Here is a 50,738-nt window from a genome sequence, read left to right as displayed (position 1 = left end):
TGCATCTAATGCAGGTCTGTTAATATTTTTAAATTACTTAAGCATGTAATTTCTAGTCATTGGTAAGTTCTTACCGGAAGGGCCCTTGGTAAGCAAGTATTGGATAACATCGATGTTGCCTGATTCAAATGAAGCAGCACAAGCATTTAAGTACATGTCCCACATACGAGTGAAACGTTCGCCCATCTTAGCTTCAACTTGGTCACGGACTGCATTAAAGTTCTTGTCCCAAATTTCAAGAGTTCTTTGGTAGTGACGACGAAGAGTTTCCATATCAGTAATTTGCAAACCACTGTCAACGATATCGCCAACAATTTCTTGCAAACCTGGAATGTAACCACCTGGGAAGATGTATTTGTTAATCCAGGCGTTAGTAGTACCACCTTGTTGACGAGTAATACCGTGGATCAAAGCAATACCATCTTTGTTTAAGTACTTGTAAACGTCTTGGAAGTATTTAGGTAAGTTCTCTGAACCTACGTGTTCAAACATACCAACTGAAGTTACGTAATCCCAGGTTTGATCACCAAGTTCACGGTAGTCTTCAAGTCTAACTTCAGCTACATCTTGCAAGTTTTCATCGTAGATACGCTTTTGTACTAATTTGTATTGTTCTTCACTCAATGTAACACCGGTAACCTTAAGACCATATTCCTTAGCAGCAGTGAGCATCAATGTACCCCAACCACAACCGATATCGAGTAAAGTCTTGCCTTTTTGTGGGTTTAATTTATTTAAAATGTGGTGAACTTTAGCAATTTGTGCTTGTTCAAGATCATTTTCGTTGCCATCTTCGAAGTAAGCACAAGAATAAGTCATAGTAGGATCAAGCCATAACTTGTAGAAGTCGTTACCAATGTCATAGTGACTTTGTACGTCTTCTTCACTTTGCTTTTCAGTGTGCTTTTGTTTTGGTAAGAATTTGCGGAACTTTGAAGAACGCATGAAACTGTCGGCACTTTCGTAAGCACCAAAAATTAATTTTGAATATCCCCATAGATTTCAATCTTTTTATCCATGTATCCTTCACCAAGTGCGAGTGAAGCATTTCTAGTAATGTCACTCATAGGAATTTTTTCGTTAAAGACGATTTCGATTTCAGGAGTACCATTACCATAGACTTCGCTTTTACCGTCCCAGTAGGTTACTTTAACGGGAAAAGGGAAGGACTTGCTAAGCATCATTTTGTAAAATGTTTTTTCTAACAATTATCTTTCCTCCAATAATTATCAAACCTAGTTATTTATTTTAACACTAAAAAATTTATGCAATAAAAAATACTCAGCTAATGATCATAGTTTAAAAATTTAACCATTAACTGAGCATTGATGTTATTTAGCTACATAGTGGAAATTGGGGTCTAGTTCATCATCCAGTTTATTCCAAGCATCTTCTAATTGCTTATAAATAATTTGTTCATTTTCGTGAGTTAACTTAGTCTTTTTATCAATCGTAATTGGATTGCCGAAGTTAACTTCCATTGGCTTTCTTTTCAATAAACCTTTAAAAGTTAATGGACCCTGGTAAACTACCGGAACCATTGGCTTTTTAGACATCTTGGAAATTACTAGAGCACCACCTTTTAATTCGGCTGAGTGTCTAGTTCCAGATGGGAAGATGATTAATGATAGATCACCTTTTCTTAATCCTTTAACTGGAATTTTTAAAGCAGATGGACCTGGATTTTTACGGTCAACTGGGAATGCATGGGCATGATTTAGGATAAAGCGCAAAACTGAATTTTTGAATAATTCAATTTTCGCCATGAACATGAATTCCATTGGACTGGCGCCAAGAGCGAATAAAAGTGGTTCCCACCAAGTGCGGTGAGGCGCAACTAGAATGTAATTTCCTTTTGGTAAACGATCTTTGTGATGAATATGCAAGTGTCCGTTTAACACCCAAACGATGAAACGAACGATGGGGCGAATAATTTTATAAAACATTTTGTCCTCCAATTAAGTTAAGTTATTATAAAAATAGATAGACGAGAAAGGCAAATATTTTTATGGTTGAGCTTAAAGATAATGAACGAATCGATTATATGTACAGTGATAATTTGCGAATTATCCAAGATAAAACGGCCTTTAGTTTTTCAATGGATACCTTATTATTAGCATATTGGGCTAAAGGATTAATTCGCGATAAGGATAAAGTAGCAGATTTATGTGCGGGTAACTGTGCCGCAACTATTTATATGGCTTATTTTAACCGAGCACATTATGATGCAATTGAAATTCAAGATGAAATTTATTCTCAAGCTGTGCGTTCGATTGAATTAAACGATATGGAGAATCGAATTTCAGTTTATAAGGATAATGTCTTAAATGCACCTAAATTTTTGCATAAAGATAGTTATGATGTAGTAACTGTAAACCCTCCTTATTTTAAAGCACCAAAGGGTCATGAGGTTAATCCAGATCGAAAAAAGGCAATCGCACGTCATGAATTACTAATCGATTTGGAACAAATTATTGCCGTAGCAAGTGGCCTTCTTAAAATGAAGGGAAAAATGTTTATGGTGCATCGACCTGAGAGATTAGGTGAAATATGCTACTACTGTATGAAATATGACTTGAGCGTGAAAATGGTTCAACCTTTTGTTTCTCATCGTGGCGAGAATACAAATTTAATTATTGTTGAAGCTGTTAAACATACTGGAACTGATGGCACTGAGTTGAGGGATGCAATTGAAGTTCATGGTCAAAATGGTGAGTTTCAACCGCTTATTCAAAGAATTGTGCGTGAGACCGATGAAGATCGAGCAAAGCACGATGCAAAAGGTAAATATTACTTTTATATATTGCTTTGTAATGATGGTAGTTTTTATGGCGGCTTTACGAACGATCTTGAGCACCGTTTAAAAATGCATAATGAAGGTAAGGGTGCTAAGTATACTAAAGCTAGACGACCAGTACGGATGATTTACCATGAACAATTTGATGATAAAAGATTGGCACTCAAGAGAGAGTATTGGTTTAAGCATCATTCACGCAGCTGGAAAGAAAAATTCTTGCGTGAACATAATATTAAGTTTTAGTCTTGTCAGATTGAATAAAATTTTGTAAAATAGTCGAGTATGCTGTTTAAGCATAAGTAGAAAACACATCAAGAGCGATCATCATCGTGGTGCCCTAGGTAGTGGTTAGATGATGAAATGAACGCTTGAGAGGATTTAAAACCATAGGAGGAATTTAAATATGGCAGACGTTGTTACAATGAAGCAATTGCTTGAAGCTGGTGTCCACTTCGGTCACCAAACTAGAAGATGGAACCCAAAGATGGCTCCTTACATTTTCACTCAAAGAAATGGTATCTACATCATTGACTTGCAAAAAACTATCAAGATGTTAGATGATGCTTACAACTTTATGAAGGCTGTTGCACAAGACGGCGGCGTATTCTTGTTTGTAGGTACTAAGAAGCAAGCTCAAGACTCAATTGCTGAAGAAGCAACTCGTGCAGGTCAATACTACGTAAACCAACGTTGGTTAGGTGGTACTTTGACTAACTGGACCACTATTCAAAGCCGTGTTAGAAGATTAAAGCAATTAAAGGAAATGTCACAAGACGGTACCTTCGATGTATTACCAAAGAAGGAAGTTGCTCTTTTAACTAAGGAAATGGAAAAGCTTGAAAGATTCTTAGGCGGTATCGAAGACATGCAAGAATCCCAGACGTATTGTTCGTAGTAGATCCTAAGAAGGAAAAGATCGCTGTTCACGAAGCTAACATTTTGGGTATCCCAGTTGTAGCTATGGTTGACACTAACACCGATCCAGATCCTATTGATGTTGTTATTCCTTCAAACGATGACGCTATCCGTGCTATCCGCTTAATCGCAGGTGCTATGGCAGACGCTATCGTTGAAGGCAAGCAAGGTCAAGATGACGAAACTGTTGAAGTAGATTTCAAAGAAAATGCTGATGGTTCAGACGAAATCGTTAGCGCTGAAGAAAACCCAGAAGACTAGTTTTTACTGTTAGTTCTGTAGGAGGACATATTAATGGCAATTACTGCAAAGCAAGTTAAGGAATTACGTGAACGTACCGGTGCCGGCGTTATGGACGCTAAGAAGGCATTGGTAGAAGTTGACGGTGACATGGACAAGGCCATTGAATACCTTCACGATAAGGGTATGGCTAAGGCTGCTAAGAAAGCAGACCGTGTTGCAGCTGAAGGTTTAACTGGTGTTTACGTTGCTGGTAACGTAGCAGCTATTACTGAAGTCAACTCAGAAACTGACTTCGTTTCTCAAAACGAAAAATTCGTTAACTTAGTAAAGGACGTAACTAAGACTATCGCTGAAGGTAAGCCTGCTAACGCCGAAGAAGCTAGCGAATTAAAAATGGAAGACGGCAAGACTTTATCACAAGCATTTGTTGACGCAACTGCTACTATTGGTGAAAAGATTGTTTTACGTCGTTTCGCATTGGAAAAGAAGAACGATGACCAAGAATTTGGTGCTTACCAACATAACGGTGGCCAAATCGGTGTTATCACTGTCTTAGAAGGTGCTGACGCTGCAACTGCTAAGCACTTAGCAATGCACATTGCTGCTATGAAGCCTAAAGTTATCTCACCAGATGAATTAGATGATGACTTCATCACTGAACAATTGGCATTGATGAACCACAAGATCGACCAAGATAACGAAAGTCGTGCGTTGGTACACAAGAAGCCATTACCACACCTTGTTTACGGTTCAGCAAAGCAATTGACTGATGACGTTTTAGCTAAGGCTAAGGAAGACATCAAGGCTGAACTTAAAGAAGAAGGTAAGCCAGAAAAGATCTGGGACAGAATTATTCCTGGTAAGATGCAACGCTTCATTGATGATAACACTCAAGTTGATAAGCAATTTGCAGTATTATCACAAGACTACATCATGGACGACAGCAAGACTGTTGGCGAATTCTTGAAGGACAAGGGCGCTAAGTTAGTTTCATTCACTCGTTACGAAGTTGGCGAAGGTATTGAAAAGAAGCAAGAAGACTTTGCTGCCGAAGTTCGTGAACAAATGAAGTAGTTTTTACTACTGTATGAAAGGAGGAGTACGTAAGTGCTCCTCTTTTTTTATAAAATTTTGTTGACTTTATTTAGTTGAAAGACATTAGATAGTTATATATGTTAAAATAATTTAAGCTATTAGAGGAGGGCATTATGAGTCAAGTTAAATATAATCGCATTATTTTAAAAATATCAGGTGAAGCCTTGGCTGGTGACAAAGGTACTGGAATTAATCCAACTGTTATTAGTCACTTGGCTAAAGAAATTAAATCTGTTCATGATTTAGGCGTAGAAATTGGTATTGTCTGTGGTGGCGGTAACATGTGGCGTGGTGAAACTGGTGCTAAGTTAGGAATGGAACGTGCACAAGCTGACTACATGGGGATGCTTGCTACTATTATGAATGGTTTGGCTTTGCAAGATGGTCTTGAAAAAGTTGGTGTTCCTACTAGAATGCAAACTTCTATTGAAATGAGACAAATTGCTGAACCTTACATTAGAAGAAGAGCATTGCGTCATCTTGAAAAAGGTCGTGTCGTAATCTTCGGTGGTGGTACTGGTAATCCATACTTCTCAACAGATACTACTGCTGCTTTGCGTGCTGCTGAAATTGGTGCTGATGTAATTTTGATGGCTAAAAATGGTGTTGACGGTGTTTACTCAGCCGACCCTAAGACCGATCCTTCAGCAACTAAGTTCACTGAATTAACTCAACTTGATTTGATTTCAAAGAACTTGAAGGTAATGGACAGAACTGCAAGTTCATTGTCAATGGATACCGAAATTCCATTAATCGTATTTAACGTTAACACTCAAGGCAACATTAAGAAGGTTGTTTTGGGTGAAAATATTGGTACTGTAATTAGAGGTAATAAATAATGAACAACGAAACTATTAAAAAAGCACAAGAAAATATGGATAAATCTATTAAGGTTTATCAAAAGAAGTTAGCTTCAATTCGTGCAGGTGTTGCCAACGCAGCTTTGCTTGATAACGTTCAAGTTGAATACTACGGTGCACCTACACCATTGACTCAAATGTCAAGCATTACTATTCCAGAACCACGTGTTTTATTGATTACTCCATACGACCAAAACAGTTTGGATGATATTGAACACGCACTTTTGGCTTCAAACCTTGGTTTAACTCCAGCAAACGATGGTAAGGTTATCAGATTGGTAATTCCACAACTTACTGGTGAAAGAAGAGAAGAAATTGCCAAGGAAGTTGGTAAGTACGCTGAAGAAGCAAAGATTGCCGTTAGAAATGTTCGTCGTGATGCCATGAACTCTTTGAAGAGAGAAGAAAAAGATGGCGACATTACCGAAGATGAACAACGCAATTTAGAAAAGCAAGTTCAAAAGGTTACTGATGATGCAGCCAAGAAGATTGATCAACTTGCTGATGAAAAGCGTAAGGAAATTACTCAAGGTTAAACATGAGTAAGAAAGATAATGAATTAAATCATCTTGCCATCATTATGGATGGTAATGGTAGATGGGCTAAAAAACGCCATAAGCCTCGCTTTGTTGGTCACCGTGAAGGTATGGATAATGTTGAACGCATTACTTTAGCTGCTGACAAGTTGGGTATTAAAGTATTAACTTTGTATGCTTTTTCTACCGAAAACTGGGCTAGACCTAAAGAAGAAGTAGCTTACTTGATGAATTTGCCTGTACGCTTTTTTGATAAATATATGCCGACTTTAATGGAAAATAATGTTAAGGTCAACATTATGGGATATCTAGATGAGCTTCCCGAAAAAACTTATCAAATTGTTCAACGAGCAATGGCAGAAACAGCCAATAATACTGGTTTAGTACTTAATTTTGCCTTTAATTATGGCTCAAGAAGAGAAATTACCTCTGCAATGCAAGAAATCGGTGGCTTAATTGAAGCTGGTGAACTAAAGAGCGAAGATATTACTGAAAAAATGATTTCCGATCATTTAATGACCGGTCATTTTGGTAAATACCAAGATCCTGATTTATTGATCAGAACTTCAGGCGAACAAAGAATTTCTAATTTCTTGCTTTGGCAGTTGGCTTATTCAGAATTGGCTTTTAGTGATAAAAATTGGCCCGATTTTGACGAAGATGATTTAAAACAATTTGTTAATGAATTTAAGCACCGTAACCGGCGCTTTGGTAAGGTAGACGAATCGGATAGTTAATTAATATGAAACAACGTGTAATTACGGCAGTTATTGCCTTAATCTTATTTATTCCAATCGTATTAGCAGGCGGTCTTTGGATGGACTGGCTGACTGTACTTTTTGCAGCAGTTGGTATTAGCGAAATCTTTTTAATGAAGAAACAACTTTTAGTATCATTTGATTTCGTATTAGCTCTACTTGCAACTTTGACCTGGACTGTTCCAGACTCATTTTTCAAAGTATTCCCATCAAATATAACTAAGTTGGGTGTATTTTATGGCATTGTCATGATTTTCTTGACTTGGACTGTTCTTTCCAAGAACAAGACAACTTTTGATGATGTTGGTGTTTATGTATTGGCATCACTTTATATCGGAATAGGCTTCCACTACATGGCCGCAATTAGAGCATATCCACAAAATGGTTTAGCTTTGTTAGGTTATGTATTTGTGGTTGTTTGGTCAACCGATATTGGTGCGTACATGATCGGTCGGAAGATTGGTAAGCATAAGTTATGGCCAGTAATCAGCCCTAACAAGACTTGGGAAGGTTCTATTGGAGCTGTAATTTGTGCATTGATTTTTAGTGCAATTTATTTAGCAATTTTGAGTCACTTCAACATTACATTTGGCGTCTCGGAATTATCAATGGTTGGTTTGGCATTCATCTTCTCAATCATTGGCCAAATGGGTGACTTGGTTGAATCAGCATACAAACGTTTCTACGGTGTAAAGGACTCTGGTAAGATCTTACCAGGTCACGGTGGTATCTTGGACCGTTTTGATAGTATGCTATTCGTATTACCTGTTGTTGCTGCTATTTTAGGTATTGTACATTAGGAGAATTTTATTGAGAGGTATACTAATCTTTTTAGTCGTCTTTGGCTTACTTGTCTTTGTCCATGAATTTGGACACTTCATTGTAGCTAAAAAGTCAGGTATTCTTGTTCGTGAATTTTCTATTGGTATGGGTCCAAAGCTCTTTCAAATTAGACGGAATCCTACGACGTATACTATTCGTTGGCTACCATTAGGTGGATATGTTCGTTTAGCAGGGTCTGATGATGAGAGCAAATTAGATCCAGGTATGACTGTGATTTTGCAGTTGAATGATAAGAATGAAGTAGTTCGAATTGATGCTTCTGAATCTGACATGCCCATTGAAGGAATTCCTGTACAGGTAACAAAGGCCGACCTGGTAGACAGCTTGATTATTGAAGGCTATGAAAATGGGGATGAAAATGATCCGGTTACTTATCATGTAAACCATGATGCTACAATCATTGAAAAAAATGGTACCGAATTAATCATTGCTCCTCGTGATACTCAATTCAATCAAGCCAACGTATGGCAAAAATTAGCAACCAACTTTGCTGGACCATTTATGAATATTTTGCTTGGTTTTGTAGTGTTCTTAATTTGGACATTTACTGTTCCTGGTCCGGCTACTACAACAATTGGATCTACTGAAGCTAATTCTCCCGCTAGAAGTGCTAAAATTGAGCCTGGCGATAAAATTGTTGCGATTAACGGTCAAAAAATCAGTAATTTTGATCAAGTATCCGCTAAGATTAATCAAAGCAATGGAAAAGAATTACGCTTTAAATTAGAAAAAAATGGCTCAACTAGAACAGTTGCAGTAAAACCTAAGGTTCGCACTGTTCAAAAGCAAAAAGTTTACCAAATAGGTATTGTTGCTAAGAGTGATGAAAGTGCCGGTGTTAAGTTGAAGAGAGGCTGGGATACAGCTGTTTCAACTACAGGTTTAATTTTTAATGCAGTTGGTAATTTGTTTAGACACTTTAGCTTGAATAAATTATCTGGTCCTGTTGGTATTTATTCTCAAACTTCACAAGTTTCTCAAATGGGCTTTACTTATGTATTAGCTTTCTTGGGTATGATCTCAATCAACTTGGGAATCGTAAACTTAATTCCAATTCCAGGATTAGACGGTGGTAAACTTTTATTGAACTTAATTGAATTAGTTCGTGGAAAGCCAATTTCAGAAGAACATGAGGCTATTGTCGAGTTAATTGGCTTTGGCCTGTTGTTAGTTTTGATCATTGCAGTTACAGGTAACGATATTTATCGCTATTTCATTAAATAATTAGTTAGTTTTGTTTTTACTTTAGGAGATTATAAAAAATAATGCGTCAATCAAAATTTTTTATGCCAACTTTAAAGGAAGCACCATCTGATGCTGTGGCAGAAAGTCATAAATTGATGATTAGAGGTGGCTATATTCGTCAAGTTACTGCTGGTGTTTATGCTTACCTTCCATTAGGTTACCGTGTTTTACGTAAGGCTGAATCAATCATTGAACAAGAAATGGATAAGATCAATGTTCCAGAAATGATCATGCCTCACTTGCTTCCAGCAACTTTATGGCAAGAATCTGGTCGTTACAAGAAATATGGTCCAGAAATGTTTAAACTTAAGGACCGTCACGGTCGTGAAAGTTTGTTAGGACCTACTCATGAAGAAACATTCACAGAAATCATTGCTAAGAATTTGAAGAGTTACAAGCAAATGCCAATGGCTCTTTACCAAATTCAAACTAAGTTTCGTGATGAAAACCGTCCTCGTTTTGGTCTTCTTCGTGGTCGTGAATTTGTAATGCTTGATGGTTACAGTTTTGCTGCTACTCGTGATCAATTGGACGAACAATTTAACGATCAAGAAAATGCCTACAAGCGTATTTTCAAACGTGCAGGTGTTTCAGTTCACCCAGTAATTGCTGACTCAGGTACAATGGGTGGTAAGAATTCTACTGAATTTCAAGCTCCAGCTGCAATTGGTGAAGATACCATTGCTACTAACGAAAAAGGCACTTATGCTGCTAACCTTGAAATGGCTAAGAGTATTGACACATTTAAACAAGATCCTGAAGATCCAAAGGAATTAGCTAAGGTTGCAACTCCAGATTGCGATACTATTGAAAAATTAGCTAAATTCTTAGATGTTCCTGCAACTAGAATCGTAAAGAGTATTCTTTACATTGCTGATGGGCAAAAAGTTTTAGTTTTAATTCGTGGCGATAAGCAAATTAACGAAGTAAAATTAGGTCACGTTCTTGATGCTGATGAAGTTCATGAAGCTGATACCAAGGATTTGAAAGAAATCACTGGTAGTGAAAAGGGCGGTGTAGGTCCTGTAAATGCAGATTGGGCAGATAAGATTATTGCTGATGAAACTGTTAAGGACCTTTACAACGTTGTTGTTGGTGCTGGTGAAACTGACTACCAATACAAGAACGCTAACTTAGATCGTGACTTTAAGGTAGATGAATTTGCTGACCTTAGAGTTGCTAATGAAGGCGAACCAGACCCAGTTGATCACTTACCACTTAAATTCACTACTTCAATCGAAGTGGGTCACATCTTTAAGTTGGGTACTTACTACACTAAGACTATGGGTGCAGATTTCTTGGATCAAAATGGTAAGTCTAAGCCAGTTATCATGGGTTCATACGGTATCGGTGTAACTAGAATGCTTTCTGCAGCAGTTGAACAACACTTAACTGAACGCGGTGTTGCATGGCCAAAGGAAATCGCTCCATTTGAAATTCATATTGTTCAAATGAAGATGAACAAGGATGATCAGACTGAATTAGCTGAAAAACTTGAAAAGAAATTCAGTGAAAAGTATGATGTTTTATATGACGACCGTAAGGAACGTGCCGGTGTTAAGTTTGCTGATGCTGACTTAGTTGGTGCTCCAATTAGAATTACGGTTGGTAAGAAGGCTGCTGATGGCATCGTTGAAGTTAAGAGACCAACTGATGCTAAGGCAACCGAAATGTCAATTGATGAATTAGATAAGTTTGTAAATCAAGAGTTAGGATAATTTTTGTGGCAAATAAAAACGATCTTTTCTTAAAATTGCTCAAACAGGTTCACTTTCCTGATAGTTTTGAAGATAATTATCTTCTTCAAAAGGGAAAGATTGAAAACGTGGATGTTTACGCTAAAGAACATAGGTGGGATATCCACGTTTTTTTTGATACTCCATTACAGTACGATACCTATGTGGCATTAAGAAAAGCTATAGAAGAAAGTTTTTCTTCGTTTGTAAATGTAAGATTTTTTGTAAATACCGGTGATGGCTCAGATAAATATTTACCAAACTATTGGCATTATGCAGTTGAAAATTCTAATGTATTGCAACCAATGGCTCGTGAATTTTTAGCAGGTCAAAAGCCAGAAAAAGTTGATGGTCGCTGGGTTATCCCAGTTGACAACAATATTATTGACGGAATAATTGAGCAAAAGGCTTTAGACGAGTTGGCTTTAGAAATGCGTAAGTACGGCTTCTTTAACCTGAAATTTATTACTCAGGTTGATCAATCCAGTATGGAAAGCAACTTGCAAAGTCTGGAAGAACGCCATGAAGAACATGAAAAGGATATGCAAAAGCAATTTGAGCAGACTCCTGAAAAGCCAAAGCCTCAGCCACGCCAATACCCAACTAAGCGTACTAGTTATGGAAAACGCAAATTGGATGAAAATGCTTCAATTACTCAAATTAAAGATGTCGAAGACGGTACCCGTAATGTTGTTATTGAAGGTAACATCTTTAACATTGAAAGTCGTGAATTAAAGTCAGGAGCGGTAATTTTTACCGGTGAAATCACTGACTATAGTGATTCAATTGCTTTCAAGAAATTTGTATCTGATAAAGATCAAATTGAACAAATGTCAGCTATTAAGCCAGGCACTTGGGCAAAGATGCAAGGTACAGCTGCAGATGATCAGTACCAACACGATGTAGTGTTCAATATTAGTAGTTTTGAAACTGTTGAACATGTGGGTCGTACTGAAAAGTATGAGGGTGAACAAAAGCGTGTTGAACTTCACTTGCATACCAATATGAGTCAGCTTGATGCTACTAATACGCCAACTGATTTCATTAAAACTGCCAAGAAGTTTGGTCAAAAAGCAATTGCGATTACAGATCATGGTGATGTTCAGTCCTTCCCAGAAGCATATAGCACTGGTAAAGCTACTGACATGAAGATTCTTTATGGTGTTGAAGCTAACATGATTGATGATCATGCTTTACTTGTCTTGAATCCAGCTCCAATGACTTATGAAGATCGTGAATTTGTAATCTTCGACGTTGAAACTACAGGACTTTCGTCCGTTTACGACACGATTATTGAAATTGGTGCCGTAAAAATGAAGAATGGTGAAGTGCTCGAAAGATTTGATAAATTTATCAATCCGCATCATCCACTGAGTGAACAAACCATTAATTTGACCTCTATTACAGATGAAATGGTTAGTGCAGCCGATGATGAAGACGTCGTAATTAAACAGTTCCAAGACTTTTACGGTGACCGTCCTCTTTGTGGACACAATGTTCAGTTCGATGTTGGTTTTGTTAACGCTGCTTTAAGAAGAGCAGGACTCAGTGAAATTACTCAGCCTGTTGTTGATACTCTTGAAGTATCTCGTTTATTGCACCCAGAACAAAATCGACACACTTTGGATTCATTAGCTAAGAAGTACAATGTTTCTTTGGAACACCACCACAGAGCTAATCAGGATGCGGAAGCAACTGGCTATTTGATGTACAAGTTACTTGATGCTTTTAAGAAAAAGTACAACGAAGATAACTTGAACAACTTAAATGGCTATGCGGCTCATGGTGAAGTTTATAAGCGTGCTCGTCCTTCTCATATGACGGTGCTAGCTAAAGACCAGAAAGGTTTAAAGAATCTGTATAAATTAGTTTCAATCGCAAGTACGAAAGACTTTTACCGTATTCCTAGAACGCCTAAGTCTGATTTGGCAGATTTGCACGAAGGACTTTTGTACGGTTCAGGCTGTTGGCAAGGTGACGTCTTTGTTGCTATGATGCAAAAAGGTTACGATGAAGCACGTGAAAAGGCCAAGTTCTATGACTTCTTGGAAGTTCAACCACCAGCAACATACTCACAATTAATTGCTGATGGGTTGATCAAAGATGAAAATCAGCTTGAAGAAATTATCAACAATATCTATAAACTAGGTAAAGAATTAAATAAACCTGTTGTAGCAACTGGTGATTCGCACTACGTTGAACCACATGATGCAATTTATCGTACAATTCTGATTTCTGCTCAACGTTCTAACCCTAATAGAAACAAGCCACAACCAGATTTGCACTTCTATTCTACGCAAGAAATGCTTGATGCCTTTAGTTTCTTAGGTGAAGATGTAGCTAAAGAAATCGTCATTGATAATACTAATAAGATTGCGGATGAAATTTCTGAAATTCAGCCTATTAAAGATGGTTTGTATCCACCTCACATTGCTCACGCTGATGAAGAAATGAAGAAATTGACTTACGACAAGGCTTATGAATTATACGGTAATCCTTTGCCTAAGATCGTTAAGGACCGTATCGATTTGGAACTTAACTCTATTATTTCTAATGGTTATGCGGTTATTTACTTAATTTCTCAACGTCTTGTAGCTAAGTCAAACAAAGATGGGTATTTGGTAGGTTCCCGTGGTTCAGTAGGATCTAGTTTGGTAGCTACAATGTCAGGTATTACTGAAGTTAACCCGCTGGCACCACACTATCGCTGTCCTAAGTGTAAGTATTCTCAATTCTTTGAAAATGGGGAATATGGTTCAGGGTTTGACTTGCCTGATAAGAATTGTCCAAAATGTGGTACTCCGTTAGTAAAAGATGGTCAGGATATTCCATTTGCTACTTTCTTGGGTTTCCACGGTGATAAGGTTCCTGATATCGATTTGAACTTCTCCGGTGACTACCAACCAGTAGCACATAACTTCATTCGAGTTATGTTTGGCCCCGATAATTCATATCGTGCCGGAACTATTGCCACGGTTGCTGATAAGACGGCTTATGGTTATGCTAAGCACTTTGATGAAGAAAGAGATTTGAAACTGCGGAATGCTGAACTTGATCGTTTAGCTAGTGGTATTCGTGGGGTAAAGAGAACGACAGGTCAACACCCAGCCGGAATTGTTGTAGTTCCAGATGACATGGATATTTATGACTTTACGCCAGTTTCTTATCCAGCTGATGATGTGAATGCTGCTTGGTTAATTACACACTATGACTTCCACTCAATTCACGATAACATTTTGAAGTTCGATATTCTGGGACACGATGACCCAACCATGATTCGTCACTTGCAGGATTTGTCAGGAATTGATCCATTGACTATTCCACCAGATGATCCAGGTGTTATGTCATTGTTCTCAGGTACAAAAGCTTTGGGAGTAACCCCTGAACAAATTGGTTCTCAAACTGGTACTTTGGGTGTACCGGAATTTGGTACTCGTTTTGTTAGAGGGATGCTTGAAGAAACTAAACCAACTACTTTTGCCGAATTATTGCAGATTTCTGGTTTGTCACACGGTACTGACGTATGGCTAGGTAATGCTGAAGATTTGGTTAATAACGGTACTTGCAAGTTAAAGGACGTTATTGGTTGTCGTGACAACATTATGATGGACTTGATTCACTGGGGCGTAAAACCAGAAGTTGCCTTCTCAACTATGGAATCAGTTCGTCACGGTCGCGGAATTAGCGATGAAAATATGGCCGTACTTAAGAAAAACAAGAAGATTCCAGATTGGTATATTCCTTCTTGTTTGAAGATCAAGTACATGTTCCCTAAGGCACACGCCACCGCCTACATTTTGATGGCTTTGAGAATTGCTTGGTTTAAAGTGTACTATCCAGAAATATACTACACTGCTTACTTCTCAGTTCGTGCCGACTTATTTGACTTGGTTGCAATGAGTCATGGTAAAAATACCGTTAAGGCAGCAATGAAAGAAATTCAAGATAAGGGTATGGATGCTTCAGCAAAGGACAAGAGTTTGTTAACTGTTTTGGAAATTGCTAATGAATGTCTTGAACGTGGCATCAAGATCAAGATGGTTGATATTGATCAATCTGAAGCTACTGATTTTAAGATCTTGGATAAACATACTATCTTGGCTCCATTCAATGCTGTACCTGGTTTAGGAGATAACGCAGCTAAGCAGATTGTGGCTGCTCGTGCTGAAAAGAAATTCCTGTCTAAGGAAGATTTGGCTAAGCGTGGTAAAGTTTCTCAAACAATCATGAACTATTTTGAAGATAATGGTGTCTTGGAAGGGATGCCTGACGAAAATCAATTATCTCTTTTCTAGATATCTGATTTTACATTGTTTAGTAAAACATGGTATACTATTAGAGAAGTTCGAATAGGTAAATTCGAGTGAGCAGTAATGCTCACTCTTTTTATTACGGAGGAAAATTTTTGTCTAAAGTTATAGATCTTGTTCGTCCAGTTGTTGAACCAATTATTGATGAACATGGTGACATGTTGGTTGATATGGAATACGTTAAAGAGAAGGGACAAAATTATTTACGTATCTATGTAGATCGTGAGCCAAATGGAATTGATATTGATGAAATCGCATCTTTGAGTGAACTTGTTTCTGAAAAGCTCGATACTCTCAATCCAGATCCATTCCCTGATCCATATGTTTTGGAATTATCATCTCCAGGTGCAGAACGTCCTATTAAGACTGAAGCAGATTGGAAAAAGGCTTTGAATGATTATATTCATATTGGTCTCTATCAAAAAATTGAGGACAAAAAAGTGTATGAAGGTACGCTTAAGTCCTATAATGATGAAGAGATTGTATTGGAAGTAAAAGATAAGACAAGACGAAAAACATTAACTGTTCCCCGTAAGTTAATTGCAAATATTCGTTTTGCAATTGAATTTTAGAAAGGCTGATTAAAAACTTATGTCTAAAGAAATGCTAGAAGCGTTTGCCACCTTAGAAAAGACTAAGGGCATTAAGCAAGATGTTATTGTTGATGCAATTAAAGCCGCTTTGGTAGCTGCATACAAGAAGAATTATAACCAAGCACAAAACGTTGAAGTTGATTTTGACGAAAGAAAAGGCAACTTTAAAGTTATGGCTGTTAAGACAGTTGTTGACGAAGTTCAAGATGATCGTTTGGAAGTCAGCTTAAAAGATGCTTTAGCTATCAACCGTGCTTATGAAGTTGGCGATGAAATTCGTTTTGAAGTAACTCCTAAGAACTTTGGTCGTATTGCTGCTCAAACTGCCAAGCAAGTTATTATGCAACGTTTGCGTGAAGCAGAAAGAAATCATATTATTGATGAATATTCTCAATATGAAGATGAGCTTGTTACAGGTACTGTAGAACGCCGTGATAATCGCTTTGTTTATGTTAAAATTGGCAATGTTGAAGCTGTAATGCCACATCACGATCAAATGCCTAATGAAATTTACAACCCACAAGATCAAATTCGTGTATTGGTAACTCATGTAGGTTCAGATTCTAAGGGTGCCCAAATTACTGTATCTAGAACTGCTCCAGATATGGTAAAGCGTTTATTTGAACAAGAAGTTCCAGAAATTTATGATGGAACTGTTGAAATTGTTTCAATTGCTCGTGAAGCTGGCGACCGTACCAAAATGGCTGTTAAGTCAAATGATCCTAACATTGATCCAGTCGGAACTTGTGTAGGTCAAAAGGGTGCTCGTGTTCAAAACGTTGTTAATGAACTTGGCGGCGAAAACATCGATATCGTTAAGTACGAAGAAGACCCATCAGACTTTATCGCTAATGCATTGAACCCAGCAGAAGTAATTGCTGTTCAATTTGGTGATGATGAAGATGAAAAGAGTGCTTTGGTAATTGTGCCAGATTACCAATTATCACTTGCTATTGGTAAGAAGGGTCAAAACGTACGTCTTGCAGCTCGTTTGACTGGCTACAAGATTGATATCCGTCCAGAATCCGAAGTAGAATTTGTTGACGAAAAGTCATCAGATTCTAATAGTGAAGATGCAGCAGCAACTAATGAAGAAACTACTTCAAGTGATGACACTGAAGCTGTAGATGCAAACGATGCAGAAAATGCAGAAGATAATACTGAAGAATAGGTGATCTTTTGAAAAAAAGAAAAATCCCAATGCGGAAGGATTTATTAACCGATACAATGCAACCTAAGAAAGAATTAGTACGCATTGTGATCGATAAAGAAAAGAATGTTTCTGTTGATCCTACTGGTAAAAAGGCAGGACGAGGAGCATATGTTTCACTTGATCCATCTAAGATTGAAGAAGCCAAGGAAAAGCACGTTTTGGATCGTAGCTTAGGTGCAAAGGTTCCAGACAGCTTTTACGATGAACTTTACTCTTATGTTGATCATCAGAAAGCAAGAAAAGAATTATTTGGTGATAAATAAGATTGCAAAATAGACAAAAAGCAATTAATTTGTTAGGTTTAGCAGAGCGTGCCGGAAAATTAACAACAGGTACCGAAACTGTAATAAACGAGACAAATAAAGGAAAAATAAAGCTGATCCTGCTTGCAAGTGATGTTCAAGCAAACACTGCAGAGAAAGTGGATCGCGTTGCCAGAAAAAATAATATTCCTATGATAAACTCATTTTCGGCTAGTGAAATGTCAAGAGCAATTGGCAAAAAGCGAAAAGTTTTAGGATTAACTGATGCTGGTTTTGCTAGGGCATTAGTTAAAAGAATAAATGAAGGAGTGTGATTGGATGGCAAAGAAAAGAATTTATGAAGTCGCAAAAGAAGTAGGCGTTGATAATAAAGTTGTAGTCCAAAAAGCAAAGGATTTATGCTTTGATGTGAAAAATCACATGTCATCAATTGATGATGCACAGGCTGCAAAATTAAAGAGTAGTTTCCAAAACTCCGCTCCCGCCAAGAAGAATAATAAGATTAAGATCTCTGTTTCTTCTATTCGCAAGAATGAAAAGAAGCAAGAAGATAATAATTCTTCTAAGAAGCCAAGAAGACGTAATAATAAACGTCGTCAAAATAATGATCGTAATCGTGATAATCGAAACGAACGCGGCAATAATAGAGCTAGTTCAGGTAAGCCAAAGGCCGCAGCTTTGCTTCAACAATTTAAGCAAAAGCAACGTGCCGAAGAAGGCCAACTTAACAAGGAAGCTCAAAAGGCTAAGAAAGAATATCACGAACAGTTGAAACATCCAAAACAAGAACAACCAGTGAAAAATAATAAGAAAACTAATAACGATAACAACAAGAAGAAGTCAGCACCAGTTGAAAAGAAAGTAATTGGTCCTAAGATTTTAAAGCCATCCCCAGCTCGTTTGAAGCAAAATCAACCATCAGCTAATGAAAGAGTAGCTGCTAAGGTTACTATGCCAGAAGCTCCTAAGGATGATAGACGTGGCAATGGTCATGGTAGAAATACAGGTAAGCCAGGCCGTAAGGGTAAGAACCAATTCTTCAACGGTCACAGTGAACATTCAGATCGTTCAGAAAGAAAACGTCGTAAGAACAAGAAGAAGCAACAAGAACAAACGCCAAAGAAGCAACCTACTAAGCGTAAGGAACGTCCATTACCAGAAGTATTGGTTTACGAAGAAGGTATGAACGCCCAAGACCTTGGTAAATTGCTTCACCGTGAACCAGCAGAAATCGTTAAGAAGTTATTCATGCTTGGTGTTATGACTAACCAAAACCAATCATTGGATAAGGACACGATTGAATTATTGGCTGCTGAATACGGTATTGATGCTAAGCAAAAGGTTCATGAAGATATCTCAGATATTGACACTCTTTACAACAAGAGAATGGAAGAATCAAAGAAGTCTAAGAACCAAGTTAAGCGTCCACCAGTAGTTACTATCATGGGTCACGTTGACCACGGTAAGACTACTTTGCTTGACCGCTTACGTCATACTCACGTTTCGGCTCACGAAGCTGGTGGTATCACTCAGAAGATCGGTGCTTACCAAGTTAGATTAGACAACCGTTTGATTACTTTCTTGGATACTCCAGGACACGCCGCATTCTCTAACATGCGTGCTCGTGGTGCCGAAATCACTGATATCGTTGTTTTGGTTGTAGCTGCAGATGATGGTGTAATGCCACAGACTGTCGAAGCTATTGACCACGCTAAGAGTGCTAATGTTCCAATTATTGTTGCAATTAACAAGATGGATAAGCCAGGTGCCAACCCACAACACGTAACCGAAGAATTAATGAAGTATAACTTAATTCCTGAAGATTACGGTGGTGACACAATTTTCGTTAACATTTCAGCTAAGACTGGTCAAAACGTTGATGACTTGCTTCAAATGATTTTGCTTCAAGCTGATGTGATGGAACTTAAGGCAAATCCTACTGAAATGGCTATCGGTACTGTAATTGAAGCTCGTTTGTCACGTGGTCGTGGTCCTGTAGCCGACGTTTTGATCCAACAAGGTACACTTAATATTGGTGATCCAATTGTTGTGGGTGATACTTTCGGTCGTGTACGTACAATGACCAACGATCGTGGTCGTCAAGTTAAGAAGGCAACCCCATCAGAACCTGTTGAAATTACTGGTTTGAACGATGTTCCTGAATCAGCTGATAAGTTGGTTGAATTTAAGGATGAAAAGACTGCAAGAAGCGTTGGTGAAGCTAGAGCACAACAATCATTGCAAAAGTCTCGTGAAAAGGTACAACACGTTACCCTTGATAACCTCTTTGATACTATGAAGAAGGAAAACATGAAAGAGGTTGACATTGTCTTGAAGGCTGATGTTCAAGGCTCAGTAGAAGCTTTGCAACAATCACTTGAAAAGATCGAAGTTGAAGGCGTACGTGTTAACATTATTCACTCAGGCGTTGGTGCAATTAATGAATCAGATGTTACTTTAGCTGGTGCATCTAATGCATTTATTATTGGTTTCAACGTTCGTCCAACTGCAACTGCTAAGAGTCAAGCAGAAACTGACTCTGTTGATATTCGTCTGTACAGTGTCATCTACAAGGCTATCGATGATGTTACTGCTGCCATGAAGGGTATGCTTGAACCAACTTACGAAGAAAAGGTTATTGGTAACTTAACAGTTCGTGAAACTTGGAAGGTTTCTAAGGTTGGTACAATTGCTGGTTCCTTCGTTGATAAGGGTGTAGTTAAGAACGATTCTAAGATTAGAGTTATTCGTGACGGTATCGTTAAATACGATGGTGAAATTGCATCACTTAAGAGATTTAAGGACGACGTTAAGGAAGTTAAGCAAGGTACCGACTGTGGTTTGACCATTAAGGACTACAACGATATCAAGGTTGGCGACGAATTCGAAGTTTACGAAATGCAACAAGTTGAACCTAAGTAATTATTTTAGGAGGCAAGCATGAAGCATAGAATTGGTCGTGTTGAAGGAGAAATCCTTCGCGAATTAACCAAAATTTTGCAAAAGAAAATTCGTGATCCTCGTTTAAGCGAAGTTACAATCACTGCGGTTGAATGTACGAATGATCTTTCATATGCAACTGTTTACTACAGTTTATTAACTGAAGATGCTGAAAAAGAAAAGGAAGTAGAAGAAGGCTTAGAAAAGGCAAAGGGCATGATGCGTCATTTGCTTGGTCAAACTTTGACTGTATATAAAGTTCCTGAACTTATTTTCAAACGTGATAATTCAGTAAAATATGGTAGTAAAATTGACCGTTTAATTGCAGAAGTTAAAAAGCAAGATGCTGAACGGGCAAGTAAGTAAAAAAGGCGCCGTTAAGGCGCTTTTTTTGTTAGCTAGATAGGATATAAATATGTTAAATGGAATTTTAGTGATTGATAAAGACAAGGATATGACAAGCGCAGATGTTGTTTACCATTTGCGTCGTGCGTTGCATATTAGAAAAATTGGTCATGCTGGTACATTGGATCCTGAAGTAACTGGAGTTTTACCGATCGCAATTGGACAAGCTACTAAGTTAATTGAACTTATGCATACACGTCCTAAAAAATATGAGGGTAAGGGTTTATTTGGCTACGCAACTGATTCGTATGATGCAACAGGTACGGTTTTAAAAGAGGAAAAACTAGATCACCCATTTACTGCTGAAGAAATTCAAGCAGGGATGGATTCATTTAAAGGAGAAATTGAGCAAGTTCCTCCAATTTACTCAGCTGTTAAAGTAAATGGTAAGCACTTATATGAATATGCCAGAGAAGGAATTGCTGTTGAGCGTCCTAAGCGAACAGTTGATATCTATGATTATCGTTTAGTAGATGAACCTGTGTTTGATGAAGATAAGGGACAAGAAAGCTTCGGATTTGAAATTGAATGCAGCAAAGGTACCTATGTTAGATCACTTGTTAATGATTTGGGAGAAAAATTAGGCAAACCAGCTGTTATGACTGAATTAAGACGAACTGCTAGTTCTGGCTTTGATATCACTCAAGCAGTAAAATTAAGTGAGATTGAAGCAAATCCTGAAAAGGCTAGTGAATTGATTCAACCAATCGATGCATTTTTCACTAATTATGAAACTATTGATCTGTCAGATGATCAATGGAAAAAAGTTCAAAATGGTGCCTGGATTAAGTTAGAAACAGATGCCAAAAAGGTAGCTTTAAGGTACAATAAAAAAGTTAGGGCAATTTATGAGAATAAGGGGAGACTCTATTGCCCAGATCTAATGTTGCTTCAAAATGAATAATTGAAATGAAGGAATTAGTTGTGAAAATCGTCCATTTAACTTATCCAGTTAAAGAAAATATTCTATCTTCAAAAGTAGTACTTGCTCTCGGCTTTTTTGATGGAGTTCACTTGGGACATCAAAAATTGATCAAGCGAGCAAAAGAAGTTGCGGATCAAAAGAAATTACCTCTGGTGGTTATGACATTTGATCGACACCCTAAAGAAATTTATGAGAACAAAAAGAATTTTAAATATCTTGAAACGCTTGAAGAAAAAGCAGATAAAATGGCTGAATTAGGTGTCGATTATCTAGCTGTGATGCCATTTACCAAAGAATTTAGTCAAATCGAGGCACAAGACTTTGTTGATAATGTAATTGTTAAATTGAATGCGGACACTGTCGTAGCCGGTTTTGACTATACATATGGTCCCAAAGAAATTGCAAATATGGATCGTTTGCCAGATTATGCGAAGAGACGCTTTGATATTGTAGTAATGCCTAAGCAAATTTTTGCCGGTAAAAAGATTGGCTCCACCGAGATCCGCCAAGCCATTAAAGATGGCAAGATGGAACTTGCTTACAAATTAATGGGACATCATTATGTGATGAGTGGCATAGTAGGCCATGGCAAACGTAATGGGCATAAGCTAGGTTTCCCGACGGCTAATTTAATCTGGGCAGATCACAAGGTGATCCCTAAAATTGGCGTTTATGCAACTAAAACTGAGATAGATGGCAAATGGTATGATTCAATGACTAGCGTTGGTTATAACGTGACAATTGGTCAAGAAAAGAAGATTTATATTGAGTCAAACTTATTTGATTTTGACGAAGATGTATACGATAAGCCAATGAAGATTAAGTGGTACAAGTATACTCGCGGAGAAATTAAATTTGCCAACTTGGATGAATTGAAGAAGCAACTTGAAAAGGATCAAGAAGAGATCAAAGCCTATTTTGCTGAATAAAAAGTTGAAAAGCAATATTTTTCATGATATCCTTTTTGTATCAATTGAAATTCAAATTTAGAAAGAGGGATCGCCGTTGCGTCTTTAATCTTGCAAAATGAAGCATAGTTTAACAGTTACTCTTTATTTGAAGAGGGTTACTATGCACTTTTGTCAAGATTAGACATAAATGGTATATCCTTCTTTTTTTCATATCTAAATGTTAAGAAGGGAGTCTACTCTTGAAAAAGTGTGGACTCTCTTTTTGCGTGAGGTGATTTCATGAGCAATATTAAGATTTCAAACCTTTCTTTTAGATACGAAGATGCCAGTGACAATATTTTTAATGACTTAAATTTGAACTTGGATAGCAGCTGGAAATTGGGTCTAGTTGGTAGAAATGGTAGAGGTAAGACTACATTATTGAACTTACTGAGAGGAAAATTACAGGGAACTGGTAAAATTGAAAGTAAACTTGTCTTTTCTTACTTTCCAATTACTGAAAAAAATCCTGAAAATATTACTCTCTATGAATTGCAGGACCAAGCAAATTTTGAACAGTGGGAACTTGAGCGAGAGCTAAATTTAATGGACACGGATCCTAATTTGTTGTGGCAGCCGTTTAATACATTAAGTGGTGGCGAGCAAACAAAGGTATTACTTGCCTTGTCATTTACCGATAGGGATGCATTTCCGCTTATTGATGAACCTACTAATCATTTGGATGAAGCTAGTCGTTTGCAAGTAGCAGAATATTTGAGAAAGCATGATAAAGGCTATATTGTGGTAAGTCATGATCGTGATTTTCTGAATCAAATTACTGATCATATTTTAGCGATTGAAAATACTGAAATTCATTTGTATCAAGGAAATTATGCTAGTTATGAGGATACAAAGGAGAAAAGGGATCAATTTAATCGTGATAAAAATGAAAAATTAAAAGGTGAAATTAAGAGTTTAAACAATAAGTATGTTCGTTTTAATAATTGGTCTGATAGTGTAGAAGCACAAAAGTATCAGGGTAGAAAAACGCAGTATGTTCTTAATAGACGTACAAGATTAAACAAGGGTGCAATTGGTCATGCTGCAGCAAAAATGATGAAGAAGGCTATCAATACTCAGCATCGAATGGATAAACGAATCGAAGAGAAAAAAGGTTTAATGGTCAATATTGAAGATGTGCCTGATTTAACAATGAATTTTCAGCCAAACTATCATCAGACTTTACTTGAAACTCAGCACTTGTCTTTGAAGGTTCAAGATAAACAGCTTTTTGAAGATCTAAATATGATCGTTAAAAATAAAGGTATCGTTTCTCTAGAAGGCAAAAACGGAAGTGGTAAATCGACCTTTTTAAAATTGCTGTTAAGCAAAACCAATGAGGTTTCATATCAAGGTAAGTTTGTTTTAATAAATGGCTTAAAAATATCATATTTGCCACAAGACTTCACTGAATATACTGGGACTCTAAAAGAATTTGCCGAAAAGCAAAAGATTTCCTATGAAGAATTACTTAACAATTTAAAGAAAATGGGATTTCCACGAGAAAGTTTTACTACCAAAATTGAAGAGATGAGCATGGGTCAGCAAAAGCGCGTTGCCTTGGCCAAATCTTTAGTAGAGCCAGCTGATTTATATTTATGGGATGAACCGGCAAATTACTTAGATGTTTTCAATCAAGATCAATTAATTAAATTGCTTAAAGACAAGCAACCAGCAGTGCTTTTGGTCGAACACGATCAGTACTTCATAGAGCATGTAGCCAAGCACAGAATAAAGCTAGAAAAAAGTTCAAAATAAATTAGCACTCGGGTTGAATTATTGCTAAATTTTAGTATAATAGAATTTGTTAGCACCTAAGAGATGTAAGTGCTAAAAGTGAGGGCGATATTTATGTTGACCGAGCGTCAAGAACTTATATTAAAAACAATAATCACGGACTTTACGCAGACACGTGAGCCTGTAGGTTCAAAGACAGTGATGAAACAATTGCCAATTAAGATATCAAGTGCAACCATTCGTAATGAAATGGCAGTGCTAGAAGATCAAGGCTTGATTGAAAAGACCCACTCTTCTAGTGGTCGAATTCCTTCAAGCGAAGGTTATCGGTATTATTTGGACAATTTGGTTGAACCACTGCAGTTGCCAGAGTCCGTTTATAATACAATCGGAAGTCAATTGGATCGACCTTTCCATCAAGTGAATGAGATTGTGCAAGAAGCAGCACGTATCTTATCAGATTTAACTGATTATACTGCTTTTGCTGAAGGACCTGAGAGTGCGGATGTTAAGATCACGGGTTTCAGAATTGTGCCATTGTCAGCAAGACAAGTAATGGCCATTCTAGTGACGAGTGATGGCAATGTTCAGAATCAGGTTTATGCTTTGCCACATAATATTCATGGCGAAGAAATTGAAAAAGCAGTACGAATGATCAACGATCAATTAGTTGGTAAGAGCTTAAGTGAAGTTAATATTTCATTCTTAAGTGAGCTTGCTAAGAGTGAGCTTGGTAGCGATCATGTTACCGAGCTTCTAGATTTGGTTGAAGATGTTTTAAAAGATGCTGCAAGCGAGCAGATGTATGTTGATGGACAAATTAATTTGTTGAATAACACATCTGAACATAATGTAAAAGATATCAGATCTCTTTATGAATTAATCGATCATGATAATCTATTTTCTAACTTGCTCGATGGGAAAGCTGATCCGAAGACCGAGAAATATCCAGTAAAAGTAAAGTTAGGATCAGAAATGCCTAACGATTTGTTAAAGAATTATAGTTTGCTGACCGCTGAATATAGCGTCGGCACCCATGGTAAAGGAACAATTGCTTTACTTGGGCCAACAAATATGCCGTATTCACAAATGATCGGACTTCTTGAATACTTTAGAAATGAATTAGCCAAGAAGTTGCTCGACTATTACGGTAAATTTCAATAGAGGAGGTTAGCCGTGAGTAAAGAAGAGTTTCCTAGTGAAAAAGATTTAGATAAAAAAGAAAAAGATTCTGTGTCTAAAAAAGCTGTGAAGAAAGAAACGGCTAAGGACGAAGAATCTAAAAAAGAAGATAACAAAGATCAAAAATTAGCTAAAGAAATAGCTGATTTACAAGCCAAAAACAAAGATCTTGAAGATAAGTATTTGCGTAGTGAAGCAGAAATTCAAAATATGCAAAACCGCTACTCAAAGGAAAGAGCGCAACTTATCAAATACGAATCTCAAAGCTTAGCTAAAGACGTTTTGCCTGCAATGGACAATTTGGAAAGAGCTTTAAGCGTTAAAGCTGATGATGATGTTTCTAAGCAATTGAAGAAAGGTGTTCAAATGACCCTTGATTCACTTACTAAGGCTATGAAAGATCATGGTATTGTTGAGATTGAAGCTGAAGGCGTTAAATTTGATCCGACATTACATCAAGCTGTTCAAACAGTAGCAGCTGAGAATGATGATCAAAAAGATCACGTTGTTCAGGTTTTACAAAAAGGATATCAATATAAAGATCGAACGCTAAGACCAGCTATGGTTGTAGTTGCTCAATAAGAGAGGAAGTTTATACATGTCAAAAGTTATTGGTATTGACCTTGGGACTACTAACTCAGCAGTTGCAGTTCTTGAAGGTAAAGAACCAAAGATCATTACTAACCCAGAAGGCAATCGTACTACTCCATCAGTAGTTGCTTTCAAAGACGGTGAAATTCAAGTAGGTGAAGTTGCTAAGCGTCAAGCTATTACTAACCCTAATACTATTGTTTCAATCAAGCGTCACATGGGTGAAGCTGATTACAAGGTTAAGGTTGGCGACAAGAGCTACACTCCACAAGAAATTTCAGCATTTATTTTGCAATACATCAAGAAGTTCTCAGAAGACTACTTAGGTGAAGAAGTTAAGGATGCAGTTATTACTGTTCCTGCTTACTTCAATGACGCACAACGTCAAGCTACTAAGGATGCCGGTAAGATTGCTGGTTTGAATGTTCAAAGAATCATCAACGAACCAACTGCTTCAGCTTTAGCCTTTGGTTTGAACAAAGACCAAGATGAAAAGGTTTTGGTTTACGACCTTGGTGGTGGTACTTTCGATGTTTCCGTACTTCAATTAGGTGACGGTGTCTTCCAAGTATTGTCAACTAACGGTGATACTCATCTTGGTGGTGATGACTTTGACCACCGTATTATGGATTGGTTGATCAAGAACTTCAAGGATGAAAATGGTGTTGACTTGTCTAAAGACAAGATGGCAATGCAACGTTTAAAGGATGCCGCAGAAAAGGCTAAAAAAGACTTGTCAGGTGTATCAAGCACTCACATCTCACTTCCATTCATTTCTGCCGGCGAATCTGGTCCACTTCACCTTGAAGCTGACTTAACTCGTGCTAAGTTCGATGAATTGACTAGCGACTTAGTTGAAAAGACTAAGATCCCATTTGACAATGCATTAAAGGATGCAGGTCTTACTGTTAACGACATCGACAAGGTTATCTTAAACGGTGGTTCAACTCGTATTCCAGCTGTTCAAAAGGCAGTTAAGGAATGGGCTGGCAAGGAACCTGACCACTCAATTAACCCTGACGAAGCTGTTGCCTTAGGTGCAGCTATCCAAGGTGGTGTTATTTCAGGTGATGTTAAGGACATCGTTTTGCTTGATGTTACTCCATTGTCACTTGGTATTGAAACCATGGGTGGTGTCTTCACTAAGTTAATCGACAGAAACACTACTATTCCTACTTCAAAGAGTCAAATCTTCTCAACTGCTGCAGATAACCAACCAGCAGTAGATGTTCACGTATTACAAGGTGAACGTCCAATGGCCGCAGACGACAAGACTCTTGGCCGCTTCGAATTAACTGATATTCCACCTGCACCACGTGGTGTTCCTCAAATTCAAGTTACTTTTGATATCGACAAGAACGGTATCGTAAACGTATCTGCTAAGGATATGGGTACTGGTAAGGAACAAAAGATCACTATCAAGAGTTCATCCGGTTTGTCAGACGAAGAAATCAAGCGTATGCAAAAAGACGCCGAAGAACACGCCGAAGAAGACAAGAAACGTAAGGAAGAAGCAGACTTACGTAACGAAGTTGATCAATTAGTCTTCACTACTGACAAGACTTTGAAGGAAACTAAGGATAAGCTTTCTGATGCAGATCGTAAGCCAGTTGAAGATGCCCTTAATGACTTGAAGAAGGCTCAAAAGGACAACAACTTGGACGAAATGAAAGAAAAGAAAGATGCCTTATCCAAGGCTGCTCAAGACTTAGCTGTTAAACTTTACCAACAAAATGGTGGAGCTCAAGGTGCAGCAGGTCAAGCTGGCCCACAAGCAGGTCCTCAAGGCCCACAAGGTGGCAACCCAAACAATGGTAATAACGGTGGTGCCCAAGATGGTGAATTCCACAAAGTAGATCCAAACAAGTAATGGGTTTATAATTAAACAAAAGGAGAAGAGAACTACCCATTGAGTAGTTCTTTTCTTTTGAGAATCATAAGGAGTTCAAATAGATGGCACAAGAAGATTATTATAAAGTGCTTGGCGTAGATCGTGACGCCAGTGACCAGGAAATTAATAAGGCATATCGTAAACTAGCAAAAAAATACCACCCAGATTTGAACCATGAACCCGGAGCAGAAGAAAAGTATAAGCAAGTAAATGAAGCTTATGAAGTTTTGCATGATAAGCAAAAGCGTGCACAATATGATCAATTTGGTTCTGCCGGTGTAAATGGCCAAGGTGGCTTCGGTGGCGGAGCCGGTCAAGGCTTTGGTGGTGCAGGTTTTGATACTTCAGGCTTTGGCGATTTTGGCGACATTTTTGGTGATATCTTTGGTCAAGGCCGTCGACAAAGAGTTGATCCTACGGCACCACAACGTGGTCAGGACCTCGACTATACGTTAACGATTGACTTTATGGATGCCATTAAGGGAAAAAAGACCCAAGTTAGCTACACTCGTGAAGAAACTTGTGAGATCTGTGGTGGTAACGGTTGTCAAAAGGGCACACACCCAATCACCTGTGATAAATGTCATGGTACAGGTTATATGACGATTACCCAACAATCAGTATTTGGTATGGTTCGTCAACAAACTACCTGTGATAAGTGTCATGGTCGTGGTGTAATTATTGAACACCCATGTGAAACTTGCCACGGTAAGGGTATTATTGAACGTAAGAATACTATTGAAGTTGATATTCCAGCAGGTATTGATAATGGTCAACAATTGCGTTACCAAGGCCAAGGTGATGCTGGTATTAACGGTGGACCATACGGTGACTTGTACATCGTTTACCGTGTAAAACCATCTAAGATCTTTGAACGTCGTGGTCAAAACATTTATACTCACGTTCCAATTTCATTTGCACAAGCTACATTGGGCGATGATATTGATGTTAAGACTGTTCATGGTGATGAAAAGTTGACTATTCCAGCAGGTACGCAACCTAATAAGAAATTTACCTTACGTGGTAAAGGTGTGCCTTATCTTCGTGGTAACGGTAACGGTGATCAAATCATTACTGTTGATGTCGTTATTCCAAAGCATATTAATGAAAAACAAAGAAAAGATTTGACCGACTTTGTTCAAGATGGTGGCGGTCATATCACTCCAAAAGAAAAAGGCTTTTTTGAAAGACTTAAAGATAAATTGAATGGAGAATAGAAATAGCGGGCTGTAAAAATGCAGCTCGCTATTTCTTTTATATGCGCCGTAACCTTTGCTATAATTAATAAGACAGAAATAAAAGGGTGCATTTATTTATGGATTTAAACAAATTAAAAGACTATCAAAAACATATTCGAAATTTTGTAATCGTAGCTCACATTGATCATGGTAAGTCTACTATTGCTGATAGAATTCTTGAATTGACTGATACAGTAAGTCAACGTCAATTGAAGAATCAAATGTTAGATGATATGCCACTTGAACGTCAACGTGGTATTACTATTAAAATGAACTCGGTTGAAGTTAAGTATCATGCTGAAGATGGCGAAGACTACATCTTCCACTTGATCGATACACCGGGACACGTAGACTTCTCTTATGAAGTATCACGTTCTTTAGCTGCTTGTGAAGGAGCTTTGATGGTAGTTGATGCTTCGCAAGGTGTCCAAGCTCAGACTTTGGCTAACACTTACTTGGCTATTGATGATGATTTGGCTATTTTACCTGTAATCAATAAGATCGATTTACCATCTGCTGATATTCCTAAGACTAAGGAAGAAATTGAAGAAATGCTTGGTCTTGATGCTTCTGAAGCTGCAGAAGTATCTGGTAAAACTGGTCAAGGCATTAAGGATATGCTGGAAAAAGTAGTTAAAGATATTCCAGCTCCATCTGGTGATATTACTGCTCCACTTAAGGCTTTGATTTTTGATTCTAAGTACGATGATTATCGTGGTGTCGTAATGTCAGTCAAAATTGAAGATGGTACAGTTAAGCCTGGCGACAAGATTCAAATTATGAATACCGGTAAGGAATATGAAGTTACTGAAGTAGGTGTTTCAAGTCCACATCCAATTAAGAAAGATATCTTAATTGCTGGGGATGTAGGTTACATTACTGCCAACATTAAGTCTGTTCGTGAAACTCGTGTTGGTGATACTATCACCCAAGCAGATAATCCTACTGCCGAACCACTTCCAGGTTACCGTCAAATTCCACCAATGGTTTACTCTGGTATGTATCCAGTTGATAACCGTGATTATGAAGACTTAAAGGAAGCTTTGCAAAAGTTGCAATTAAACGATGCAGCTTTAGAATTTGAACCTGAAACTTCTACTGCTTTGGGCTTCGGGTTCCGTTGTGGTTTCTTAGGACTTTTACATATGGATGTTGTGCAAGAACGACTAGAACAAGAATTTGATCTTGATTTAATTATGACTGCACCATCCGTTGACTATCACGCAATTATGAATGGTGGTTCAACTAAGGTAATTGATAACCCATCAGATTTACCAGATGCTGGTGAATACAAGGAAGTTCAAGAACCTTATGTTAAGGCTGAAATTATGGTACCAAATGACTTTGTCGGCCCTGTAATGGAACTTTGTCAAAGAAAACGTGGCGAATTTGTCACTATGGATTATCTTGATAAATATCGTGTTAATGTCATTTACAACATGCCATTAGCTGAAATTATCTTTGACTTCTTTGATGACTTAAAGTCTTCAACCAAGGGTTATGCTTCACTTGACTATGAAATTACTGGCTATCGTGCAACTGACTTAGTTAAGATTGATGTTTTGCTTAACAAGGAACCAATCGATGCCCTTAGCTTTATTGCTCACAGAAGTGAAGCTCAAGATCGTGCTCGTCAAATGACCTCAATGCTTAAGAAGTTAATTCCACGTCAGAACTTCGAAGTTGATATTCAAGGTGCGATCGGTGCCAAGATTATTTCACGTGCTACGATTAAACCATACCGTAAGGATGTTACTTGGAAGATCCACACCGGTGACCCTGACCGTCGTGCTAAATTGCTTGAAAAGCAGAAGCGTGGTAAGAAGAGAATGAAGGCTGTAGGTAAGGTAGAAGTACCTCAAGATGCCTTCATGGCCGTTCTTAAGATGAATGACGATGATATCAAAGGCAAGTAATAATTCTATATTTCTTAGAGCGACGTGTGTTGACGTCGCTCTTTCTTTGCATTCAGGGCAAATTTACAGAAAATCTACAGAATACTTGCTTTAAAAGTTCAAATTGTTGATTGAACTCTTAATATCTTTCTTTTGTTTCTTGGTTACGTGAGTGTAAATTTCCATAGCCGTCTTTGAAGTTTTGTGACCTAAAACATATTGAACGTCTTTAGGGGTAATACCATCTTTACCATCGTAAAGAAGAGTGGCTAAGGTGTGACGTAGGCCGTGTGGTGTAATTCTGCGTAGGGGCTTTTTAAGATCATTAGGGTGATCTTTATTCCACGCTTCACACCTTTTCCTATCAAACTTGTATAAGTATTTGATCCATATATCAGTTTGTTGAGACCAATTAAAACTACCATCATGAGTAGGAAACAACCATTCAAAATTATTTCCTTTGCTGTCACAATATTCTTTGTATTCTTTTAAGATGGTATACAGATTATCCGACATAGGTACAACATGATGAACGCCGTTTTTAACGTCGTCAATTATTTTGTGGCCGTCCTTATCTTTTGAAACGGTTCTTTCAATTGAAACACCTTTATGAGTAAAATCTATATCAGACCACTTCAAAGCAAGTGCTTCACCACGTCTACAGCCTAAAGATGCAACCGTGAGAAAATAAGTATATTTCATAGGGCTATAGTCTTTAGCAACTTCAAGAAAGTGTTTAAGCTCATCTAACTCATAAAAGTTATGAGATGTGTCTCTTTTTTTCTTTGCTGACTTTTTAGGCATTAAAACCCAATCAAAAGGATCTTTGTCACACCATTTTCTAAAAATAGCGTATTTGATTATTCTATGTAATTGGTTAGCTATTGACCGGTAGGTCGTATATTTTGAAGCTAGATCATTTACATAGCGCTGAACATGATCTGCAGAAATATTATCAATATAAGCATTGCCAAACTCCGGCTCTGTTTGTGTTCTCCAAGTGTCTTTTAGACGGTGAAGAGTAGAACCACGAACGTCAAGCGCTAAGTTCTCAATCCAAACATTGTAAACGTCGGTTACAGTTCTTTTTTGCTGTTTAATCTTATCTTTTTCGGCAATTGCACCAGCGCCTTTTGCTTTTAGCTGCTTTCTAATTTCTTCGGCTTCTTTACGTGAAGAAATTTTGCTAATAGTTCTTTGAACACGTTTACCAGTTTCAGGATTAATACCAAGATATAGTTTCAACCTAAAGTATTTTTCACCGTTTTTAAGCTTATATTCGGTTATTTCTTTATCCTTCTTACGTGCCATGATTTTCACCTCCTTTCATAAAACTAATGTTCTTTTACAGTGTTTAATAAAAGCTCGTTTGCCGTGTAGGTAAGCAAGCTTTTTTTAATATTTATAATTGATCCCTTTTTTAATCTTTTTCAGTTTCAGGCTTCCATTTTTCAATTAATGGTCTGATTTTGGTTCTCCAGTCCTTTTTAGTAACGAAATAATTGTTGTTCAATACGTTTAAAGAACATAGTTTGCGGAACTGCTTCCAAGTAAATTTATAGCTGAAGTGTTCATCTTTAAATTGACCATCTAGTAATCCTTTATCAATCCATTTGTATTTTTCATATCGGTCTTTCCAGATATTTTTGCTTTCAGGAATGATCCAAAACTTTTTATTGACTTTGAAGTATCCATTGGCATAACCAGGTTTTGTAATTACCCAATCATAGGAAGCAACATGCTGAATTTTCATAGTTGTACCAGCTTTTAAAAGCTTTTTTCTAATCATGTAGTTTTTATATCTAGGCGTTGTGCTTGAATCTCATAAATATATCTAGGTCTTGTCAAAACAATAGTTCTCGGCTTTTTAGCCCACCAGTACCAGCTCTTAGCAGAGACATTGTTGCTATTAACGGCTAAGAAACCACATAAAATTAAAACAAATGTAGCAAAAAGTAATATAGGCTTATTTGTTTTCTTATTCATTTTGAATTACTTCCTTGAAATTTATCTATATTGATTAGATTGCCATTTCTTAATGCGTTTAGCGTGTACTCAATTTCTTCAGGCGGATATTGAGCTAACTCCTTAGTGCTTTTTAAGTAACTAAATTCTAACCAATCGTTATAATTTTGGTATTTTTCAATTGCTAGTAGAGTGTCTCTGATACAATCAGAATTTAATCTCATGATGTCTCTCTATTTCTCATTATTTTCATCTGCCAGCTTTTGAACTAACTGGATTAATTTATCATTTTGATCTTGAAGCTGATCTAATTGTTTAATTAAGAGCCAGTTTTGCTCAATAATTCCTTGTTGAGCTTGTAATAAGTTAAATAATTGATCTTTTTCATCGTTAGCAAACGTTCCAAAAAAACTAGTTCCCCATAATTGATCTCTAATTCTCGCAACTTGTTTCAGGTTATTTTTATTTAAGCCACTTAGTCCATGGCTGCTCATCCAAGCATCAAGTTTTGCTTGTTTTTTAGCTTGCTTTGCTTTTAACTTTGCTGCTTTTTTGGCAGCTCTTTCTTCTGGTGTTCCAAAAAGTCCCATTTTTCTTCTCCTTATTACTTATCAAAAGCATATTTTGCTAATTGCTCTCTGACTTCCCAGTAGTCCTTAGTACCTAAACAGTCTGCTAAGTTAACATAATTAGCATTCATAGTGTCATAACCAAGGCTTGCATATTCCTTAATCTTCTCACTAATCATGAAGCTATTAGCTTTGTGTTCAGAACTACCACGGGCACGGGTATCAGTTTTATAATCACCAATCACATCATCATCATTTTTAGCATGACCAATCTCATGAAGAATTACTTTTTCAGTTTCTTCATCTGACAAATTTTCCTTGACGACAAGAAGGTTAGGGTAGCCATCAGGTGTGCGTACAATGTAGCCTTTACCATGTGTAGGCCCATATCTAATCACTAAATCATATTTCTTTAGTAAGTGTTTTAAATGGCTTTCCATAAAATCACCTTACTTTTTATCGCGCTGACTAAAAAGTGCTTCTAAGTACTGCTTAATTAATGCTCTATCGTGATCATCCATTGTTTTACCATTATATGAATGGGCATTATCAAGCATAGCTTCAAGATCTGTATTAGAGACTGAAGGTAAGTTTGGATTATCCGTTACACCTGTTAAATAATCAATAGTAGTATTAAGCTTATTTGCTAATTGCTTCATTGTTTTTATATCTGGCTCTCTTTTACCTTGTTCATAGTTAGAATAGGTTTGATAGGGGAGTTGAAATTCTGCCACAGCTCTTTTCCTAGTCCAGCCCATTGCTTTTCTAGCAGCAGTTAAACGTTCACTAAAGACACTCATATTGGCCTCCTTATTTTTATCCTATTTGAGTTAATTGTAGTTTCTATTATTCAATTTGAAAATAAATTTATTCAAAATGGATAAAAAAGTGTTGACTTGCGTCCAAAACGGGGTATTATATTATTTGTAAGTTAAATATCCGAAACGGATAATAAGGAGGGCGAGTCAATGTCAGTAGTTAAAGAAAATGCAAATGAGATTCTAAAGGATTATTTAGATGATCACGGTATCAAGCAAAGCTTTGTTGCTCATAAAATGGGTATTAGTAATCCCACTTTTAATAGTAGAGTCCAAGGAAGACTAAAGTTTGATGCTGACTTTGCTATTGCTGTTTCAAAAGCGTTAGGCATTAAACCGGATATTTTTTTAAAATAAAATTATCCAAAACGGATAAAAGGAGAAGAATATGAATAGTTTAATCAACATTCAAGTCAAGAATGGCAATCAACTTGTTTCAGCAAGAGACCTTTATAAGGGACTTGAATTAAAAATTAGATTCAGCCTTTGGGTAAAGAAAAATTTCAGTAGTTTTGAAGAAGGCCAAGATTTTACCAGCGTATCTGTAGATACGGAGGTCCAAAACAATGGTGGCTTTCAAGTTCGAGAACTTCAAGATTATCTATTAACAATCGACATGGCAAAAGAACTGTGCATGATGTCCAAAACTGAAAAAGGCAAAGAAGTTCGTCAATACTTCATTAGAGTTGAAAAACGATTCAATGAAATTAAGGCAATGAGCATTCCTAAACCTGATTCATACATGATTGAAGATCCTATCAAGAGAGCTGAAAGATGGATTGAAGAGGCTAAGGAAAGACAAGAGCTAGAACACAAAAATGAGAAGCTACAAGACAAGATTGATAAAGATGCTGACGATGTCGTTTTTGCTAGAGCTATCAGATATAGCCACCATGCAATTCCAATTCGTGAGCTAGCAGATATTTTGACACAGAACGGCTTCACAATCGGACAGAATCAACTCTACAAGCTTTTAAGAGATGAAAAGTACTTATCAAAACAAAAAGATTTTTGGAACTTACCAATGAGTTCAAAAGTTAAGGCCGGCTATTTCAGAGTGATTCATAAAGTAACCAGAGACGGCCGTCCGTACCGTAAAACTTTGGTAACTCCTGAAGGCCAAAAGCACTTAATCAACAAGGCTTTAAAAGGTAAGTTTGATGACAATTATCAAAAAGTAATTGTTTCAACCTTGGGAATTTAGGAGGTAACCAAGATGAACACATTGTTCAATTTATCAGCCCTTAAAGCTTTTATAAGACAAATCGTAAAGGAAGTAGTTAAGGAAGAGCTTTCAAGGCGTGGAGGTAATACCTGGGTACCTAAGATGTTCAATCGTAAAAGTGCTGCAAAGTATCTAGGCGTTAGCGGATCTTACATAGATAAATTAGTAAAAACTGGTGAACTAACACCTAGCTTTCCTGGTGAAGGAAAAACAAAATTTTACTTGCGTGAAGATTTAGACGCTTATGCAGAACACGGTAAAGATTATTTGAAGAAGGTGATTTTATGAATAAATACGGAAAAACAAAGCTAGATCATTTCTTAAGCTACTTTGCAATGGCCTTTGAAAAGATCCTAGAGTTTCTATCAATTCTGTTTTTGCCACTGTTGATAGTTCAACAAACTGTAATTTACGGTGGCAACCACCCGGCTAGAGTTTTGCCAGTGTTAGGTGCATTGATGATTGTAATTATTTTAGTAGGCGCTCACGTTCTTACTAAAAAGAAAAACTAAGGAGAAAAGATGAAACTATGGAACAAATTTTTAAACATTTTATTTCTCGTAGACAAGCCCATTACCTTAGCAACGTCCAACAAAATTGCCTTGCTAATAGTAATTGTTTGCATGTTGCTAGTGGGAGCTTTGCAGAACTTCCAAGCAACGTCAAAAGTATTTTAGGTATCAAAAAAGTCCTTAACTAAGGCAATAGTTAAGGACTTGCGAAAACTCACATAATAAAAAAATCAATCTAAGGAGATTATATCACAATGCTTTACTCACAAGAACAGATTAATGAAATTAACCGTCAAAATGAGATAAAAAAGCTTGAAATATTAGCTGAAAATGATCCCGACACATTAGTTGTTTATCTTCCGGACAATCAAGAAGCCCTAATTGGCAAGTATGCGGACGATTTCACCAACGGCTATAAATCTGCAGCTCAATTTCTTAAAGGACGTTTAAATCATTACAACGGAGATTTAAACAAGTTAGCAGATGAAATGGACTACAACGATGTTTCACCTGATCATTTTGATTTTATTTTAGATCTTAACAATTATGAAGATCTTTTAGAACTAGTAAAGGATTCATACGATTGTGAAACCTTAACCAGTTATTTAGATATTGATGATGGAGGTATCTACTAATGAATGATGCTGAAAAATGGCTAAATCAAATTATTGCAGATATTCCTTACATCAAAGAAGAAATGTACCAGGACGCTAAAACGTTTGATACATATGGTAAGGCTAAGAAGTATTTAAGAGACTTCAAGGGCGATTTTAACGGCAATTACAACGCAACCCCTGAAGAGCAAGTTCAATCAGCATTTAACACGATGATTGAAGACGTGATTCAGAAATTAAATCAAGATGCAGATAAGGTGAAAATTAATCATGACTGAAGAAAAGAAACAACAAACTAGCGAAGACGTAAAAAAGAGCATTTATTCAACTCTTTCAAAGATTGATGTTAGTCACTTAATTGAAAAGAAAATGGGGCTTAACTATTTAAGCTGGGCTAAAGCTTGGGGACTAGTTAAGAGTATCTACCCTGATGCTGACAAAGAAATTACAGAATACCCGGAATACTTACCAACTAATAACGGCTGGGTAGCAACCGGCCGAACAGTTGACTATAGATTGACTATAGCTGGGTGTGAAGTTGAAGCAAGTGTGATTATTGAAGGCCAAAAATTCAGCTCACAACTTTATGTAATGGATAATCACAACAAAACAGTTATGAAACCTAATTACAGTCAAATTAATAAAACTCAAATGAGAGCGCTAGTTAAGGCGTTAGCATTTGCCGGACTAGGATTGAATGTTTACGCCGGTGAAGATTTACCAAGTGAAAAAGATGAGACACCTACAAAAATTTCAAAAGCGCAGCTATTGAAGAAAAAAATAGCAAATGCGCAGCGCTTTGAAGTTCAGTACGGTGGCGGTAAAGAAAAATTAGTTGATGTTGTTAGCTGGGAAAAATCAGGCGACAAACAAGCTCACATGTTTATTGAAACTTGGACTAAACGTGATCCAAAGAACTTAGCAGCTTATGAATTTATTGAAACTAATGGACTATACACCGTTAAAGAAGAAAAGAAAGAGGCTTAATCATGGAAGATTTTAAAGGCGTTAAAGCATTCTTGATGGTGCCAGTAGGAATAGCTCGTGATAAAGATCTATTAATCAAACCTAAATCAATCATTTTAATGGGCGAAATACTTTCAATGCTGAATGTAACTGGTGAGTTCTTTATGAGTAATTCAGAGCTTGCAAAACGTTTGAACGTCACACCACGTTCAGTAAAAGACTATTTAATTCTGCTAGAAAAGAAGGGACTTATCAAGCGTATCAACGTTTACGCCGATAAAGATAAAAAGATCATAGTTGGCAGAAAAATTACAGCCGGTGACACCCTAGGGAAATACATTTCCCTAGGGTGGGGAAACACACTTCCCGAGGGTGGGGAAACTGATTTCACCAGGGTAGGGAAGCACATTTCCCCTAAATATAACAAGATAATAGATCAATCTAATAGAACATCTAATACATCATCATCATCTAAATCTTCTTCTTCAAATGATGAAATTAAAGATCCATTTGCCGGTGCAGGTGAAGTAGATGATGACGAAGAAGTTATTACTGGATTGATAAAAATGTTTAGTAATGAAGCTCACGTTTCTATACCTAATTATCAATACAACCATATAAAAAATAGTTTGCTTGCAATGGATCAAAGCGACGCTATTGATCTTATGTACACAGTGGTAAACAAGGTAAACCGAGGAGAAGTGCAGAACCCTATAGGCTATCTAATAACTTCAATTACAAGCGTAAAAGGTGGCGATTAGATGGCAACAGCAACTAAACCACCTATTGAAAGCTTGCTACCGTATCTTAGAGAGCAAATACCAGGGTGCGGTATTAGTGATAGCGAATTGAATGAACTACGCCGTATTTATCCTGAAGTTTCTTATAAAGACATTAATCGTGTTTATCACGAAGCTATCAATAAAAAGGCAATGCAACCAATTAGTTATATGGTGAGACGACTTCAAGTGTTAAAGCCGACTAATGATCCTTTTAAATTGAACCCACAAGCAAGATATAACGGAAAAATAAGAGTTGAAATAGGCACCGACTGGGACGCTAAAAATGCTGAAATACAAGCCAAAAGAGACGCACAACGTCAAGCCTACGATCATGTACATGGACAAGGCGCTTATGATGCTAGACTAAAAGCTTCAACAGCAGACTTAGCAGAAAAGTTCAGACATCTTGATAATTACTTAGATTATAAGTGAGGCATTGAAAATGAATGAAGAGAAACCTATTACAAAGTCATTTTTGGAACAGAAGATTCATGAAAAAGCAGTTGAGCATTGGGAAGATGATGTACGAAGAGCATTTAGTTCATTTAGAAATCCGCTCTTTGACAAACTGATTATCGCTGGAGATTTAAGAAAAAAATTGGATACAGGCGATCATGCAACTCTTCAAAGCGAATTATCTGGTGACTATAGCTACAACGAGCAAGAAACTTTCTTACGTTGCCTTTGCTCTAATTATGATGAGACAAAGAAAAGAACTATCAAAGAGTACGAACAACGCAATACAGACATGATTTTGAACAGTCTGTCTTCACTTGGTGATTACTTATACGACCATAGAAGGTATTAAAAATGACAACAAGCAGGCAATAAATTAAGGAGAAAAATAATGATTTACGGTACTAAAGACTATGAAGATGAAGCTAAGTACAAACACGACTTTAATATTGACCAAGTAGCAAAGGAACTTGAAAAAAGAATAAAGAAGTTCAGTGATATTGCCTATGATGGCTATTCAATTAATCGTATGACGTTAACCATTAGATTTTACGTAAAGACCGGTGATGGCCGAGAATACGTTGAATATGATCCATGTACGCTTGCATATCACGTGCAAAACGATTTATGGATTTCAGAATTTGACCAACAAAGCATTTATGAATTACTTGTTTTGTTTGCTCAAATTAGAGAAGTACAAACTATGAAGTCAATGGGATTTAGCCAAGAACAAATTGAAAGAATGCTGAACGGGGGCAATCATGAAGCATAAATATGATATTGATATGTACTTAGTAGCTATGGACTTGATGGCAGAAATGAAGCTGCTAACTGGCTTAGATCCAAACTTACATGATCAAATGAAGGCACTTGAAGACGAAAACAACCTATATTTTGGCTATGAGAACTTACAAGGGAGTAAGGAATAATGGACGCAATAAGTAAAAAGAGACCGCAACCAAAAGCGGAGCTTATGAAGCTGGTAAATGATCAGATTGAGCTTAAAAGCGCTAAATACAATGCTACGGTCTTTATTGAAATTGTTAAAGAACGTGTATGTGACTGGATCATTGAACATGGAGTGAGGCCAGTTAAGCAAGACAAAATACTTGTTTCAAATGTTACCTTTGATCCTACTGGAAAAATGTGTGCAATAGCTGAATACCATGTTAGCCCCTGGAATAAAGGAATTGATTTTTACACTTATTTTAATTGGGACAAAAATCAATTTTTAACTCACGTTTTTGATTGTTATGCACCTGGATCAGCATTAACAATCAATTGGGACGGCCTAACTCATTTAGCATTTGACGAGTACGGACGTAGTTATGAAGTTACTAGACAAGAAAAACAAGTAATTAATAGCTATAAGCGATTAAAGAAAAAACAACCGGAAGACTTAATATTCAAGTGCCAAAAATGCAGAAATAAGTTTGCGGCTAATGACTTAGATATTTGGATTGATGGTGGTCTTAAGTGCCCGGTATGTGGTGCAAAGTCTACTGATATTCAGTATATAGGCAAGGCGATTGAAAATGGATAGCCGTGAACATAGCGTTGAAATACGTGAGTTTAAAGAATATGGCCTAGATAAAACGGCAATTAAATTTAACTCACTGAAGCTACTAGATGATTATTTAGGCTGGCCTCATTCCTACAGCGGCGGAATAATCAGAAAAAGTCGTCACGATTTGATAAGAAACAAGTTTATCCTTCACGATTTAAGTGAGCCACATAAATGGTATATCGTTTGGAAGTTTGAGGGAAAGATTGTAGCAACCGACAAGGACATTGAAAATTTTTACACCGGACATAGATATAACAGAAAAGTTCCTGGTATTGTTGCACACGTACCAAAAATGTCACGTAAAGAGCTTAATCAGGCTTTAGAGCGTAAAAAAAGACGTTCAGCATTACTTATAGCTATTGATGAAAAATACGGCGGTATAGAGAATGCTGAAGGTACGTGGGAGCTAAAAGAACTTAGAGACATGATAGGAGCAACCGAATATGGAAGAAAAAAAGGTAATTAAAGAAATAAAAACACCAATTAAATATCTTGTAAAGAAATTGAATAAGATTGATTCATCACTTACAGTTAAGCCCTTAACTGATAATCCTGATTATATTGTCTTTAATGGAAAAATAAGCGAGCAGGAGGAAGTTTTGTATTATTTCAATCAAAGGCAATATAGTTCCTATGGATTAATGCGATTTATTGAAGATCACAATACTGATGATTTTATTGAAATAAATAAAGCTATTAACGTTTGGCTAAATTCAAAAGAAAAGAATGGCTCAACAATGCCGTTTGAAGATGATATTTCAAACGATTCTCAAAAGAAAACAAAAGAACAACTAATCTATGATTTTGTTGATGAAACAATGAAGCATGGATTTAAAGTAAATCAAGAAGTAGCAAATCACAAAACTCTCAAAATTGATATGGCTTTTGAAAATGAATTTAACACTGTTTTCAGAATTAACATTGAAGATGTGAAAAATACAGATATAAGACCATTTGGGATTTTAGTAAATCTGGTAAATAATAAGCAACTATCAAAATTAAGTTGGCTATTTGACAGAGCAAGCAAGTTAGTTAGTGACTTAAGGAGCATGTAGCATGAAAATTAAAGTATTTGTTCAAAAAGTCGATGTTATTGAGGATTGTGTAAATGACTGGCTCTCACAACACTCCAACATAAAAATTTTGCATCAATTCTTAAGGAATAACTGGGTGCAGCATGTCGATGCTCATCAGCAAGTTGTAACCAATGTAATCACTATGATTATTGAATATGAGGAGAAAAATGATAACTGATTGGATATTTAAGTTCGCTGTATGGCTTAGACAAGCGTTTTGCCATCATGAATATAAAGAGGTTTTTGATTATCATCTTGAAATTACTTTTTATCAGTGCCAAAAATGCGGAAGAAAAATAATCGATGAGCCACCCAAGCCATTGATTAAGCAGGAGAAAGAAGACGACGATGGAAAATAAATTATTGTTTTTTGCTGTATGTTTCGTAGTGTCAATTATCTTTTTAGCGTTAATAATAGCAATTTATATGTTTAGTCAATGTGGAGATAAGTTTTGAGTTTTGATTTAGCAGCATTAGCAAAAATAGTTTGGATATTTGTTTGCACTTTAATAGGTCTATGGGGTGCTGGCGATATTCTGCACGACAAGAAAATAGAAAAGTCATTCGCTAGTAGATTTTTTGAAGCATTAGCAATAGTACTCATTTGGGTATTGATGGGACTTGTAACCACGTATTTTGCTAAATTTATTTTGATTTTTATTGGAGTATTTATAGTAATTTTGTTGATTAAGATGATTTGAAAGCAGGTAAGATGACAGAATTTTCTATTAAAGGGCAAAGATTGAGACCGGGATTAACTATTACAGAAGGCTGGTACACATTTGTCATAACTAATGAGGGCAATATAAAGCGTATTAGCAGTGGTAACCATGCTGAACTTAAGTTATGTGGACGTGAGTTTAATGATTTTCTTGTTAGCTATCATAAATACAATGCACCGGAACACATTCGTAAGCTTAGCAGCGCAATAAACAAAAAAGAGTAGGAGTTATACAAGTGATTAAGTACAATATAAATGAAACAGTTTCAAACGTGAAAGACTTTTTTCAGCATGATTTTTGGCACTACATGAATCAAGGTGGTATTCATGTAAATCAATTATCAAGCCCTCAAATGAGTTCAACTGGACCTAGTCATAGTAATGTTAACGGCGTTGAAAAAAGCCTTATAGCTGATTTGAGCGAAGCAGAACAAGCAACCTACAGAGCTGAAACAATTGCAATTGCACTTAATAACTGTTCAGATCTTGATAACTCCAAACATCAAACTATTTTACGTAGTGCTTACATTAATGAATTAACCGATTATCAAATCGAAATTAAATTAAGCTTCAGTGACTATCAATTAAGACGTGAAAAGAAAAAAGCTTGCGTTGAGTTTGCTGAAAGATTGGAATTTTGGTGTAAACGCCGTAATATCAACGATTTACCCCTTTTGATGTCTTATTAAAATAACAATTTCAACGGTAAATCAACGAGTTTCAACGAAAAATCAACGTAAATCAACGATATTTCAACGAGATTCAACAAAAAATCAACGTAATTCAACGACAAACCAACGAGACAAAGCCTTATATTGATAGTGTCGAAAATTTAGGAAGACGAGCAACTAAACTTTCGACAACCAATTTTAATTTTGTGTGGTGCAAGGTTTATTCATTATTAATACCTCCTTTCTTTAGATGATTAACTAGATACGAAGCAATGAAAACGGTAAATCTTCCGCAAAAGTACACGTACGACACGGCGTGGTGCCGGTGCAAGTCCGACCATTGCTCATAGGCTAGTAGCAATACTAGCCAAGAAGTATGTTGTAAAGCCTGATTGCAGGTACATACAAACACCATGATACAAGTAGGAACAGCGGAGACAAAAGCCCTTTATATGCTGTCCTTCATTTACACATTTAACAAACAGCGTTGTACCGTCTGGCGACGCAACTTTGGAGCGTTAAGAAGTTGCTGGTGTGTCCGATCCCACCAGGTGCAATAGTCTGCGATGACGGTAGCATTTGCTACAAGAGCGGACATAATAAAGAACCTAGCCGGATTTGATAGGTTTCTTTATTGAGCTATGTTAATTGTTTGCCGTGCCCGTTAATCCACGTTCACGGCATTCTGGGCTAAGTAGTCGGATACCTTATGCAATAGCCGAAACATAAGCGAGGTTCGATCCCTTGTTAGCCCTTTGATCCTAAAAAGGATCATCAGAATTATGTGTTAAACGGCTAAGGTGTTCAATCTGGGACATGTCAAAGAGCATGGACGAGTTCAACTCTCGTAACACCTATTAGGAGGATTAAACGATGAAAGCTTTATCTGTTAGAGGTAATTATGTTTTAGATATGATTACCGGTAAAAAGAAAATTGAATATCGAACCTGGCATACAAAATACCGTGGTGACTTGCTAATGTGTTCAACCACTAAAAAAATAGCCGGAGCTGTTCCGGGCTATGCTCTTTGTATTGTTCATTTAGATGATGTGCGGTATTGTGAAGAAGATGACTTCTATCACTGGATTATTAGCAACGTGAGAGTAATTAAGCCAATACACGTAAAAGGACAGCTAAAATTATTTAACGTCCCAAACAAGCTAATTAAAGTCATTAGCAAAGAACAATTTGAAGATGAAATCAAACCGTTGATCTATCAACCAAAATTTAGAAGGAAGAAGCGCTAAGGCGCTTTTTTATTTTGCCTATGTATAAAACTAAAAAGTACGGCGTTGTTAGCTGCAGAATGGAAAACAAAATCCTAGCAGATTTAGAACGAGACTTTGAAAGAAAGAAGCGTAAGAAGAATGAGTTTACTGGACGCAATCAAAACTCAAAGCATGATAACCGATAGCGTGCTAGTCTCATTCAGCATGGGTAAAGATTCAATAGTTACTATGGATCTTTGCATGAAATACTTTAAACACGTTCAACCGTTCTTCATGTATTTAGTACCTGGATTAAAGTTTCAGGAAGAAGCGTTAGAAAAGTACGAACACCGCTGGGGAGTTGAAATTCTTGAAGTGCCACATTTTGAAAATTCCGACTTTTATAGATTCGGTTCGTTTCGTGATCCTGATTACACCGTACCACGAGTAAAGATTAGAGCTATTTACGAGGCTTTACGTCAAGAAACCGATATTTATTGGATAGCTGGTGGTGAAAAGATCAACGATTCAATCGTACGGCGTGCAATGCTGAAACATTCCGGCTCTATTGATGAACAACGTGGGCGCTTTTATCCGGTCATGTATTGGACTGACAAAGAAATTAAACAATACATGCGTCAAAATCATTTATTTTATCCAAAGTTCAACCAAGAATTAGGATTTAGCTTTCATAGTTTAGCTGGTAAGGAATTATCAGCAATTAAACGTATTTATCCTGAAGATTATCAAAGAATATTGAAATTTTTCCCTGAAGCAGAAGCAGGGGTAGTACAGTACGAAGCTTACAAAGAAAAGGGTGACTAAACATGGCTACTTATGGTGAGATACGTACAACAACTTATGAACGCTGGCTAACACGACAACACAATAAGTTTGACGCATGGTTTAATAGAACTCGTTCTACCAATGATCATGCTGATTCAAGTAGTAGCTTAAAGCCACCATTTGAGTATATTGTTGACCGTGTTAAAAGAGAACACCCCGGTAAGTTTAAAAATAATCTTGAAGCTAGAGTTTATGCAAGAAAACACGACCCGGTAGGGCGAAGATACGAGAGACTAAGAAAACAGGGTGTAGAACCGGCTAGAATGTATTCAATATTGCATCTTGGCCCACATAGTAGAGCAAGTACAGGAAGGAATGGTCACTAATCATGGTACGGCTACTAAATAATGCTCAAATTAGAGCAATTAGGGCTGGCGTGACTGATAAGGACTTAAAACGATCATTTGAAAGAAGTTCTTATGGTAGAAGATCTACTAAAACTCCCAAGCCAAAGCAAAATGCAAATATTCAACGTATTTATGCAAAAGGCCGAAGTTTATTTGCCAATGGTAAGTTAACTGGCCCACGAAGAATAACCGGTATGAGAATAAATGGTAAACCGGCCGTAGCTGTACCACGACGAGACGGAAAATTTAACGTTGTTGGTGCTTATGCACAAAGCAGTCGAGGTAAAAGCATGGGTCTGGCTATTTTTAGCGAATCAGGATCAATACGTAGACTACCTAATATGCGTGGTAAAGCTTATTCAATTATTGGAAACAGTAGAGCAGCATTCAGAAAAGGTTCTACTGGTAGTAGAGGTGGATAATCATGAAATACGTTAAATACGGTCACGGTAAGTGGACTAAGGCTACAATGCTTATTCTTAGCGGTGATGGAATATTTTTTTATGACTTTAGTCACAAGAAAAAAGTAGGAATTAATTCAGATGGTGAGTATATAGATGAAAGAATTACAGCATTTTAAGTTTGGAACAGTGAAAAGAAGTCAAATTAAATTTGCTGACTATAATCCTCGTATCATTGATGAAAGCAACCAAAAGAAATTAATCAAGGCTATCAAAGAAAATGGACTGATAGAGCCGTTAGTTTGGAATAAACGAACCGGGACATTAGTTGGCGGTCATCAAAGATTAACTGCAGCGGATAAGATTTACCGCAAAAAAGATTATGACGTTCCGGTGGCGATAATTGATTGTGATCTGAAAACAGAGAAAAAGTTAAACGTTCAATTGAATAACCCTTCAATGCAAGGTGACTGGGACTTAAACGAGTTAGCCGATTTAGCAAAAGACGTTAGTTTTGAAGATATGGGATTCAATAAAGCAGATATTGATTTCTTATACGATGGTGACGTTGATTTTGATGGCCAATTCATTGAAGACGACAAGCCAAGTAAAAAAGAAACTCCATACGATGATGAAGTAGAAGACGAAAAAGACAAGATGGCTGGGCTTGCTGAATTTAACAAGAAAAAAGCTGACTTCAGACACAAAGACCAGGACGATACGATTATTAATTTTTATACAAAAGTTGTGTTTCCTGATAACCAAACTAAAGAAGAGTTTTACAAGAAAGCCAATATTCCAGCTAATGAAGAGTTCATTACATTTGATCAATTGAAACGATATTTTGAAAAGTAGGTGATTAGATGGCTAGAAGAATAGAGCCACATATGTTGAATTTACGGCCGGGCAATAGTGTTAGACGTGCTAGATCCGGTTGGCTTGGCAATGAAGTTGTAAGACCTTTGATGTATGTAGGTAAAGACAAAAGAGTTCATAGCAATCCTAATAATCATCTATTTCTTAGTAGAAACTCACAATTTAAAGAACGAACGACTTATATGAGAAATGCTAAAACGTCAAATAGATTGCACATTGAACGTGATAATGGTGGCAGTTTTCATGCAGTATTTGATAAACGTGGCACTAGAGGATTTTCGGGACGTAAGTTTTTTGTAAAAAGAGCTTCAACCGGACACAATGGCGGATAACAAAGAGGTGATCAAATGGCTAGACGACGGCAATTTATGACTGGTGAAAATACTATTGTTTCAGGTAGTATGAACACTTTTAGTAGAAATAGATCAGGATCTACAGCTACAGTCGGATTACATAGAAATACACATAGATCAGGTACTAATAGTTTAAGTTTATCCAGGGGCGAGTTGCGTCGTGGAAAATTACAGTTTAGTTCCGTTAGAGGTCAACGTGGTATTGCTGCACTTCAAAGAGTAAGAAGAGCCAATCGAGGTCACTATACATTAGCAGGATTAAGAGGACGTGATGCAATCGCTATTCGTGATCCTAAGTTTCTGAAACCGTCAACCGGTCATAGTGGTGGATAGAAAGAAGTGATTTTATGGCGAGACAATTAGATTTATTCAGTGCTAGTCGTACTACTAGTTACAGAAATAGTCACAGAGTTGTACCACGCAGATTGCAAACAACCGGACAAGGTACACGTAGAGTTACTAGAATGGCAAATCGTGTTACTGGCGGTCAATCATTAAGAGCCAACGGTGGTCAATTAATGCGTTCATTGAAATACGCTAGACGACATGCTACAGCTACTAGATATACTTTGTTGCGTTTTAGAAATGCAAAGATGAAACGTGGGTCTTTCGGTTCGAGTGGCGGATAAAAAGGAGTGATTAGATGGCTCATGCTGAATATAAGAAATGGCTAGAGCCTGATAATCTAACTAAATTAAGAAGTTGGGCTCGTGATGGCCTCACAAATGAACAGATTGCCAAGAAAATAGGCGTTAAACGTCAAACATTTCAAAGATGGGTAAAGACATATAGTGACATAAGTGACGCCCTAAAAAAAGGCAAAGAAGTTGTTGACGCTGAAATTGAAGAAAATTTAATTTCAACGATGAAAAAGCATACTTTGAAGACAACTACTTATGCAATGGTCAAAAAAGATGAAATGGTTCTGAAAGCTGAAAGAACTAAGTTCATGAATATGTACAAACTTGACCACCCGGAGGCAACTAAGAATGAAATATTGATTGCTACCGCTGAAAATGTGGACGTTTACGAACGTATAGCACAACGTCAAGTAGTTACTGAAGTTGATCCTAATGTATCATCTATGATCTTTTGGCTTAAAAATAGAGAGCCCGACAAGTACCGTGATCAAACGTTTAAGAAGCTTAACGAAGCACAAGCACGTAAAGCTATTGCTGAAGCTAATATCAGTGAAAAGCAACTCAAAGCACTTGAGGAAGCTGACAATCCAGATAATGCGACCGTTGTTGTTGATGATATTTCTAAGTTGAAAGAGTTGAGAGACAAAAATGCAGACAGTTCAACTAAGCAAGGAGATTAACCCTCATTTCTATGATATGTGGACTACTGACAAGCCTTACATAGTATGCAAAGGCGGACGTGGTAGTTTTAAGTCATCTGTTATCAGTCTCAAACTTGTAACAACGATGATGAAATACATTCAGCAAGGTAAGACCGTGAATGTTATCTGTATTCGTGAGAACCAACAATATTTAAGAGATTCTGTTTACAATCAGATTCTTTGGGCTATTGACTTGCTACATGTTTCAGATCAATTTCAAACTCGTGTAAGTCCTATGATTATTAGACACAAAGTAACAGGATCAACGTTTTATTTTTACGGTGCTAATGATCCAATGAAATTGAAGTCTAATATTGTTGGAAATGTTATTGCAGTTTGGTTTGAAGAGTTCAGTAACTTAAAAGGCCCTGATGTTTTTGATCAATCTGTACCAACTTTTATACGTCAAAAGCCTTCATTTGCTAAACAAGTTAAGATTTATATTTCATATAACCCACCTAGAAACCCTTATGCGTGGGTGAATGAGTGGGTAACACAACGTGAAGTAGATGATGATTATTTCATTGATCATTCAACTTATTTAGATGATGAGTTAGGCTTCACTACAAAGCAGCAACTAAAACTGATAGAGCAATACAAGAAAAACGATCCTGATTACTACCGTTGGCTCTATCTTGGTGAAGCTGTTGGGCTTGGCACCAACGTTTACAACATAGACTTATTCAAAGTTGTTGACCGTATTCCAGACGATGAATATTTGACTGATATTTTCTATGGACTAGATACCGGTTTTATGGTGTCAGCTACGGCGTGTGTGGCGTTAGGTTTTACAAACAAGTACAACGCCTATGTTTTAGATACGTTTTACTATGATCCAACTAAGTACGCTAGAAAGCTAAGCGCACAAGAGCAAGCAGAACGTATTCATGATTTTATTGATAGCATGACTAACAAGTATGGCTTATACCCTACTAACATGACTATTGATAGTGCGGACGGTGGTATTTATACCCAATATTGGCAAATGTACAGCGTCCAGTGGTCTAAGGTGCGTAAATTAGGTGAACCTGAAATGATTGACCGTGTACAGGACTTGTTGGCACAAGGGCGATTGTTTGCACTAAAGACACCGGGCAATGAAACAATGCTAGATGAACACAAGAAGTATCAGTGGGATCCAGCAACCGTCAACAGTGACAAGCCTAGAGTTATCAAGGAATACGACCACAGTTGCGATGCTCTAAAATACCTATGTCTCGATAACGAACAAATATTAGGATTAAGTGCATAATATCAACGATCATAGGCTATTTAAATGTAGTATAATTATAGTGAGGCGATTAAAAATGAACGAAGTCCACTATAGTAAAGACTATCAATATGCTTTTATAGATGGTTATAAATTTAGGCGAGATGATAAATCTGGATATTATTTATCTACTAAAAATATTGGTGCTGGTCGCAAAAGACTGCATAGATATGTGTGGGAAAAACACAATGGCCCAATTCCAAAAGGATATGAAATTAACCATATTGACGAAAATAAATTTAATAATGAAATATCTAATTTTGAATGTATTACAGCTCATGAACACAGAATGTTTCATTTAGAGCATGATTATGACAAAATGCTCCCTAAATGGCGTAAGAGTTTGAATGAACATGCTAGAGACGCTGCTGCAAAATGGCATAAGAGCGAAGCTGGGCGAGAAGCTCTCAACAAGATTAGACCGAAGCATATGAAGAAAAAGTATGTTAGAAAATGTAAAGTGTGTGGTGAAAGTTTCCGAACAGCTAAGAAATCTAGCAAATTTTGTTCAGAAAAATGTAGGACCAGGTATAGAAATATTCACAAAAAAGATACTGTGATTAAGAAATGCAAGTTCTGTGGCAATAGCTTTCAAACTAATAAATATAGACCCAATAAATATGATTCTGAATTGTGTCGTCAGAAGGAATCTCTAAAAAAACATATGATAAAAACAATTGGCATTCAGAAATTGCCATCAGGAAATTATATTGGTTCTTTTAGTTTTCAAAGTAAGAAATACCATACAAAGGTGTTTTCTGATAAAGAAGAAGCTATTAATAGCCGTCTGGAAATGATGCAAGCAATATTGGATAAATAAGTCACGAAAGTGGCTTTTTATTTTACTAGTAAGGCGGTGATTGAATGAGCTTTATGCGAAAGTTAAAGCGTCTTATGTACAAAGGAGGTGCGAAGTTAGGTTTGGTACAACAAAAAAGTTTAAGCAGTATTACTGATGATCCTAGAATTAAGGTTCCGGCCGAAGAATACG

The 50,738-nt window shown here is 37.0% G+C and carries 65 protein-coding genes and 2 pseudogenes (1 of these 67 only partly in view); 58 read left to right on the top strand and 9 right to left on the bottom strand.

What is annotated here, in order from left to right; translation table 11 throughout:
• Positions 1-33 precede the first annotated feature (33 nt).
• Both JCM1039_RS10810 and JCM1039_RS05530 read right to left on the bottom strand, forming a co-directional pair.
• Positions 34-1,208 (bottom strand): annotated as a pseudogene (locus JCM1039_RS10810) (class I SAM-dependent methyltransferase).
• A gap of 123 nt (positions 1,209-1,331) precedes the next feature.
• Entirely contained in the window at positions 1,332-1,946 is a 615-nt protein-coding gene (locus JCM1039_RS05530) for a lysophospholipid acyltransferase family protein (RefSeq protein WP_025014990.1), read from the bottom strand.
• Positions 1,947-2,008: 62 nt separating this feature from the next.
• Here JCM1039_RS05530 and JCM1039_RS05525 point away from each other — a divergent pair, with 62 nt between their 5' ends.
• The 24 genes and pseudogenes from JCM1039_RS05525 (at position 2,009) to lepA (ending at position 31,182) form a co-directional block, all read left to right on the top strand.
• Positions 2,009-3,040 (top strand): GIY-YIG nuclease family protein, encoded by a 1,032-nt coding sequence (locus JCM1039_RS05525; protein ID WP_025014989.1) that lies wholly within the window; start codon positions 2,009-2,011, stop codon positions 3,038-3,040.
• Positions 3,041-3,200: 160 nt separating this feature from the next.
• Positions 3,201-3,973, top strand: a pseudogene (gene rpsB, locus JCM1039_RS05520) (30S ribosomal protein S2).
• A 33-nt stretch (positions 3,974-4,006) separates the two neighbouring features.
• Positions 4,007-5,029 (top strand): translation elongation factor Ts, encoded by a 1,023-nt coding sequence (tsf, locus tag JCM1039_RS05515; RefSeq protein ID WP_025014987.1) that lies wholly within the window; start codon positions 4,007-4,009, stop codon positions 5,027-5,029.
• Positions 5,030-5,163: 134 nt separating this feature from the next.
• Complete coding sequence (gene pyrH / locus JCM1039_RS05510; RefSeq protein ID WP_025014986.1) at positions 5,164-5,889, top strand: UMP kinase; 726 nt, start codon at positions 5,164-5,166, stop codon at positions 5,887-5,889.
• Positions 5,889-6,446: a ribosome recycling factor gene (frr, locus tag JCM1039_RS05505; protein WP_025014985.1), complete on the top strand. Its 558-nt coding sequence runs from the start codon at positions 5,889-5,891 to the stop codon at positions 6,444-6,446. Before pyrH ends, frr begins: the two co-directional genes overlap by 1 nt.
• A 2-nt stretch (positions 6,447-6,448) precedes the next feature.
• Entirely contained in the window at positions 6,449-7,183 is a 735-nt protein-coding gene (uppS, locus tag JCM1039_RS05500) for an undecaprenyl pyrophosphate synthase (RefSeq protein ID WP_025014984.1), read from the top strand.
• A 5-nt stretch (positions 7,184-7,188) separates the two neighbouring features.
• Complete coding sequence (locus tag JCM1039_RS05495; protein WP_025014983.1) at positions 7,189-8,004, top strand: phosphatidate cytidylyltransferase; 816 nt, start codon at positions 7,189-7,191, stop codon at positions 8,002-8,004.
• 10 nt (positions 8,005-8,014) lie between these two features.
• Positions 8,015-9,271, top strand: a complete 1,257-nt coding sequence (gene rseP / locus JCM1039_RS05490) for an RIP metalloprotease RseP (RefSeq protein ID WP_025014982.1) — start codon at positions 8,015-8,017, stop codon at positions 9,269-9,271.
• Positions 9,272-9,312: 41 nt separating this feature from the next.
• Positions 9,313-11,010 (top strand): proline--tRNA ligase, encoded by a 1,698-nt coding sequence (locus JCM1039_RS05485; protein WP_025014981.1) that lies wholly within the window; start codon positions 9,313-9,315, stop codon positions 11,008-11,010.
• A gap of 5 nt (positions 11,011-11,015) precedes the next feature.
• Positions 11,016-15,323, top strand: a complete 4,308-nt coding sequence (locus JCM1039_RS05480) for a PolC-type DNA polymerase III (protein ID WP_025014980.1) — start codon at positions 11,016-11,018, stop codon at positions 15,321-15,323.
• A 110-nt stretch (positions 15,324-15,433) separates the two neighbouring features.
• Positions 15,434-15,910 (top strand): ribosome maturation factor RimP, encoded by a 477-nt coding sequence (rimP, locus tag JCM1039_RS05475; RefSeq protein ID WP_025014979.1) that lies wholly within the window; start codon positions 15,434-15,436, stop codon positions 15,908-15,910.
• Between the two features lie 19 nt (positions 15,911-15,929).
• Complete coding sequence (gene nusA, locus JCM1039_RS05470) at positions 15,930-17,102, top strand: transcription termination factor NusA (RefSeq protein ID WP_025014978.1); 1,173 nt, start codon at positions 15,930-15,932, stop codon at positions 17,100-17,102.
• Between the two features lie 8 nt (positions 17,103-17,110).
• Positions 17,111-17,407 (top strand): RNase P modulator RnpM, encoded by a 297-nt coding sequence (rnpM, locus tag JCM1039_RS05465; protein WP_025014977.1) that lies wholly within the window; start codon positions 17,111-17,113, stop codon positions 17,405-17,407.
• A 2-nt stretch (positions 17,408-17,409) separates the two neighbouring features.
• Complete coding sequence (locus tag JCM1039_RS05460; RefSeq protein ID WP_025014976.1) at positions 17,410-17,721, top strand: L7Ae/L30e/S12e/Gadd45 family ribosomal protein; 312 nt, start codon at positions 17,410-17,412, stop codon at positions 17,719-17,721.
• Between the two features lie 4 nt (positions 17,722-17,725).
• Entirely contained in the window at positions 17,726-20,329 is a 2,604-nt protein-coding gene (gene infB, locus JCM1039_RS05455) for a translation initiation factor IF-2 (RefSeq protein WP_025014975.1), read from the top strand.
• Positions 20,330-20,347: 18 nt separating this feature from the next.
• Positions 20,348-20,713 (top strand): ribosome-binding factor A, encoded by a 366-nt coding sequence (locus JCM1039_RS05450; RefSeq protein ID WP_013438134.1) that lies wholly within the window; start codon positions 20,348-20,350, stop codon positions 20,711-20,713.
• A 49-nt stretch (positions 20,714-20,762) separates the two neighbouring features.
• Positions 20,763-21,656: a tRNA pseudouridine(55) synthase TruB gene (gene truB / locus JCM1039_RS05445; RefSeq protein ID WP_025014974.1), complete on the top strand. Its 894-nt coding sequence runs from the start codon at positions 20,763-20,765 to the stop codon at positions 21,654-21,656.
• Positions 21,657-21,661: 5 nt separating this feature from the next.
• Positions 21,662-22,606, top strand: a complete 945-nt coding sequence (gene ribF, locus JCM1039_RS05440; RefSeq protein ID WP_201780308.1) for a riboflavin biosynthesis protein RibF — start codon at positions 21,662-21,664, stop codon at positions 22,604-22,606.
• Positions 22,607-22,867: 261 nt separating this feature from the next.
• Positions 22,868-24,385 (top strand): ribosomal protection-like ABC-F family protein, encoded by a 1,518-nt coding sequence (gene abc-f / locus JCM1039_RS05435; protein WP_025014972.1) that lies wholly within the window; start codon positions 22,868-22,870, stop codon positions 24,383-24,385.
• 93 nt (positions 24,386-24,478) lie between these two features.
• Positions 24,479-25,528, top strand: a complete 1,050-nt coding sequence (gene hrcA / locus JCM1039_RS05430; RefSeq protein ID WP_025014971.1) for a heat-inducible transcriptional repressor HrcA — start codon at positions 24,479-24,481, stop codon at positions 25,526-25,528.
• A 12-nt stretch (positions 25,529-25,540) separates the two neighbouring features.
• Complete coding sequence (gene grpE / locus JCM1039_RS05425; protein WP_025014970.1) at positions 25,541-26,128, top strand: nucleotide exchange factor GrpE; 588 nt, start codon at positions 25,541-25,543, stop codon at positions 26,126-26,128.
• Between the two features lie 16 nt (positions 26,129-26,144).
• Entirely contained in the window at positions 26,145-28,007 is a 1,863-nt protein-coding gene (gene dnaK / locus JCM1039_RS05420) for a molecular chaperone DnaK (RefSeq protein WP_025014969.1), read from the top strand.
• 83 nt (positions 28,008-28,090) lie between these two features.
• Positions 28,091-29,245, top strand: a complete 1,155-nt coding sequence (gene dnaJ, locus JCM1039_RS05415) for a molecular chaperone DnaJ (RefSeq protein WP_025014968.1) — start codon at positions 28,091-28,093, stop codon at positions 29,243-29,245.
• A gap of 98 nt (positions 29,246-29,343) precedes the next feature.
• Entirely contained in the window at positions 29,344-31,182 is a 1,839-nt protein-coding gene (gene lepA, locus JCM1039_RS05410) for a translation elongation factor 4 (protein ID WP_025014967.1), read from the top strand.
• A gap of 90 nt (positions 31,183-31,272) precedes the next feature.
• On the opposite strand, the gene JCM1039_RS05405 is transcribed toward lepA, so the two are convergent.
• The 7 genes from JCM1039_RS05405 to JCM1039_RS05375 form a co-directional block, all read right to left on the bottom strand.
• On the bottom strand, positions 31,273-32,472 hold the full coding sequence (locus tag JCM1039_RS05405) for a tyrosine-type recombinase/integrase (RefSeq protein ID WP_025014966.1): 1,200 nt from the start codon (positions 32,470-32,472) through the stop codon (positions 31,273-31,275).
• 109 nt (positions 32,473-32,581) lie between these two features.
• Complete coding sequence (locus JCM1039_RS05400; protein WP_155831130.1) at positions 32,582-32,914, bottom strand: hypothetical protein; 333 nt, start codon at positions 32,912-32,914, stop codon at positions 32,582-32,584.
• Between the two features lie 32 nt (positions 32,915-32,946).
• Positions 32,947-33,147 (bottom strand): hypothetical protein, encoded by a 201-nt coding sequence (locus tag JCM1039_RS05395; RefSeq protein ID WP_025014964.1) that lies wholly within the window; start codon positions 33,145-33,147, stop codon positions 32,947-32,949.
• Positions 33,144-33,350 carry a DUF2513 domain-containing protein gene (locus tag JCM1039_RS05390; protein ID WP_025014963.1) on the bottom strand — a complete coding sequence of 69 codons (207 nt, stop codon included), beginning with the start codon at positions 33,348-33,350 and terminating at the stop codon, positions 33,144-33,146. Before JCM1039_RS05390 ends, JCM1039_RS05395 begins: the two co-directional genes overlap by 4 nt.
• 9 nt (positions 33,351-33,359) lie before the next feature.
• Entirely contained in the window at positions 33,360-33,716 is a 357-nt protein-coding gene (locus JCM1039_RS05385) for a hypothetical protein (RefSeq protein ID WP_025014962.1), read from the bottom strand.
• A 14-nt stretch (positions 33,717-33,730) separates the two neighbouring features.
• Complete coding sequence (locus JCM1039_RS05380; protein WP_025014961.1) at positions 33,731-34,135, bottom strand: ImmA/IrrE family metallo-endopeptidase; 405 nt, start codon at positions 34,133-34,135, stop codon at positions 33,731-33,733.
• Between the two features lie 9 nt (positions 34,136-34,144).
• Positions 34,145-34,495 (bottom strand): helix-turn-helix domain-containing protein, encoded by a 351-nt coding sequence (locus JCM1039_RS05375; RefSeq protein ID WP_025014960.1) that lies wholly within the window; start codon positions 34,493-34,495, stop codon positions 34,145-34,147.
• 168 nt (positions 34,496-34,663) lie between these two features.
• Between JCM1039_RS05375 and JCM1039_RS05370 the strand changes: the two genes are divergently transcribed.
• The 34 genes from JCM1039_RS05370 to JCM1039_RS05195 all read left to right on the top strand — a co-directional run.
• Positions 34,664-34,870: a helix-turn-helix transcriptional regulator gene (locus JCM1039_RS05370; protein ID WP_025014959.1), complete on the top strand. Its 207-nt coding sequence runs from the start codon at positions 34,664-34,666 to the stop codon at positions 34,868-34,870.
• 31 nt (positions 34,871-34,901) lie between these two features.
• The gene (locus tag JCM1039_RS05365) at positions 34,902-35,717 is read left to right on the top strand and encodes an antA/AntB antirepressor family protein (RefSeq protein ID WP_025014958.1); all 816 of its coding nucleotides are present in this window, start codon (positions 34,902-34,904) and stop codon (positions 35,715-35,717) included.
• Positions 35,718-35,729: 12 nt separating this feature from the next.
• Complete coding sequence (locus JCM1039_RS05360; RefSeq protein ID WP_025014957.1) at positions 35,730-36,026, top strand: MerR family transcriptional regulator; 297 nt, start codon at positions 35,730-35,732, stop codon at positions 36,024-36,026.
• The gene (locus JCM1039_RS05355; RefSeq protein ID WP_025014956.1) at positions 36,023-36,250 is read left to right on the top strand and encodes a hypothetical protein; all 228 of its coding nucleotides are present in this window, start codon (positions 36,023-36,025) and stop codon (positions 36,248-36,250) included. The genes JCM1039_RS05360 and JCM1039_RS05355 overlap by 4 nt, the downstream gene beginning before the upstream one ends.
• 254 nt (positions 36,251-36,504) lie before the next feature.
• Positions 36,505-36,885, top strand: a complete 381-nt coding sequence (locus JCM1039_RS05345; protein WP_025014955.1) for a hypothetical protein — start codon at positions 36,505-36,507, stop codon at positions 36,883-36,885.
• Positions 36,885-37,142 carry a hypothetical protein gene (locus JCM1039_RS05340; RefSeq protein ID WP_025014954.1) on the top strand — a complete coding sequence of 86 codons (258 nt, stop codon included), beginning with the start codon at positions 36,885-36,887 and terminating at the stop codon, positions 37,140-37,142. Before JCM1039_RS05345 ends, JCM1039_RS05340 begins: the two co-directional genes overlap by 1 nt.
• Positions 37,135-37,851: a Sak single strand annealing protein gene (locus JCM1039_RS05335; protein WP_025014953.1), complete on the top strand. Its 717-nt coding sequence runs from the start codon at positions 37,135-37,137 to the stop codon at positions 37,849-37,851. Before JCM1039_RS05340 ends, JCM1039_RS05335 begins: the two co-directional genes overlap by 8 nt.
• A gap of 2 nt (positions 37,852-37,853) precedes the next feature.
• On the top strand, positions 37,854-38,591 hold the full coding sequence (locus tag JCM1039_RS10805; protein ID WP_051523212.1) for a helix-turn-helix domain-containing protein: 738 nt from the start codon (positions 37,854-37,856) through the stop codon (positions 38,589-38,591).
• The gene (locus tag JCM1039_RS05325) at positions 38,592-39,044 is read left to right on the top strand and encodes a hypothetical protein (RefSeq protein WP_025014951.1); all 453 of its coding nucleotides are present in this window, start codon (positions 38,592-38,594) and stop codon (positions 39,042-39,044) included. It abuts the gene before it with no gap.
• 10 nt (positions 39,045-39,054) lie between these two features.
• Positions 39,055-39,420 (top strand): hypothetical protein, encoded by a 366-nt coding sequence (locus JCM1039_RS05320; RefSeq protein ID WP_025014950.1) that lies wholly within the window; start codon positions 39,055-39,057, stop codon positions 39,418-39,420.
• A gap of 39 nt (positions 39,421-39,459) precedes the next feature.
• A complete protein-coding gene (locus tag JCM1039_RS05315) occupies positions 39,460-39,840 on the top strand; it encodes a hypothetical protein (RefSeq protein ID WP_025014949.1) in 381 nt (126 codons plus the stop codon).
• Complete coding sequence (locus JCM1039_RS12175) at positions 39,830-39,997, top strand: hypothetical protein (protein ID WP_155831128.1); 168 nt, start codon at positions 39,830-39,832, stop codon at positions 39,995-39,997. Before JCM1039_RS05315 ends, JCM1039_RS12175 begins: the two co-directional genes overlap by 11 nt.
• Positions 39,997-40,611 (top strand): hypothetical protein, encoded by a 615-nt coding sequence (locus tag JCM1039_RS05305; protein ID WP_025014948.1) that lies wholly within the window; start codon positions 39,997-39,999, stop codon positions 40,609-40,611. Before JCM1039_RS12175 ends, JCM1039_RS05305 begins: the two co-directional genes overlap by 1 nt.
• Positions 40,604-41,101 carry a hypothetical protein gene (locus JCM1039_RS05300; protein WP_025014947.1) on the top strand — a complete coding sequence of 166 codons (498 nt, stop codon included), beginning with the start codon at positions 40,604-40,606 and terminating at the stop codon, positions 41,099-41,101. The genes JCM1039_RS05305 and JCM1039_RS05300 overlap by 8 nt, the downstream gene beginning before the upstream one ends.
• Positions 41,079-41,690: a hypothetical protein gene (locus JCM1039_RS05295; RefSeq protein ID WP_025014946.1), complete on the top strand. Its 612-nt coding sequence runs from the start codon at positions 41,079-41,081 to the stop codon at positions 41,688-41,690. Before JCM1039_RS05300 ends, JCM1039_RS05295 begins: the two co-directional genes overlap by 23 nt.
• Position 41,691: 1 nt before the next feature.
• Positions 41,692-41,889, top strand: coding sequence for a hypothetical protein (locus JCM1039_RS05290; protein WP_025014945.1), 198 nt, complete (start codon positions 41,692-41,694; stop codon positions 41,887-41,889).
• Entirely contained in the window at positions 41,879-42,070 is a 192-nt protein-coding gene (locus tag JCM1039_RS05285; RefSeq protein WP_025014944.1) for a hypothetical protein, read from the top strand. Before JCM1039_RS05290 ends, JCM1039_RS05285 begins: the two co-directional genes overlap by 11 nt.
• Positions 42,071-42,163: 93 nt before the next feature.
• Positions 42,164-42,412: a hypothetical protein gene (locus tag JCM1039_RS05275; protein WP_025014943.1), complete on the top strand. Its 249-nt coding sequence runs from the start codon at positions 42,164-42,166 to the stop codon at positions 42,410-42,412.
• An 11-nt stretch (positions 42,413-42,423) separates the two neighbouring features.
• Positions 42,424-42,657: a hypothetical protein gene (locus tag JCM1039_RS05270; RefSeq protein WP_155831126.1), complete on the top strand. Its 234-nt coding sequence runs from the start codon at positions 42,424-42,426 to the stop codon at positions 42,655-42,657.
• An 11-nt stretch (positions 42,658-42,668) separates the two neighbouring features.
• A complete protein-coding gene (locus JCM1039_RS05265; protein WP_025014941.1) occupies positions 42,669-43,121 on the top strand; it encodes an ArpU family phage packaging/lysis transcriptional regulator in 453 nt (150 codons plus the stop codon).
• Positions 43,122-43,976: 855 nt separating this feature from the next.
• Positions 43,977-44,351 (top strand): ASCH domain-containing protein, encoded by a 375-nt coding sequence (locus JCM1039_RS05260; protein WP_025014940.1) that lies wholly within the window; start codon positions 43,977-43,979, stop codon positions 44,349-44,351.
• A gap of 14 nt (positions 44,352-44,365) precedes the next feature.
• Positions 44,366-44,518: a hypothetical protein gene (locus JCM1039_RS12170; protein WP_155831125.1), complete on the top strand. Its 153-nt coding sequence runs from the start codon at positions 44,366-44,368 to the stop codon at positions 44,516-44,518.
• Complete coding sequence (locus tag JCM1039_RS05250) at positions 44,472-45,137, top strand: phosphoadenosine phosphosulfate reductase domain-containing protein (protein WP_025014939.1); 666 nt, start codon at positions 44,472-44,474, stop codon at positions 45,135-45,137. The genes JCM1039_RS12170 and JCM1039_RS05250 overlap by 47 nt, the downstream gene beginning before the upstream one ends.
• Positions 45,138-45,139: 2 nt before the next feature.
• The gene (locus tag JCM1039_RS05245; RefSeq protein ID WP_025014938.1) at positions 45,140-45,484 is read left to right on the top strand and encodes a hypothetical protein; all 345 of its coding nucleotides are present in this window, start codon (positions 45,140-45,142) and stop codon (positions 45,482-45,484) included.
• Between the two features lie 2 nt (positions 45,485-45,486).
• Positions 45,487-45,927, top strand: a complete 441-nt coding sequence (locus tag JCM1039_RS05240) for a hypothetical protein (RefSeq protein WP_025014937.1) — start codon at positions 45,487-45,489, stop codon at positions 45,925-45,927.
• A 2-nt stretch (positions 45,928-45,929) separates the two neighbouring features.
• Positions 45,930-46,085: a hypothetical protein gene (locus JCM1039_RS12165; RefSeq protein ID WP_155831123.1), complete on the top strand. Its 156-nt coding sequence runs from the start codon at positions 45,930-45,932 to the stop codon at positions 46,083-46,085.
• Positions 46,063-46,761: a ParB N-terminal domain-containing protein gene (locus tag JCM1039_RS05230; RefSeq protein WP_025014936.1), complete on the top strand. Its 699-nt coding sequence runs from the start codon at positions 46,063-46,065 to the stop codon at positions 46,759-46,761. The genes JCM1039_RS12165 and JCM1039_RS05230 overlap by 23 nt, the downstream gene beginning before the upstream one ends.
• 32 nt (positions 46,762-46,793) lie before the next feature.
• The gene (locus tag JCM1039_RS05225; RefSeq protein WP_025014935.1) at positions 46,794-47,114 is read left to right on the top strand and encodes a hypothetical protein; all 321 of its coding nucleotides are present in this window, start codon (positions 46,794-46,796) and stop codon (positions 47,112-47,114) included.
• 15 nt (positions 47,115-47,129) lie between these two features.
• Positions 47,130-47,468, top strand: coding sequence for a hypothetical protein (locus JCM1039_RS05220; RefSeq protein ID WP_025014934.1), 339 nt, complete (start codon positions 47,130-47,132; stop codon positions 47,466-47,468).
• Between the two features lie 14 nt (positions 47,469-47,482).
• Positions 47,483-47,764: a hypothetical protein gene (locus JCM1039_RS05215; RefSeq protein WP_025014933.1), complete on the top strand. Its 282-nt coding sequence runs from the start codon at positions 47,483-47,485 to the stop codon at positions 47,762-47,764.
• Between the two features lie 14 nt (positions 47,765-47,778).
• Positions 47,779-48,456: a helix-turn-helix domain-containing protein gene (locus JCM1039_RS05210; protein ID WP_025014932.1), complete on the top strand. Its 678-nt coding sequence runs from the start codon at positions 47,779-47,781 to the stop codon at positions 48,454-48,456.
• Positions 48,425-49,729, top strand: coding sequence for a PBSX family phage terminase large subunit (locus JCM1039_RS05205; RefSeq protein ID WP_025014931.1), 1,305 nt, complete (start codon positions 48,425-48,427; stop codon positions 49,727-49,729). The genes JCM1039_RS05210 and JCM1039_RS05205 overlap by 32 nt, the downstream gene beginning before the upstream one ends.
• Positions 49,730-49,784: 55 nt before the next feature.
• The gene (locus JCM1039_RS10800; protein ID WP_025014930.1) at positions 49,785-50,567 is read left to right on the top strand and encodes an HNH endonuclease signature motif containing protein; all 783 of its coding nucleotides are present in this window, start codon (positions 49,785-49,787) and stop codon (positions 50,565-50,567) included.
• 44 nt (positions 50,568-50,611) lie between these two features.
• Positions 50,612-50,738 carry the 5' portion of a phage portal protein gene (locus tag JCM1039_RS05195; RefSeq protein WP_025014929.1) on the top strand. The gene runs 1,505 nt beyond the window's last position, so the window shows 127 of its 1,632 coding nt (coding positions 1-127); its start codon is at positions 50,612-50,614; its stop codon lies off the right edge, out of view.

Source organism: Lactobacillus kitasatonis DSM 16761 = JCM 1039, assembly GCF_000615285.1.
Lineage (GTDB): Bacteria > Bacillota > Bacilli > Lactobacillales > Lactobacillaceae > Lactobacillus > Lactobacillus kitasatonis.
The sequence above is the reverse complement of the archived record's forward strand: the minus strand, read 5'-3'. Positions and strand labels throughout refer to the sequence as shown.

What these genes read in the sequence shown, in the direction of transcription:
- JCM1039_RS05530 (WP_025014990.1), bottom strand. Translation starts at nt 1,946, where the DNA reads ATGTTTTATAAAATTATTCGCCCCATCGTTCGTTTCATCGTTTGGGTG.
- JCM1039_RS05525 (WP_025014989.1), top strand. Translation starts at nt 2,009, where the DNA reads ATGGTTGAGCTTAAAGATAATGAACGAATCGATTATATGTACAGTGAT.
- tsf (WP_025014987.1), top strand. Translation starts at nt 4,007, where the DNA reads ATGGCAATTACTGCAAAGCAAGTTAAGGAATTACGTGAACGTACCGGT.
- pyrH (WP_025014986.1), top strand. Translation starts at nt 5,164, where the DNA reads ATGAGTCAAGTTAAATATAATCGCATTATTTTAAAAATATCAGGTGAA.
- frr (WP_025014985.1), top strand. Translation starts at nt 5,889, where the DNA reads ATGAACAACGAAACTATTAAAAAAGCACAAGAAAATATGGATAAATCT.
- uppS (WP_025014984.1), top strand. Translation starts at nt 6,449, where the DNA reads ATGAGTAAGAAAGATAATGAATTAAATCATCTTGCCATCATTATGGAT.
- JCM1039_RS05495 (WP_025014983.1), top strand. Translation starts at nt 7,189, where the DNA reads ATGAAACAACGTGTAATTACGGCAGTTATTGCCTTAATCTTATTTATT.
- JCM1039_RS05485 (WP_025014981.1), top strand. Translation starts at nt 9,313, where the DNA reads ATGCGTCAATCAAAATTTTTTATGCCAACTTTAAAGGAAGCACCATCT.
- nusA (WP_025014978.1), top strand. Translation starts at nt 15,930, where the DNA reads ATGTCTAAAGAAATGCTAGAAGCGTTTGCCACCTTAGAAAAGACTAAG.
- infB (WP_025014975.1), top strand. Translation starts at nt 17,726, where the DNA reads ATGGCAAAGAAAAGAATTTATGAAGTCGCAAAAGAAGTAGGCGTTGAT.
- JCM1039_RS05450 (WP_013438134.1), top strand. Translation starts at nt 20,348, where the DNA reads ATGAAGCATAGAATTGGTCGTGTTGAAGGAGAAATCCTTCGCGAATTA.
- truB (WP_025014974.1), top strand. Translation starts at nt 20,763, where the DNA reads ATGTTAAATGGAATTTTAGTGATTGATAAAGACAAGGATATGACAAGC.
- ribF (WP_201780308.1), top strand. Translation starts at nt 21,662, where the DNA reads ATGAAGGAATTAGTTGTGAAAATCGTCCATTTAACTTATCCAGTTAAA.
- abc-f (WP_025014972.1), top strand. Translation starts at nt 22,868, where the DNA reads ATGAGCAATATTAAGATTTCAAACCTTTCTTTTAGATACGAAGATGCC.
- hrcA (WP_025014971.1), top strand. Translation starts at nt 24,479, where the DNA reads ATGTTGACCGAGCGTCAAGAACTTATATTAAAAACAATAATCACGGAC.
- dnaK (WP_025014969.1), top strand. Translation starts at nt 26,145, where the DNA reads ATGTCAAAAGTTATTGGTATTGACCTTGGGACTACTAACTCAGCAGTT.
- dnaJ (WP_025014968.1), top strand. Translation starts at nt 28,091, where the DNA reads ATGGCACAAGAAGATTATTATAAAGTGCTTGGCGTAGATCGTGACGCC.
- lepA (WP_025014967.1), top strand. Translation starts at nt 29,344, where the DNA reads ATGGATTTAAACAAATTAAAAGACTATCAAAAACATATTCGAAATTTT.
- JCM1039_RS05405 (WP_025014966.1), bottom strand. Translation starts at nt 32,472, where the DNA reads ATGGCACGTAAGAAGGATAAAGAAATAACCGAATATAAGCTTAAAAAC.
- JCM1039_RS05400 (WP_155831130.1), bottom strand. Translation starts at nt 32,914, where the DNA reads ATGAAAATTCAGCATGTTGCTTCCTATGATTGGGTAATTACAAAACCT.
- JCM1039_RS05395 (WP_025014964.1), bottom strand. Translation starts at nt 33,147, where the DNA reads ATGAATAAGAAAACAAATAAGCCTATATTACTTTTTGCTACATTTGTT.
- JCM1039_RS05390 (WP_025014963.1), bottom strand. Translation starts at nt 33,350, where the DNA reads ATGAGATTAAATTCTGATTGTATCAGAGACACTCTACTAGCAATTGAA.
- JCM1039_RS05385 (WP_025014962.1), bottom strand. Translation starts at nt 33,716, where the DNA reads ATGGGACTTTTTGGAACACCAGAAGAAAGAGCTGCCAAAAAAGCAGCA.
- JCM1039_RS05380 (WP_025014961.1), bottom strand. Translation starts at nt 34,135, where the DNA reads ATGGAAAGCCATTTAAAACACTTACTAAAGAAATATGATTTAGTGATT.
- JCM1039_RS05375 (WP_025014960.1), bottom strand. Translation starts at nt 34,495, where the DNA reads ATGAGTGTCTTTAGTGAACGTTTAACTGCTGCTAGAAAAGCAATGGGC.
- JCM1039_RS05370 (WP_025014959.1), top strand. Translation starts at nt 34,664, where the DNA reads ATGTCAGTAGTTAAAGAAAATGCAAATGAGATTCTAAAGGATTATTTA.
- JCM1039_RS05365 (WP_025014958.1), top strand. Translation starts at nt 34,902, where the DNA reads ATGAATAGTTTAATCAACATTCAAGTCAAGAATGGCAATCAACTTGTT.
- JCM1039_RS05360 (WP_025014957.1), top strand. Translation starts at nt 35,730, where the DNA reads ATGAACACATTGTTCAATTTATCAGCCCTTAAAGCTTTTATAAGACAA.
- JCM1039_RS05355 (WP_025014956.1), top strand. Translation starts at nt 36,023, where the DNA reads ATGAATAAATACGGAAAAACAAAGCTAGATCATTTCTTAAGCTACTTT.
- JCM1039_RS05345 (WP_025014955.1), top strand. Translation starts at nt 36,505, where the DNA reads ATGCTTTACTCACAAGAACAGATTAATGAAATTAACCGTCAAAATGAG.
- JCM1039_RS05340 (WP_025014954.1), top strand. Translation starts at nt 36,885, where the DNA reads ATGAATGATGCTGAAAAATGGCTAAATCAAATTATTGCAGATATTCCT.
- JCM1039_RS05335 (WP_025014953.1), top strand. Translation starts at nt 37,135, where the DNA reads ATGACTGAAGAAAAGAAACAACAAACTAGCGAAGACGTAAAAAAGAGC.
- JCM1039_RS10805 (WP_051523212.1), top strand. Translation starts at nt 37,854, where the DNA reads ATGGAAGATTTTAAAGGCGTTAAAGCATTCTTGATGGTGCCAGTAGGA.
- JCM1039_RS05325 (WP_025014951.1), top strand. Translation starts at nt 38,592, where the DNA reads ATGGCAACAGCAACTAAACCACCTATTGAAAGCTTGCTACCGTATCTT.
- JCM1039_RS05320 (WP_025014950.1), top strand. Translation starts at nt 39,055, where the DNA reads ATGAATGAAGAGAAACCTATTACAAAGTCATTTTTGGAACAGAAGATT.
- JCM1039_RS05315 (WP_025014949.1), top strand. Translation starts at nt 39,460, where the DNA reads ATGATTTACGGTACTAAAGACTATGAAGATGAAGCTAAGTACAAACAC.
- JCM1039_RS12175 (WP_155831128.1), top strand. Translation starts at nt 39,830, where the DNA reads ATGAAGCATAAATATGATATTGATATGTACTTAGTAGCTATGGACTTG.
- JCM1039_RS05305 (WP_025014948.1), top strand. Translation starts at nt 39,997, where the DNA reads ATGGACGCAATAAGTAAAAAGAGACCGCAACCAAAAGCGGAGCTTATG.
- JCM1039_RS05300 (WP_025014947.1), top strand. Translation starts at nt 40,604, where the DNA reads ATGGATAGCCGTGAACATAGCGTTGAAATACGTGAGTTTAAAGAATAT.
- JCM1039_RS05295 (WP_025014946.1), top strand. Translation starts at nt 41,079, where the DNA reads ATGGAAGAAAAAAAGGTAATTAAAGAAATAAAAACACCAATTAAATAT.
- JCM1039_RS05290 (WP_025014945.1), top strand. Translation starts at nt 41,692, where the DNA reads ATGAAAATTAAAGTATTTGTTCAAAAAGTCGATGTTATTGAGGATTGT.
- JCM1039_RS05285 (WP_025014944.1), top strand. Translation starts at nt 41,879, where the DNA reads ATGATAACTGATTGGATATTTAAGTTCGCTGTATGGCTTAGACAAGCG.
- JCM1039_RS05270 (WP_155831126.1), top strand. Translation starts at nt 42,424, where the DNA reads ATGACAGAATTTTCTATTAAAGGGCAAAGATTGAGACCGGGATTAACT.
- JCM1039_RS05260 (WP_025014940.1), top strand. Translation starts at nt 43,977, where the DNA reads ATGAAAGCTTTATCTGTTAGAGGTAATTATGTTTTAGATATGATTACC.
- JCM1039_RS05250 (WP_025014939.1), top strand. Translation starts at nt 44,472, where the DNA reads ATGAGTTTACTGGACGCAATCAAAACTCAAAGCATGATAACCGATAGC.
- JCM1039_RS05245 (WP_025014938.1), top strand. Translation starts at nt 45,140, where the DNA reads ATGGCTACTTATGGTGAGATACGTACAACAACTTATGAACGCTGGCTA.
- JCM1039_RS05240 (WP_025014937.1), top strand. Translation starts at nt 45,487, where the DNA reads ATGGTACGGCTACTAAATAATGCTCAAATTAGAGCAATTAGGGCTGGC.
- JCM1039_RS12165 (WP_155831123.1), top strand. Translation starts at nt 45,930, where the DNA reads ATGAAATACGTTAAATACGGTCACGGTAAGTGGACTAAGGCTACAATG.
- JCM1039_RS05230 (WP_025014936.1), top strand. Translation starts at nt 46,063, where the DNA reads ATGAAAGAATTACAGCATTTTAAGTTTGGAACAGTGAAAAGAAGTCAA.
- JCM1039_RS05225 (WP_025014935.1), top strand. Translation starts at nt 46,794, where the DNA reads ATGTTGAATTTACGGCCGGGCAATAGTGTTAGACGTGCTAGATCCGGT.
- JCM1039_RS05220 (WP_025014934.1), top strand. Translation starts at nt 47,130, where the DNA reads ATGGCTAGACGACGGCAATTTATGACTGGTGAAAATACTATTGTTTCA.
- JCM1039_RS05215 (WP_025014933.1), top strand. Translation starts at nt 47,483, where the DNA reads ATGGCGAGACAATTAGATTTATTCAGTGCTAGTCGTACTACTAGTTAC.
- JCM1039_RS05210 (WP_025014932.1), top strand. Translation starts at nt 47,779, where the DNA reads ATGGCTCATGCTGAATATAAGAAATGGCTAGAGCCTGATAATCTAACT.
- JCM1039_RS05205 (WP_025014931.1), top strand. Translation starts at nt 48,425, where the DNA reads ATGCAGACAGTTCAACTAAGCAAGGAGATTAACCCTCATTTCTATGAT.
- JCM1039_RS10800 (WP_025014930.1), top strand. Translation starts at nt 49,785, where the DNA reads ATGAACGAAGTCCACTATAGTAAAGACTATCAATATGCTTTTATAGAT.